Genomic DNA, 56,419 nt, shown 5'->3' with positions numbered 1-56,419 from the left:
GACCAGCTGCTGCACGTGCTTGGGCGCGGAGCCGCCGGCGCCGGTCTCGAAGAGGCCGCCGCCGTTCATCAGCGGCACGACCGAGAGCATCTTGGCGCTGGTGCCCAGCTCCAGGATCGGGAACAGGTCGGTCAGGTAGTCGCGCAGCACGTTGCCGGTGACGGAGATCGTGTTCTCGCCGCGGCGGATGCGCTCGAGGGAGAACTCGGTGGCCTCGACCGGGGACTTGATCTCGATCTGCAGGCCCTCGGTGTCGTGCTCCGGGAGGTACTGCTTGACCTTGGCGATCAGGTTCGCGTCGTGGGCGCGGGTCTCGTCCAGCCAGAACACCGCCGGGTCGCCGGTCGCGCGGGCGCGGGTGACGGCGAGCTTGACCCAGTCCTTGATCGGCGCGTCCTTGGTCTGGCAGGCGCGGAAGATGTCGCCCGTGGAGACGGCCTGCTCCAGGACGACGTTCCCGGCCTGGTCGACCAGGCGGACGGTGCCGGTGTGCTGGATCTCGAAGGTCTTGTCGTGGCTGCCGTACTCCTCGGCCTTCTGCGCCATGAGGCCGACGTTGGGCACCGAGCCCATCGTGGCCGGGTCGAAGGCGCCGTGCGCACGGCAGTCCTCGATGACGGCCTGGTAGATGCCGGCGTAGCTGCTGTCCGGGAGCACCGCGAGGGTGTCGGCCTCCTGGCCGTCCGGGCCCCACATGTGGCCGGAGGTGCGGATCATGGCCGGCATGGAGGCGTCGACGATGACGTCGCTCGGGACGTGCAGGTTGGTGATGCCGCGGTCGGAGTCGACCATGGCCAGGGCCGGGCCCTCGGCCAGCTCGGCCTCGAAGGAGGCCTTGATCGCCGCGCCGTCGGCCAGGGACTCGACGCCCTTGAGGATGCCGCCGAGGCCGTCGTTGGGGGTGAGGCCGGCCGCCGCGAAGGCCTCGCCGTACCGGGCGAAGGTCTTGGGGAAGAAGGCGCGGACCACGTGGCCGAAGATGATCGGGTCGGAGACCTTCATCATCGTGGCCTTCAGGTGGACCGAGAACAGGACGTCCTCGGCCTTGGCGCGCGCGACCTGCTCGCCGAGGAACTCGCGCAGCACGGCGACGCGCATGACGGAGGCGTCCACGACCTCGCCCGCGAGCACCGGCACGGACTCGCGCAGCACGGTGGTCGTGCCGTCGTCACCGACCAGCTCGATGCGCAGGACGCCGTCCTCGGCGATGACGGCGGATTTCTCGGTGGAACGGAAGTCGTCGGCGGTCATGTGCGCGACGTTCGTCTTGGAGTCGGCCGACCACGCGCCCATGCGGTGCGGGTGCGCCTTGGCGTAGTTCTTCACCGACGCGGGGGCGCGGCGGTCGGAGTTGCCCTCGCGCAGGACGGGGTTGACGGCGCTGCCCTTGATCTTGTCGTAGCGGGCGCGCACGTCCTTGTCCTCGTCGGACTTGGCGTCGTCCGGGTAGTCCGGCAGCGCGTAGCCCTGCGCCTGCAGCTCGGCGATCGCGGCCTTCAGCTGCGGGATCGAGGCCGAGACGTTCGGCAGCTTGATGATGTTCGCGGCCGGGGTCCTGGCGAGCTCGCCGAGCTCGGCGAGGGCGTCGGCGATGCGCTGGCCCTCCTCCAGATACTCGGGGAAGCTGGCGATGATGCGCCCGGCCAGGGAGATGTCACGGGTCTCCACGGCGACTCCGGCCGTGGACGCGTACGCCTGGATCACGGGCAGGAACGAGTACGTCGCCAGCGCCGGCGCCTCGTCGGTGTGCGTATAGATGATGGTCGAGTCAGTCACCGGGTGCTCCGCTCCACGTCTGCAACATTGCTCGACATCAAGATATCTCGTGAGCGGCGACCACTCGAATGGACCCTCCCGGCGGGCGGGCACCGCCCACGGCACCGTCCCCGGGGCCGGGCCGGAGCCGCCGGGGACCCTGCGGGCCGCGCTCATGGGGCCCGCCCGGATACTTGGGGGCGCAACTGTGGTGTTCCACCACATGGGAGCGTGACGTGGCCGTTTCTACGGTGTGGCGACATCGGAAACGTCCCCGTCCCCCGCCCGGAAGTGGTGACCATGGCAACCCCGGCACCCGCGCCCACCGCACCCGGCTCGCTCCGCAGAATCGTCGCGGCGAGCCTCATCGGCACCACCATCGAGTGGTACGACTTCTTCCTCTACGGCTCCGCCGCCGCGCTGGTCTTCAACAAGCTGTTCTTCCCCAATGAGGAACCCCTGGTCGGCACCCTGCTGTCGTTCCTCACCTACGCGGTCGGCTTCGCCGCCCGCCCGGTCGGCGCCCTCGTCTTCGGCCACTACGGGGACCGCCTCGGCCGCAAGCGGCTGCTCGTGCTGAGCCTGCTGCTCATGGGCGGGGCGACCTTCTGCATCGGCCTGCTGCCGACGTTCGGCACGATCGGCGTCGCCGCCCCGGTGCTGCTCACCATGCTCCGGCTGGTGCAGGGCTTCGCACTCGGCGGCGAGTGGGGCGGCGCGGTGCTGCTGGTGTCGGAGCACGGCGACGCGAACCGTCGTGGCTTCTGGGCGTCGTGGCCGCAGACGGGCGCGCCGGCCGGCCAGCTGCTCGCCACCGGCGTGCTGTCCGCGCTGACCGCGCTGCTCTCGGACGACGCGTTCACCTCGTGGGGCTGGCGCATCCCGTTCCTGCTCTCGGGCGTCCTCGTGATGGTGGGGCTGTGGATCCGGCTGTCGGTCGACGAGTCGCCCGTGTTCAAGGCGGCGCTGGCCAAGGCGGAGGCGCGCAAGGCCGAGGAGTCCGCGATCGAGCGGCTGCCGCTGGTGTCGGTGCTCCGTGACCACTGGCGGGACGTCCTGGTGGCGATGGGCGCCCGCATGGCGGAGAACATCAGCTACTACGTCATCACCGCCTTCGTGCTCGTCTACTCCGTCGAGCACGCGGCCCTGGGCAAGCAGACCGCGCTCAACGCCGTGCTCATCGCCTCCGCGGTGCACTTCGCCGTGATCCCGGCCTGGGGCGCGCTCTCCGACCGCGTAGGGCGCAGGCCGGTGTATCTGCTGGGTGCGGCGGGCGTGGGACTGTGGGCCTTCCCCTTCTTCGCACTGATCGACACGAGGAGCTTCCCCGCGCTGCTGCTGGCCGTCACGGGCGGTCTGGTGCTGCACGGCGCGATGTACGCGCCGCAGGCGGCCTTCTTCTCGGAGATGTTCGCGACCCGCATGCGGTACTCCGGCGCCTCGATCGGCGCCCAGTTCGCCTCCGTGGCCGCGGGCGCCCCGGCGCCGCTCATCGCGACCGCGCTGCTCACGGCCTACGACAGCTCGGTGCCGATCTCGCTGTACGTCATCGCCGCCGCCCTGCTGACGCTGGTCGCGGTCGGGGTGGCCAAGGAGACGCGCGGCCGGGACCTCGACTCCCTCGACGGCGGGACGGCGCAGGACGCCCCGCTGGTCCGGTCCGGCCGGGCGGGCTGACCCGGGGCGGCCGCCGACCGCACCCTCGATGCGTGGACCCCGTCGCTGTCGGTGGCGGGGTCTACTGTCGTGACCGTGGGTGACGGGAGAGTGGTGACGGGGGTGCTGCACCATGTGGAGCTGTGGGTCGCGGATCCGGAGCGCGCGGACGCCGAGTGGGGCTGGCTGCTGGGCGAGCTCGGCTACGTCCCGTACCAGCGGTGGGAGGCGGGCCGCAGCTGGCGGCTGGGGGCGACCTATATCGTCGTCGAGCGGTCGCCGGATCTCGTCGCGGGGCGGCACGAGCGCCGCAGGGCGGGGCTGAACCACCTCGCCTTCCACGTGGCGGGCCGCGCGGAGCTGGACGCGCTGGTGACGCGCTCGCGGCTGCACGGCTGGACGTTGATGTTCCCCGAGCTGCACCCCCACGCCGGCGGCGAGGAGCACTACGCCGCCTATCTGGAGAACGGCGACGGGTTCGAGGTGGAGCTGGTCGCGGGCGCGGATCAGTCCTGATCCGCGGGGCCTGGCGGGTCCGGCCGCCCGGCCGCGAGCCGGTGCAGGCGCAGCGCGAGCTGGATCTCCAGTGCGCGCTCCGGGGACTGCCAGTCGGCGCCGAGCAGGTGGGAGACGCGCTCCAGGCGCTGCGCGACGGTGTTGACGTGCACGTGGAGGGCGTCCTTGGTGCGCACCGGGCTCATGCCGCTGGCGAAGTAGGCGTCCAGGGTGCGCACGAGATCGGTGCCCCGGCGTCCGTCGTAGTCGGCGACGGCGCCGATCGTGCGATGCACAAAGCCGTCGACGTCGCGCGACCCGGTCAGCAGCAGGCCGAGGAAGCCGAAGTCGTCGCCCGCGGCGCCCTCCCCGGCCCGGCCGAGGGCGCGCAGCGTGTCACCGCAGCGCTGCGCCTCCGCGTAGGCCAGGGCGACGGCGCCGGGAGCGCCGGCCGGCGTGCGGACGGGGCCCGAGGCCCCCACGGTGACGGCCGCCTGGACCGCCGTGCCCAGCTGCTGGGCGATGCGGCGGGCGGTGGCGGAGGCGTCGGAGCCCGGCTCCAGCGGGAGCATCAGCACCGTGCCGCCGTCGCGCGCCGCGGCCAGGCCCCTCCGTGTGGCGGCGAGGTGGGAGGCGGCCGACCAGAGCCGCTGCCGGTCGGCGGCGGCCCCGGCGTGCTCCTCGTCGACGCGGGCGGCGAGCACGATGTGCGGGGCGTCGAGGTCGGCGCGGAGCCTGCCCGCGCGTTCGCGCAGCAGTCCCGGGTCGCGGTGGGGGGCGTCGAGCAGGTCGTCCAGGAGTTCGCCGCGGAAGCGCTGCTCGGCCTCGGCGGCGGTGCGCCGGGCGAGCAGCAGCAGGGACGTCACCATCGCGGCCCGCTCCAGGGTGCGCTGGTCGACGGGGTCGAGCCCGGGGTGGCCGTGCAGCACGAGGGCGCCCAGCAGTTCGCCGCCCGCGGTGACGGCGGCCGTCCAGGTCTCGCCCTGCCGAACGGCGTGGCCGTCCTTCCGGGAGCGGGCGACGGCGTCGGCGAGCGCGTCGGGGACGGGGTCGCGCTCGGTGCCGACGACCCGCACCGTCCCGGAGAGCACCTCGGCGACGGCGTCCGCGACGTCGTCCACGCCGCCGCCGCGCAGGACGAGCTCGGTGAGCCGGTCGTGCACCTCGGAGGCCCGTTCGAGCACGGCGCTGTGGTTGCGGATGGTCTCGTTGGCGGTGCCGAGGTCGGCGAGCGCGGAGCGCGTCTCGTCCAGCAGGTTCGCGGTGTCGATGGCGACGGCTGCGAGCGAGGCGAGGGAGGCGAGCAGGGCGATCTGGCCGCGTTCGAAGACCCGGGCCCGGCGGTCCGCGGCGTACAGCACACCGATGACTCCGGTGCCCAGGACGAGGGGCACGCCGAGGATCGCCACCAGGCCCTCGTCGTGGACGGCCGAGTCGATCGGGTGGGTGTGCCGGAAGCGCTCGTCGTCGAAGTAGGACTCGGTGACGTAGGGCAGGGCGGTCTGGGCGACCAGGCCGCCGAGCCCCTCGCCCATGCCGAGCCGCACCCGCTGGAACTCGGCGGAGACCGACCCCTCGGTGACCCGCATGTAGGTGTCCCCGGCCTTGCGGTCGATCAGGCTGAGATAGGCGACGTCCGTGCCGAGCAGCGATCTGGCCCGCTGCACGATGGCCTGCAGCACCGAGTCCAGGTCGCGCAGCCCCGCGAGGTCGCCGGCCGTCTCGAAGAGTGCCGACAGCTCGGCCTCGCGCCGCCGCCGGTCCTCCAGCTCCGCCCGCACGCGCAGGGCCAGCAGCTTGGCCTGCTCCATCTCCGCGAGCACGGCGGACGCCGCGCCCTCCGCCCGGGCCGCGAGGACCGGCCGCTCGTACTCCTCTGCCGGTGCCCCGCGGGCGAGCAGCCGCAGGAAGGGCGCGTCGGAAGGGCTGTGGGGGGCCATGGTTCCGCCGTGGTCGTCGGGGGCTTCGTGTGGGTCGTGCGACACGTTGTCAGGGATACCGGCAGATCAGTGCGCCGTCCATCCACCGTCCATGCTGAGCGAGGCACCGGTGATGAAGGACGCCTGCGGCGAGCAGAGGTAGGCGGTGAGTTCGGCGACCTCCTCCGGCTCCACCAGCCGCTTCACGGCGGAGTCGGCGAGCATGATCTCGGTGACGACCCGCTCCGGCTCGATGCCGTGTGCCGCCGCCTGGTCGGCGATCTGGCGCTCGACGAGCGGGGTGCGCACATAGGCGGGGCTGATGCAGTTCGAGGTGACGCCCCGCGCGGCGCCTTCCAGGGCGGCGGTCTTGGAGAGCCCCTCGAGCCCGTGCTTGGCGGAGACGTAGGCGCTCTTGTAGGCCGAGGCCCGCAGTCCGTGGACGGAGGAGATGTTCACGATCCGGCCCCAGCCCTGCCCGTACATGTGCGGCAGCGCCCCGCGGATCAGCCGGAAGGGGGCCTCCAGCATCACCCGCAGCACGGTGGCGAAGACCTCGGGCGGGAAGTCCTCGATGGGGCGAACGAGCTGCAGCCCGGCGTTGTTGACCAGGATGTCGGTGCCCTCGGCGGCCTGCTCGGCGGCGTCGAGGTCGGTCAGGTCCAGGGTCAGGGTCTCCACGGCCCCGGGGCGGCCGCCCGCCGCCGCCTGTTCCGCGAGCTCGGCCAGGCCTTCGGCGTCCCGGTCCGCGGCCCGCACCTTGGCGCCTGCGGCGGCCAGACGCAGGACGCACGCGCGGCCGATGCCGCCGGCGGCACCGGTGACGAGCGCGGTGCGTCCGTCCAGGTCCGGCACTACGGACGGCGGGACGGAATCGGCTGCGGGACGGGGCGCGGGGGGCGTGAGCGTCATGCACTGCAGGCTAGGCAGCACGCGGGCCCCGACCGATGTGTGCGCCGCCCACACTCGCCGCACCGCCCGTGGGGGCCGCGCACACTCACTCCGGTGGCGGTCCGGCGGGCTCGAACCAGGTGGGGCCGTCGGACAGCGCGTGCTTGAGCCGCAGCCGCCCGTGGTTGTCGAGGTCGGGCAGGCCGTCCACGTCGAACCAGCCGACCTCAAGCGACTCGTCGTCCGCGACCCGGGCCTGCCCGCCGACGGCCCGGCAGAGGAAGGTGATGTCCACGTACTGGCAGCGATCCCCGTTCGGGTAGAGGACCGGGTCGATCGTCTGGACGAGGACGACACGCTCCGCGACCGCCCGCACCCCGGTCTCCTCCAGCACCTCGCGGACGGCGGTCGCGGCGGGTTGCTCGCCGGGTTCCGCGATACCGCCGATGAGGGACCAACGGCCGTTGTCCGCACGCCGGTTCAGCAGGACGCGGCCGTCGTCGTCGAGGACGACCGCCGTGACACCGGGCAGGAGCAGCTGCCGGTGGCCGACGAGGGCCCGCAGCTCGCGAAGGAATTCGGGAATCGGCACGACGCCGAGCCTACGTCCTCGGCCGCGCCCTCCCGTGGACCGCGCCCGCGGTCGCGGCACTTGCCGTTCGGGCACAGGACCTCCACATCCGAAGGCCCCAGCGGTTACGGTGACCCCCGGGGTCGGGGGTTCCCCGGGGGTCAGGGGGGTGCGGGTGATGGACACGCGAACCGGTGGCGCGCGGCCGAACGCGGGGAGTGCCGTGGGCGGCCTGACGGAACGCCCGCGCTCCGGATGGACGGACGCCGTCGGCGCGCTGGTCCTCGCCGGCTGCGCGGTGTGGTCGCTGATCGCCGCGGCGGGCCGCCCGGCCCGCCCGGAAGGGGTGCTCCTGGCCATCCTCGCGGTCGCGGCCGGATACGCGGCGGGTCGCATCGGCGGCGCCCTGCGGCCGGTTGCCGTCCCCGCCGTGGCCGCCCTCACGGCGGTCCTCCTGGTGGTCGCCCCGCCCGGACGGCTGTCCGGCGGCCCGGACACCCCGCCGCTCGGGTACGCCAACGCCGACGCCGCGCTGATGGTGCTCGCCACCGGCGCCGCCTGCTGCGCCGCCTGGTCGGCTCGGTCACGCCCGCTCCGGGTGGGCCTGCGCCTGCTCGGTGCCGCCGCGGCCGGGTTCGCGCTCGCCGTCGGCTCCGCGGCGGGCTTCGCCGCGTGCCTCGGGGTGGTCCTGTGCTCCCTCGCCGCCGACCGCATGCGCCGCGCGCTCGGTCTCGCCGGCCTGGCCCTGGCCCTCGTCGTGGCGGTCGGCGGCACGTGCGCGGTCGCCGTCGACGCCCTGCCGCCCGGCCTGTCGGCCTCGCTGTCGGGGCAGCTCACCCCGGCCCGGGTCCGGCTGTGGCACGACGCACTGGAGACCGCCCGGGAACATCCCGTACGCGGGATCGGCCCGGGCCGCTTCGCCGAGGCGGGCGCGGGAACGGCGCCGTCGGCGGCCGGCGCAGGCACCCCGCGGTCGGCGCCCCTGCAACTGGCCGCGGAGCAGGGCGTGCCGGGCGTCGCCCTGCTCGGCGCCTCCTGCGTCTGGCTGCTCTGGGCCCTCCAGCGCTCCCCGCGCCCGGCCCCGGTGGTCCTGACCGCCGCGGCCGCGCTGACCGGCCTCGCCATGCAGTCGGCCGTCGACCACGTCCTCGGCTACCCCGTCGTCACCGCCGGCGCCGGTCTCCTCGCCGGGCTCGCCACCTCCCGCCCGCTCAGCGCCGCCCCGGACCACGGCGTGGACCGCCCTTGAGTTCAGGCGTGCTCCGCCGCCCCACGGGCGGCAGGGCTCATTGCCTCACCCCGGGGGGCCGTCGTAGCATCGTGCACCGGAGTGGTGAATCGATTCGACGAATCGATTCACCACTCGTACCGGTACAGGGGCCGCGAAGGAGCCGCATGACCACCATCAAGGACGTCGCCCGGCGCGCCGGGGTCGCGCCCAGCACCGTGTCCTACGTCTTGAGCGGCTCTCGCAAGATCTCCGAGGACACCCGCCGCACCGTGCAGCAGGCGATCGACGAGCTCGGCTACCACCCGCGCGCAAGCGCCCGCACCCTGCGCAGCACACGCACCAACGTGCTGGCGCTCGCGCTCCCCCGCGTCGCGGGCGGCTACCGGGCGGTCGACGGGCGCTTCGCGATCGAGATCAGCGACGCGGCCCGCGCCCACGGGTACGACGTCCTGCTCATGACCGCGCAGGAGGGTGTGCCGGGGCTGCGCCGCATCGCACGCAGCGCCCAGGCGGACGCCGCGATCCTGATGGCCGTCGAGATGGACGACCCGCGCATCGCCGCCATGCTCGAACTCGGCTTTCCCGCCGCGCTGCTGGGACGGTCCGCCGACGACGCCGCGCTGCCGTGGACGGACCTGGACTGGGAGGCGGCCGCCACCCTCGCCGTCCGTGAACTCGTCGCCGCCGGGCACCGGGACATCGCGTACCTGGCCACCACCGAGCGCGAGATCCAGGCGCGGCGCGGCTACGCGATCCGGGGCCTTGCCGGTGCCCGCCGTACGGCGCCGGAGACCGGCGCCGACGTGCGCCTGCACCAGTCGACCGGGGACATGGCGCGGCTGGCGCGGCGCATCGGCACGCTGCTGCACGGGGAGCGCCCGCCCACCGCGCTGGTCGTGCAGCACGTCGCCGCGCTCCCGCACATCCTCGCCGCCGTTGCCGCGGAGGGACTGCGGGTGCCCGAGGACCTGGCGGTCGTGGCGGTCGGCAACCTCCCCGACGACCTGGGGGGTCAGGACCTGCCGCGCATCGAACTGCCGGTCCCGGAGATGTCCGCCGCGGTGACACGGCTCGCCGTGGAGGCCATCGCCGCCCGCGCGCAGGGCACGTCCCCCACCCCGCCCGGGCACCTGCTGATCCCCCCGGCGTTCGTACCGGGTCCGCGGCTCGCCCCGCCCGGCCCACGCGGGGCGAACGCCTGAACCCGGCGCCGTCCGCCCGCGTCCGCCGTTCTCCATCCGCCGCTCTTCGTTCTCCGTTCTCCGTTCGACCGACCGCGATCCACCCGAGCCCAGGGAGCACACCCCCATGTCCACCGATTTCCCGGTCTTCCCGCCCGGTTTCCGCTTCGGTGCCGCCACCGCCGCCTACCAGATCGAGGGCGCCCACGACGAGGACGGCCGCGGGCCGTCCATCTGGGACACCTTCAGCCACACCCCGGGCCGCACCGCCGAGGGCGCCACCGGTGACGTGGCCTGCGACCACTACCACCGTCACGCCGAGGACGTACGTCTCCTCTCCGACCTGGGCGTCGACTCCTACCGCTTCTCCGTCTCCTGGCCGCGTGTCGTCCCGCAGGGCCGCGGCGCCGTCAACGGCAAGGGCCTGGACTTCTACGACCGCCTCACCGACGACCTTCTCGCCGTGGGAATCGCCCCCGCCGTGACGCTCTACCACTGGGACCTCCCGCAGGCCCTGGAGGACGAGGGCGGCTGGCGCAACCGCGCGACGGCCGAGGCCTTCGCCGAGTACACGGCCGCCGTGGCCGAGCGGCTCGGGGACCGCGTGGAGCGCTGGATCACCCTCAACGAGCCCTACTGCTCGGCCTTCGTCGGCTACGCCGAGGGCCGGCACGCCCCCGGCGCCCAGGAGGGCACCGGCGCGCTGGCCGCCGCCCACCACCTGCTGCTCGGCCACGGCCTGGCCGTGCGCGCCCTGCGCGAGGCGGGCGCCCGCGAGGTCGGCATCACCCTCAACCTCGACCGCATCGAGGCCGCGAGCGACTCCCCCGCGGACCTGGCCGCGCTGCGCCGGGCCGAGACGCTGCACAACGACACGTGGACCGAACCGCTGTTCGCCGGCCGCTACCCCGCGGGCGAGGCCGAGACGTGGGGCGCGCTCGCCGACGGCTCGTACCGCCGAGAGGGCGACCTGGAGGTCATCGGGGCGCCGCTGGACTTCGTGGGCCTCAACTTCTACCGCCCCCTCACCGTCGTCGACGCCTCGCACCGCGAGCCCGACCCGGCCCGCCGTACCGCCGTCGACATCGGCGTGCGCGAGACCGACCCGTACGGGACGCGCCACACCACCATGGGCTGGCCCGTCGTCCCGGAGTCCTTCACGGCGCTGCTGCTGGAGCTCAAGGAGCGCTACCCCTCGCTGCCGCCCGCCTTCATCACGGAGAACGGCTCGGCCGAGGCCGACGTCGTCTCCGCCGACGGCCGCGTCGACGACGCCGACCGCGTGGCCTACCTGCGCGACCACCTCCACGCGCTCCTCGCCGCGATGGACGCGGGCATGGACGTGCGCGGCTACTACGTCTGGTCGCTGCTGGACAACTTCGAGTGGGCCCGGGGCTACGGCCAGCGCTTCGGCATCGTGCACGTCGACTACGACAACGGCGCCAAGCGCACGCCCAAGGCCAGCTACGGCTGGTACCGCGACCTGATCGGCGCCCACCGGGCGGGACGGCAGGAGCAGTCGTGAAGTTCACCGACGGCTTCTGGATGATGCGCCCGGGCGTCACGGCGAAGTACGCGACCTCCGTCGCCGACGCCTCGGTCGCAAACGACCGGATCGTCCTGCACGCCCCGGTGAAACCGGTGCACCGGCGCGGCGACACGCTCAACAGCCCGCTGCTGACGGTGGAGTGCTGGTCCCCCGCCGAGGGCGTGATCGGGGTGCGCACCACCCACCACGCGGGGAAGGCCCGCCGCGGCCCGGAGTTCGGCCTGCCGGGCGCCGCGGAGGGCGGCGCCGGGAAGACCTCCCGCGACGGCTCGGTGCTCGAACTGGCCTCGGGCGGACTGACGCTGCGCGTCGACACCTCTGCCCCGTGGAGGCTGGACTTCACGGCGGGCGGCCGCACCCTCACCTCGGCCGGCGCCCGCGGCACGGGCTTCGCCACCGACGCGGACGACCGGCACTACATGGTCGCCCAGCTCTCGCTCGGCGTCGGCGAGACGGTGTACGGGCTCGGCGAGCGCTTCACCCCGTTCGTGAAGAACGGCCAGACCGTGGACATCTGGCAGGCGGACGGCGGCACGATCAGCGAGCAGGCGTACAAGAACGTCCCGTTCCACCTCACCAACCGCGGCTACGGCGTCTTCGTCAACCACCCCGGCAGGGTCTCTTACGAGGTCGGCTCCGAGGTGGTCGACCAGGTGCAGTTCAGCGTCGAGGACCAGTCGCTGGAGTACTTCGTCGTCCACGGGTCCACCCCGAAGGAGATCCTGGCCCGCTACACGGCCCTCACCGGCCGCCCCGCGCTGCCGCCGGCCTGGTCGTTCGGCCTGTGGCTGTCGACCTCCTTCACCACCTCCTACGACGAGGCGACCGTCAGCCACTTCGTGCGGGGGATGGCGGACCGCGGGATCCCGCTGAGCGTCTTCCACTTCGACTGCTTCTGGATGCGCGAGTACCAGTGGAGCGACTTCACCTGGGACGCGGAGGTCTTCCCCGACCCCGAGGGCATGCTCGCCCGGCTCAAGGAGCGCGGGCTGCGCGTCTCCGCCTGGATCAACCCGTACATCGCGCAGAAGTCGGCGCTCTTCGCGGAGGGCATGCGCGAGGGCTTCCTCGTCATGCGGCCGAACGGCGACGTGTGGCAGTGGGACCTGTGGCAGCCGGGGATGGCGCTGGTCGACTTCACCAACCCCGCCGCCCGCGCCTGGTACGCGGAGAAACTGCGCGCGCTGCTGCGGCAGGGCGTCGACGTCTTCAAGACCGACTTCGGCGAGCGCATCCCGGTCGACGTGGTGTGGCACGACGGCTCCGACCCGGAGCGGATGCACAACTACTACGCGCAGCTCTACAACCAGGTCGTCTTCGACCTGCTGCGTGAGGAGCGCGGCGAGGGCGAGGCGGTGCTCTTCGCCCGCTCGGCGACCGCGGGCGGACAGCAGTTCCCGGTGCACTGGGGCGGCGACTGTGAGTCGACGTTCACGGCGATGGCGGACAGCCTGCGCGGCGGACTGTCGCTGGGACTGTCGGGCTTCGGCTTCTGGAGCCACGACATCGGCGGCTTCGAGGGCACGCCGGACCCGGCGCTGTTCAAGCGCTGGGTGCAGTTCGGCCTGCTGTCCTCGCACAGCCGGCTGCACGGCAGCAAGTCCTACCGCGTGCCGTGGGAGTTCGGGGAGGAGGCGGTCGCCGTCACCCGCGACTTCACCCGGCTGAAGAACCGCCTCATGCCGTACCTGTTCCGGGCGGCACTGCAGGCCCGTGACGAGGGCACGCCCATGATGCGGGCCATGGTGCTGGAGTTCCCCGACGACCCGGCCTGCCACCACCTCGACCGGCAGTACATGCTCGGCGACGACGTGCTGGTCGCCCCGGTCCTCAGCGCGGACGGCGAGGTCGAGTACTACGTCCCGGCCGGCACCTGGACGCACCTGCTGACCGGCGAGCGCGTGGAGGGCCCGGGCTGGCGGCGCGAGACGCACGGCTTCGACACGCTCCCGCTGCTGGCCAGGCCCGGCTCGGTGGTGCCCTTCGGCGCCTTCGAGGAGGCCCCGGAGTACGACTGGGCGGACGGGGTCACCCTGCGGGTGCACGCCCCGGCCGACGGCTCCGCGACCGTCACCGCCGTGCCGGCTCCGGACGGCTCCACGGCCGCCGTCTTCCGCGTGGGCCGTACGGGTGACACGGTCACGGTCGAGGCCCTGGGCGAGCGCCCGCCGGCCGCGCCGTGGAGCGTGCTGCTCGTCGGCGCGGACGTCACGGACGGGGTCGAGGGCGCCGTGTCGGCCGAGCGCACGGGGCTGGGCGTGCTCCTGACGTGCGCCGCGGGAACCGGGAGGGTGACGGCGCGCTGGTCGTGAGGACCGCGCACCGGCCGCTCCGGGCCTGCTCCCCGCCGCTGCCGGGCTAGGGGAGCAGGCCCAGCCGGCTGCGGATGGCCTGGACGGCGCCCTCGGCGTCGTCCACCGTGACGGTGAAGTGCCGGCCGTTGCCGAGGTCGATCACGACACCCGGCCCGCGGCGGACGACGACCGCGGTGCCCTGCTCGGGCCGCCAGCGGTATCCCCAGCCGCCCCAGTGGCGGGGGCTGACCAGGGGGGCGAGGTGGGCGTCGTTGATGTCCTCCCACCGGATCCGGCGGCGGGGCACACCGATGTGGCCGCAGCGCACCTGGAGCCCGTCACGGTCCACGTTCACGCGCACATGCGTGAACGCGAGGGTTCCGAACAGCACCAGCAGCCCCGCTGCGATGCAGCCCACCACCGACATGACCAGCGGCACTGTGCCCGAGGTGTAGGGCGCGGTCACGGCGAGCTCGATGCCGAGCGCCATGCAGGCCGCCCCCGCGGCCGCGAGGAGCCACTGGAAGCGGTTGCTCGCGTGGCCTGTCCACACCTGGGATGTACGCGCGTCGTCACGCTGCGCGTCCGTCATAGTGCGCAGCCTACTCATCCCACGGCGTATTGGCACCGTTGCACGGGGGGATACGCCGAGATGGCCCGGGCGCGCCGGGGCCCTGGGGGCGTACGGCGGGGATCGCCGGACGGGTCAGCGCGCCTCGGCCGCCGCGGGTAGGACGGCGGCGGCGCCGAGGGAACGGCCCTCGGCGTAGGCCAGGGCCTCCGGCGTGACGGCGCCCGCCCGGCCGCTGAGGATCACCGCGAGGCTTCCGGTGGGTGCCGCGTCCGGCCGCGGCTCGGCGCCGATCCGGCGGAGCGTCTGGGCGGCGACGGCGTCGGCCGAGCCGTACAGCAGCGCGGGGGCGGCCAGCGCGGCCCGGATACGGTCGGCGACCAGCTCGTAGTGCGTGCAGCCGAGGACGACCGCCTCGACGTCGGAGGGCGTGAGCGCCGCCGCCGCGGCGACGGCGGCGGCGGTCGCGGCCTCGTCGGCCCGGTCGACGGCGTCGGCGAGGCCGGGGCAGGGCACCTCGGTGATCTCGGCGCCGTTGCCGAAGTCCTCGATCAGTCCGCGCTGGTAGGGGCTGCCGGTGGTCGCCGGGGTCGCCCAGATCGCCACCTTGCGGGCCCCGGCGGCGGCCGGCTTGATCGCCGGGACGGTGCCGACGACCGGGACGGCGGGTTCCAGGGCCGCGCGCAGTGCGGGCAGCGCGTGCACGGTGGCGGTGTTGCAGGCCACGATCAGCGCCTGCGGACGGTGCTCGGCGGCGGCGAGGGCGCAGGCCAGGGCGTGCGCGGTGACGTCCTCGGGAGTGCGCGGGCCCCAGGGCATGCCGTCGGGGTCGGAGGAGAGCACCAGGTCCGCGTCGGGCCGCAGCCGGCGGATGGCGGCGGCCGCGGCGAGCAGGCCGATACCGGAGTCCATCAGCGCGATCTTCACGGGGCACAACCTTACGCGATGCGATCGTCGGCCCGCTCTGCGGCCATACCGGGGAAATGACGCACGTGGCGGGGCCACGGCGGCAGACTGCCCGAGTGACGTGGCTGACGTGGGTGACCGTGGTGTCGTTGCTGGCGTGGGTGTGGCTGCTGCTGGCGCAGGGGCTGTTCTGGCGGACGGACGTACGTCTGCCGGCCGTCGCGGCGGAGCCGCGGGAGTGGCCGGACGTGGCGGTGGTCGTCCCGGCGCGGGACGAGGCGGAGGTGCTGCCGGGGAGCCTGCCGAGCGTCCTGGCGCAGCGCTACCCGGGGCACGCCGAGGTCTTCCTGGTGGACGACGGCAGCAGCGACGGCACCGGGGAGCTGGCGCGCGGGCTGGCGGACCGGGCGGGCGGGCTGCCGCTGCGCGTGGTCTCGCCGGGGCCCGTCCCGGAGGGCTGGACGGGGAAGCTGTGGGCGGTGCGCCACGGCATCGAGGTGGCCACCTCGTCCGGCGGCCCGGGGTTCCTGCTGCTGACGGACGCCGACATCGCGCACGGCCCGGACTCGTTGCGCCGCCTGGTCGCCGCGGCTGAGGGCGCCGGTCTGGACATGGTGTCGCAGATGGCCCGGCTGCGGGTCGCCACCACCTGGGAGCGGCTGATCGTCCCGGCCTTCGTCTACTTCTTCGCCCAGCTGTACCCGTTCCGCCGGGTGAACCGGCCGCGCGGCAGGACCGCCGCGGCCGCCGGAGGATGCGTGCTGATCCGCCGCTCGGCGGTGGAGCGGGCGGGGGTGCCCGACGCGATCCGGCACGCGGTGATCGACGACGTGGCGCTGGCCCGCGCCGTCAAGCGGACCGGCGGCCGGATCTGGCTGGGCCTGGCCGACGAGGTCGACAGCGTCCGCCCCTACCCGGGCCTGTCCGAGCTGTGGCGGATGGTGTCGCGCAGCGCGTACGCGCAGTTGCGGCACAGCCCGGTCCTCCTGGCCGGCACGGTGCTCGGCCTGCTGCTGGTGTACGTGGTCCCGCCGCTGGCCGCGATCGGCGGGGCGCTCGCGGGCGACCGGTGGCTGTGCGCGGCGGGCGCGGCGGCGTGGGCCCTGATGTGCGGCACCTACCTGCCGATGCTCCGCTACTACCGGCAGCCGACCTGGCCGGCGCTGCTGCTGCCGTTCACGGCGGTCCTCTATCTGCTGATGACGGTCGACTCGGCGGTGCAGCACGGCCGGGGCCGCGGGGCCGCGTGGAAGGGCCGCACCTATGCGCGGCCGCGGCCCGACGACGCCTCGGCGTAGACGACGGCGAGCCGGGCGCCGACGGCCGCCGTGCCGTAGCGGCGCCGGGTGCGGTCGGCGAGGACCGTTGGCCGGCGCGCGGACAGCCGGGCGGCGGCCTCCACGAGCGCACGGCCGAGGGCGGGCGCGTCACCCGGTTCGACGAGCACCCCGCCGTCGTGCCCGACGAGTTCGGGCAGCGCGCCGGTGCGGGTCCCGACGACGGGGGTGCCGCAGCACAGCGCGTCCAGCGCGCGCACGCAGAAGCTCTCCACATGGCTCGCCATGAGGTAGAGGTCGGCGTGCGCGACGGTGTGCAGCGCCTCGGCGCGGCCGCGGGCCCGGCGCACCGTGACGAAGTGGGCCACTCCGCACGTGCGTATCAGCTCGCGCATGTCGGCGGGGAGTTCGGCGGACCCCTCGGCGACGACGTCCAGCCGCAGCCGCGGGTCCTTGACCCTGGCGGCGGCGAAGGCGTGGACCAGCACCTCCCAGCCCTCGTACGCCTCGAAGCGCCCGGCGGCCGCCACCCGCACGGGGTCCTGGCTGATCCGGGTCCGGGCGGGCACGGGCGGGAGCAACTCGGGGCCGACGGGGTGCGGGACGAGGCGGTGCCTGCCGGGGAGCCGGAGTTCGCCGAGCCTCAGCAGCACGGCGTCGCTGACCGCGAGGACGGCGGCGGCCTCGCGGTAGATGCGGGCACGGCCCCTTCGCGCGGGCCGTCCGGGAAGCGGGCGCGTGGGGTGGCCGAACAGGGACGGGTCGTCCTCGGTGAGGACGTACGGCAGCCCGGCGGACCGTGCGAGCCGGGGCAGCAGCTCCTGGGCACCCGGCAGATGGCCGTGGAGGAGGTCGAACCGGCCGCACTCGGCCGCCTCGTGGCGCAGCACGCCCGCTACGCGGCCCGCGGTGACCCGCCGTGCCATGGCGCCGCCGTGGGGGACGGCGACCTGGTAATGGTGCGGCCGCTCGGGATCGCGGCCGGCGTAGGGGAGCCCGCGGACCGCGGGCAGGGTCAACGCGTGGACGGCCACCACGTCGACGACGTCGGCGACGGCCGCCGCGGCCTTGTGCCATTCGTCGGGCCGTGTCGGCCGGTTCTGCCCGAAGAGCATGGCGACGCGCATGGCTCACTGTGGCATATCCGGGGCCTCCCGGGACGAAGTTCGCCGGAGTCACGGAAACGCCGCGTTCCTCCTTCGTGCGGGTGACCTGTTGGTGCGCGAGAGTGTCGGTCCCGTCACCCTCCGGCACCGTCCCGGCGGGTGCTTCCCCGCGCCCGCGTTCCCGCGCGCCAAGCGGTAACGCCCCAGGCCCAGCGCCTTTACGGGATCCGAACGGCGGCCACGGACCGATTTACTCCGATTCGATGGCAATACGGTTCAGCCGTCACTCACTGCACATGAAATGACCTGCTAATCGGTCTCCCCAACCAGCACATCGTGGGCTTAACTTATGGGCTATGACCTCCCCCCGCGGTTCTTACGGCGGTGGCTACTACACGTCGCCGTTCTTCCCCGACACCCCGATCTACGACAGCCTGGTCGCAGAGCGGGGCACCCCCCAGATCGCGCCGATCCGCGTCCCGTCCGCGTACGAGACCACCGGCAGCAATCTCCCGGCCCTGCCGGCCGCGCTCCCCGCGCTGCCCGCCGGTCCCTCCCACCACTCCTCCGCGCCGAGCACGCCGTCGTACTCCGGCTACTCGGCGCCCGGTTACCAGCAGCCCCAGCTGCAGCAGGCACCGGCGCCCTACATCCCGCAGCAGGCCACCGCGCCCCGGCCCGCGGCCTTCAACGGCGGGTACCAGACGCAGCAGGCCCCGCAGCAGTACCAGGGCCCGGCCGGCTACGAGCAGGTGCGTCCCGCGGCGGCCCCGCGTCCGGCGCCGCCGCGCCCCGTGGCGCCCACCGGCTACGACGAGCAGCCGTACCAGCGGCGCAACCTCGGCCAGGGCTACTACTCGGGCTGATGCCCGCGGGCGGCCCGGTCCCCGCCGACGGGTGACCGCGCCGCCTGGCACGATGGCGGAATGACGACTCCGACGCCGACACCCCGCCTCAGCGCACTGCACGTCCACCCCGTCAAGTCACTCGGTGGACAGCGGTTGTCCGAGGCAACGGTGGAGCCGTGGGGGCTCGCCGGAGACCGCCGGTGGATGCTCGCCGACGCTGCGGGACGATGCGTCACGCAGCGCGAGCAGCCCCGGCTGGCCCTGGCGCGCGCGGAGTCGTCCCCCGGCGGTGGGCTGCTGCTCACCGCCCCGGGGATGCCGGTGCTGGACATCGACGTACCGGAACCGTCCACGACGGTCCCGGTGCACCTATGGGGCGACAAGGTGGAGGCCGTGCCCGCGGGAGAGGCGGCCGCCGCCTGGTTCACCGGGTACCTGGGGACGGAGGTCGCCCTCGTCCACCTCGACGACCCCGGCCGCCGCCGCCCGATCGACCCGGACTACGCACGCCCCGGGGAGACCGTCAGCTTCGCCGACGGCTTCCCCCTGCTCGTGACGACCGAGGCCTCGCTGGCCGCCCTCAACGCGCTGATCGCCGCGGGCGACCACCCCGGGGAGGGGCCGCTGCCGATGGACCGCTTCCGTCCCAACGCCGTGATCGCGGGGACAGACGCCTGGGCCGAGGACACCTGGACCCGGATCCGCATCGGGGAAGTCGAATTCCGCGTGGTGAAGCCGTGTGGGCGTTGCGTGGTGACGACGACGGACCAGGACACGGCGGTCCGCGGCCGGGAGCCGCTGCGCACCCTCGCGCGCCACCGCAGATTCGGGGGCAGACTGGTTTTCGGACAGAATCTCGTGCCCGTACGACCCGGAACACTCCGGGTGGGCGACGCGTTGTCACGAGTGGAGTGAACGCGTCCCGAGACCGCGGCACGGTCCGGGCCCCCGACGGGTGCCGGCGTGAGACGGCCCCCCTCCCGCCCGGTCCATGACGCGCATGTGCCGTGCCATGTGCGGTACTTGGACGGTGACAGGGGGTGCGACGACCGATGACGGCCACGCACGTGCGGTGGTGGCGTTGGCGGAAGAACAGCCTGCGCCGCCGTTCCGACGTGTTCGAGGCCTGCGCGGGAGTCGCGGCGGGCTGCGCCATCGTCCTGGGTGCCCCGGCCGCGGGGCTGACGGCCGGGCTGGCCGTGGACCACTCCCTCCAGCACACCGTCAGCGTCCAGCACGCGGACCGCACGCAGGTCGCCGCCGTGGTGCTCAAGGCCGGACCGCGTGAGGCCGCCGACCCCGATCCCGAGTCCGGCCGCGTCCGCGAGGAACGCCGTGACGCCCTGGTCCGCTGGACCGCGCCGGACGGTCACGTGCACACCGCCCAGGTACGGGTGGGCGCCGCCCACGACAAGGGCGACCACGTGGCGATGTGGACCGACAAGTCCGGTGCCGTGCCCGCACCCGCGCCCCTGGACTCCCGCTCCGCCACCACGCACGCGATGCTCGCCGGCATCGGCACCTTCCTCGCCGCGGGCGTGCTGGGGTTGATGGGACGTCAGGTGCTCATGTGGCAGTTGATGCGCCGCAGGCTCGCCGAGTGGGAGCGCGAGTGGGCCGCTGCCGGCCAGAGCTGGGGCCGGGCCGGAGCGGGCGGCTGACCACACCGGGTACGCACGCCGGTGCCTGCGATCATCCGCAATCGGCCTCATCCGGCCGGATCCATCAGGTGATCCATCAGCATCTGGGTGCTGGCGCGCGCCCGGCGCGCGCTACCGTGGAGGCCCCCAGGTCGGCGCAGTGCAAGAGGACGGGGCAGAGCATCTCCATGGCACAGGGCGTGGTTCAGGTGACGCACACCAGCAGCTCGCGGTGGCGCCGCCGCACGGGAGAGTACGAGAGCCTCGCCGCGGCCCTGGATGCGGCCGCCGAGGGCGATGTGCTCTCGGTCAACCCCGGGACCTACCGGGAGAACCTCGTCGTGGAGAAGGTCATAACGCTCCGCGCGGCCGAGGGGCCGGGCTCCGTGCGGATCGCCCCGCCGGCCGGTGTCGCCCTGACCGTCCGGGCCGCCGCGACGGTCCAGGACCTCTCCGTCGAGGGCCAGGACACCTCCGCCGCCGCCCTGCTCGTCGAGGGTGCCACGCCCGAACTCACCGGACTGCGGGTCAGCACCCGTTCCGCGGTGGGCATAGAGGTCCGTGACGGGGCGCGCCCGACCGTGCGCCGCTGCACCGTGGACAACCCGGCCGGGCTCGGGATCAGCGTCCTGGAGGCCGCGGGCGGCCTGTTCGAGGAGTGCGAGGTGGTGGCCGCCGGCCAGACCGGCATCTCCGTGCGCGGCGGCTCCTCCCCGCGGCTGGAACGCTGCCGGGTGCGCAACGCCTCCGGCGCGGGAATCTCCCTCACCGGGGAGGGCACCGTGGCCGAGGCGGTCGGCTGCGAGGTGTACGAGGTCAAGGGCACCGGTGTGCAGGTCGCCTCGCGCGCCGCCGGACACCTCACCGAGTGCCAGGTGCACCGCACCACCGGCGACGGCATCACCCTGGACACCGACGCGGTCCTGACCCTCTCCGACTGCGACATCCACGACGTGCCCGAGAACGCCGTCGACCTGCGCTCCCGCGCGGTCCTCACCCTCACGCGCACCACGGTGCGGCGCTTCGGCCGCAACGGGCTCTCCGTCTGGGACCCGGGCACCCGGGTGGACGCCAACCAGTGCGAGATCCACGACAGCCAGGGCGACTACCCGGCGGTCTGGGTCAGCGACGGCGCGGCCGTCGTCCTCGACTCCTGCCGCGTGCGCGACGTCCCCGACGCCCTGTTCGTCCTCGACCGGGGCTCGCGCGCCGACGTCGTCGACAGCGACATCTCCCAGGTCCGCAACACCGCGGTCTCGGTCAGCGACGGCGCCACCGTGCAACTCGACGACTGCCGCATCCGCGAGGCCTCCACCGGCGCCTGGTTCCGCGACCACGGCAGCGGCGGCACGCTGTCCGCCTGCACCATCGACGACACGGCGACCGGTGTCATCGTGACGAAGGGCGCCGACCCCGCGTTGGAGCGCTGTGTCGTCACCAACCCGGCCGAGGCCGGGTTCTACGTCTCCGCGGGGGGCCGCGGCACCTTCACCGGCTGCCGGGTCACGGGCAGCCGGGGCTACGGCTTCCACATCATCGACGGGTGCCGCTCCACGCTCACCCGCTGCCGGACGGAACGCTGCGCACGCGGCGGTTACGAGTTCGCCGAGCCGGGCCCGGTGACGGAGGACTGCACCGGGGACCAGAGCGGTGAGCGCCGCACCCTGCCCGAATCGTCGGGGGTGCCCGCTCCGGCGGGTGAACGGCAGCCGGCGGCCGCGTCGTTCGGGCTGCTCGGCGGCCTGCCCGTGACACCGACCGGCGCCACCGGGGCGGCGGCCTCCCCCGCCCCGTCCCCGGCGGAGGACACCCGGCCCTCGGACGAGGTCCTGGCCGAACTCGACGCGCTGGTCGGCCTGGAGAACGTCAAGCGGGAGGTGCGCTCCCTGATCGACTTGATCGCGGTGGGCCGCAGACGCCTCGAGGCCGGGCTCAAGGCCCCCTCCCCGCGCCGCCACCTGGTCTTCACCGGCTCCCCCGGTACGGGCAAGACCACCGTCGCCCGGCTCTACGGCGAGATCCTGGCCACCCTGGGCGTGCTGGAGCGCGGCCACCTGGTGGAGGTTGCCCGCGTCGACCTGGTGGGCGAGCACATCGGCTCGACGGCCATCCGCACCCAGGAGGCCTTCGAACGTGCCCGGGGCGGGGTCCTGTTCATCGACGAGGCGTACGCCCTCGCCCCCGAGGACTCGGGCCGGGACTTCGGGCGGGAGGCGATCGACACCCTGGTGAAACTGATGGAGGACCACCGCGACGCCGTCGTGGTGATCGTCGCCGGCTACACGGCGGAGATGGAGCACTTCCTGTCCGCCAACCCCGGTGTCGCCTCCCGCTTCTCGCGGACCATCACCTTCGACGACTACACCCCGGTCGAACTGCTGCGGATCGTGCGGGCCCAGACCGAGGAGCACGAGTACCAGCTCTCCGAGGACACCGGCGAGGCGCTGTACAAGTACTTCACCGCGATCCCCAAGGGGCCGGCCTTCGGCAACGGCCGCACCGCCCGGCAGACCTTCGAGGCCATGGTCGAGCGCCACGCGGGCCGGCTCGCCCGGATCAGCGAGCCCAGCCATGAGGAGCTGCAACTGCTCTATCCCGAGGACCTCCCCCCGCTGCCCTGACCCTGTACGGGCAGCGTCCCCTCCGTGTTCCGGTGCAGCCAGCCGAGCAGGGAGCCGCGCTCGGCCGCGAAGGCCGGATCGGCATGGTAGTCGAAGTGGGTCAGCAGGGGCGCGGGCAGCGGGTGTTCCTCCGTCCGCCCGTACGCCGCGGGATCGGGCAGCGGCGCACGGTCGACCGGTGGCCCGGGCTCGTCGAGGTGGACCGGGCCGCCGATGGGATCCGTACGGCGCCACAGATTGCGCCAGGCGTGCAGCTCGACGTGGAGCGAGGTCAGGGCCGGGGGCCCGAAGTAGGCCGGGAACCAGCGCCCGTACAGCCGTCCCAGCGGAGAACCGTAGGTGAGCAGGGCGATCCTCGCCCTGGTCGCCGGATCCAGCTGCCAGACCGCCGCCGCGGCCAGGACGCTCCCCTGGGAGTGCCCGGAGAGGATGATCCGGCCGCGGTGCGCCCGCGTCCAGGTCGTCATGCGCCAGGTGAGGTCGGGCACGGCGCGCTCGGCGTAGCAGGGCGGGGCGAAGGGGTGCGCGGCGCGGGGCCAGAAGGTGCCCACGTCCCAGAGGATGCCGACGGTGCGGCGCGCCCCGGCGTCGCGGTAGGCCCTGCGGCCGAGCGCGATCAGGGCGACCACGCCGGCGCCGACCAGCCAGGAGCCGAGGTTCTGGGCGGCCTCGGCGACCGTGCGCACCCATCCGGGCGCGCCGGCCCCGGCGCGCCCGGGGACGGCACCGCTCAGCCAGGCCCCGGCGAGCGCCCCGGCACCCAGCAGAAAGGCCACGCCCCCGACGACCCCGACGAACAGGGCCGCCTGGTCGGTGAGTTCCGCCCTGGCCCGGGCCAGGGCGATCTGGCGGCTCCGCGCGGGCTCGTGCTCCTCCCCCGGGTAGTCGGCCTCCACCTTCGGCACCAGCGCCCTGGTCCGGCGCAGCAGGCGCCTGCCGCGCACGACGACCACCACGGCCAGCACCAGGAGCATCACCGGGATCGCCGAGGCCTGCCAGGACAGCAGCACGGGCGGCCCGGCGACGACGCCGCCCGCGCTGCCGGGCGTGGCACCGCGGTCGAGCCAGTCCGCGACCCGCTGGGCGATCCCTCCGGTGAGCACCCCGCCGAGGGAGCAGGCCATCAGGGCCACGGCAGGTCCGCCCAGACCGCGCAGCTCCGCCCGGCCGCCGCCTGAGCGGTGCATCAGATGGGCGACGCCCGCGAGCGCCATGAGCAACAGCCCCTGGGTGAGGGCGAGCCAGCCGAACGCCTCCCCGGACGGCAGCCGGCCGACGGCGCTCCAGCCCGGCCGGTGCCAGCAGGCGTACCCGGCCGCGGTCAGCAGCGCGGCGGCCGTCCCGCCGAGCATGACCCGGGCCAGCCGTGGATCCAGGGCCTCGTCCGGCGCGTGCTCGCTGCGTCCCATGCCGCACGTCACGGCGACCACCGCGACCGTCAACCCGGCCAGGGCGCCGGTCAGCAGCCAGCCGACGGCGGCGAGTATCCGGATCCCGCCCACGTCCATGTCCCGCTCCAGCGGGGGCACGACCAGCGCGACCGCCACCGTGAGCAGCCCGGCCGCCGTGTGGGCCGCGCGGAGCCGGGCCACCAGCCGCCGTCCGTACCAGAAGCCGCGCCGGGCCAGCGGCGTGACGTCCGGACTCTCGCGCTCGCCGGGATGCGGGCCGGGCAGGGGCCGCTGGGACTCGTAGGCGTACCAGGTGCGCCGGGAGAGCCACCAGAGCAACAGGGTCAGTCCGGCGGGCAGCGCGGCCCCCGCGGCGATCCGGCGCCCCGGCTCGCCGGCGGCGAGGAAGGAGAGCCAGCTCTTGCCGCCCGCGCAGGCGGCGTTGCCCGCGCACTGCCAGGCCACCAGGTCCATCGCGACCTCGCAGGCCGCGGCCACGAGCAGCACCGTCAGGGACAGCGCCAGCAGCCGCACCAGCACGTCGTACGCCCGGTCCATGCCCGGCCGGGAGACCGGCGGCCGCATCCAGTGGGCCAGATTGGCCACCATGAAGGGGAGCAGGAGCAGCCAGAGCGCGCGACTGCCGTCCCCGGACGTCAGATTGCACCAGGAGTAGGCGTCGGGCACCGGGCCCTCGCCGTACTCCTGCGAGCGGCGCTCCGCGTCGGCGTCGCCGGCACGCCGGTAGATCCCGGCGGTGTCGTCACCGCAGACGCGCGTGATGCGCGGGTCGTTGAGCATCGTCTGCGGCGTCGTCCCACCGACGCCGTGGACCAGCAGCTCGAGCGACAGCTCCGTTCGTACCGTATCCGACCGCATCGCGATCGCCTCCCGTACTTTCCCCGTGGCGCGCGTACGGCATCGCGCGTATTCAGAATCGGGCACACGTACCAGTACTGGACAGAGGTGTTCACGAATGCCACCCGAACGTGTCACGCGAGGCGCGTGTGGGACCGGTCACCCCGCGCCCTTCGCCCCCCTTCCCGCGGGGGAGGTCGTGGAAGGATGGCGAGACTGCCGGTCCGGGCAGCATCGGGATCACATCAGAGGATGGGACGGGACCTCGGGTGAGCGACAACCAGAACCTGCTCGCGGAACAGCGGCGTGCGCTGATCCTGGACGAGGTCCGGCGGCGCGGCGGGGTCCGGGTCAACGAGCTGACCCGGAGGCTGAACGTCTCGGACATGACCGTCCGCCGCGACCTCGACGCGCTCGCCCGTCAGGGCGTGGTCGAGAAGGTCCACGGCGGTGCCGTGCCGGTCGCCCCGGCCAGCAGCCACGAACCGGGCTTCGAGGCGAAGGCGGGCCTCGAGCCCGGGGCCAAGGAGGCCATCGCCCGCGCCGCCGCACGGCTGGTCACCCCCGGCAGCGCCATCGCCCTCACGGGCGGCACGACGACGTACGCGCTCGCCCACCATCTGCTCGACGTGCCCGACCTCACCGTGGTCACCAACTCCGTACGGGTCGCCGACGTCTTCCACTCCGCGGCCCGCGGCGCGGCCGCCGGCCGCGAGGGCGCCGCGACCGTCGTCCTCACCGGTGGTGTGCGCACCCCCTCGGACTCCCTCGTCGGCCCCGTCGCGGACCGGGCGATCGGCTCGCTCCACTTCGACCTGCTCTTCCTCGGCGTCCACGGGATCTCGGTCGAGGCGGGCCTGTCCACCCCCAACCTGGCCGAGGCGGAGACCAACCGGCGCTTCGTCCGCTCCGCCCGCCGGGTGGTCGTGATCGCCGACCACACCAAGTGGGGCACCGTGGGCCTGAGCTCCTTCGCCACGCTGGAGGACGTGGACACCCTCGTCACGGACGCGGGCATCCCCGAGGTGCTCCGGGCGGAGATCGCCGAGCACCTGTCGGACCTCGTCGTCGCCGGTGAGCCGGGGGACTACGAGTCGGGCACCGCCGCCGCGGGCGAGGGCCCCGCAGACAACTGACTGGCCATCAACTACCGTACGGCGCATGAAGCGCCGACTGCGCCCCACACGCCAGGTGGACCTGGGCTTCCTCGTCTCAGCGCCGCTCCGCCTCGTCTTCGCCGCCGACACCGCGGCGCCGCCCGAAGCCGTCCACGCCGCTCTCGCCAAGGACACCGAGGGCTGGACGGCGTGGTTCGACGCCGTCACGACCGCCGTACCGACCGCCACTGGCCGCACGGTCGGGCTGCGCGGAGGCATCCGCTTCGAGGAGACGGTCCTCGCCGACGAACCCCCGCGACGCTTCGCCTATCGCGCCGACGCGACCAACGCCCCCGGTCTGCGCGCCCTGCTGGAGGAGTGGGCGCTCTCCCCCACCGCTGTCGGCGGCACCCGTGTGCGCTGGACGTTCGCCGCCGACGGCCCGCCGGCCCTGCACACCTTCCTGCTGATGTCCCGGCCGGGCCTGGGCCTGTCGTTCCGTTCCGCGGTCCGCTCGCTTGACCGCCGGCTGGCCTCCTGAGCGGGGCCGGGGGCCTCAGGTCCGGGAGACGGTGCCGCAGTCCCCGGTCCCGGTCCGCTCGGCCGCGAGGTCCCTGCTGCGGTCGTAGGGGTCCACGGTGGGTCCCGACCGATCGGCGTCGTCACCCTGTGAGGCGTCGGAGGCGAACTGCGGGTGGAGCCAGCCGTCGTGGACGGTGCAGGCCGAGTTGGCGACGTCGTCCTCGTACCGGGTGACCGCGAACCTGCCGGGGGTGACCCGGTAGCGGGACGGGTCGGCGAACTCCACGTCCAGGACGCGGCGGATGATCGTCCGGGCGACCTCGGTGGATCCGGACCCCGCCTTCACCACGGGGTACACGAAGGTGTAGTCGGCGTGGACGGCCACGGCGCGGTCCTTGCCCTTCGTGAACGTCATCCGGCCGCGGGTCTTGACCACGTCTCCGGCCAGGGCGACTTCGGAGGGCTTGAAGCGCGTCGCGAGCCGGATCGGGTCGTTCTTCCCGGTCGGCTTGCTGAAGGCCGTCTCGAAACGGGTGCGCATCTCGCGCTGGCTCGGATCGAGCATCCCCAGCGCGGCGTCCGGCCGTTCCCCCCGAAGCGTGGCGGGGTCGAGGTTGGTGTCGACCAGGTACGCCTTGACGTTCTTCAGGGCCGCCGTCACCTGCGCCGACGTCATCCAGCCGGCAGGCCGCGCCCTCGGCGGGACGATCCCCGCGGCGCCGTCGGCGTACTGCTTCGCCGGGGAGCCGGCGAACGGGTCGCGGAGCGTGGGCGTGCCGGGGAAGGGCTCCGGCGAAGGGGCGCTCGTCGGCTCCGCCGTCTCCATGGGGAGCGGCGAGGAGTCCGGCGCCGCGCTGCCGTCGCCGGCGCGCATCATGTCGAGGGCCCAGCCCGGGTTCAGGGCGAACAGCAGCAGCCCGACGGCGACGAGGACCCCGACCAGCCCGAGCCCGCGGCGGCGCCGGTGGCCGCGCTCCTCGACCTGGTAGAGCGAGGGGCCGGTGCGCCAGCCCTCCGGCTGCGCGGGCGGCGGGTTGCCGCGTCCCCTGCGCTTGCCGCGGCGCGCGGCCTGCTCGTCCTGCTGCCGCAGCCGCTCGGTGACCATACGGGCGCGCGCGGAGGGTTCCTTGGGCGCGGACGCGCGGATGTCCGCCTCGGAGTCCCGTACGAAACGGTCCCAGACGTCGTCGGGAACGGAGGGCACGTCGTCGGGGGACGGCGGGGAGGTGGGCACCGGAGGCTCTTTCACGAGGTCGGGCGGACAGGCCTTTCTATAGCCGAACACAGGTTCCCCACAAGTCCCGTGGGCCCCGCTGCCCCCGCCATCGACGCCTCACCGGTACTCCGCCAGGCGCGGCCACACCCCCACGACGACCAGTACCGCGGCGATGCCGAGAAGACCCGCGGGAACCTCGGGCCAGCCGTCGAGCCCGGAGCGCGCGGCGTCCGTACGCGAGACGAAGTCGGCCTGCTGGTCCCGGGCGAGGGCGTCGAGTGTGGTCGCGAAGTCCCAGAAGTCGAAGCCCACCTCACCGCGCCCTACGTCCGTGAGCACCACGGCCGCCTCGTCGATCCGCTTGCCGGCCATCAGCTCCACGAGCTTGCGGTCGTCCGCGCGGAAGTGCCCGTAGCGCTCGTTGACGTCGGCGTACGCGGGACGCTCGTCCGCCGAGGCCCAGCCCCCGGGGGCGAGCAGTCCTCCCAGCCGCCGGTCGAGCGTGTCGAGTTCGGCGCGCTGCTGCGGCTCCGCGCCGTTGACGAGCCACCGGCTCTGGGCGGCGGCGGCCTCGGCCGCGACGGCGCGCGCCTGCGCGAGCCGCGACCAGGGGCGCAGTCCGTCACGGGTACCCGCGCCGAGGTCGGCGGCGGCTCCGGTGAAGGAGACCACCCCGGCCAGGGCGACACCGAGCACCACGGCCGTCGCGGCGGCCAGCGCCGGGTTGAACATGCGGCAGTAACGGCGCGTCAGGTCGCGCTGCCACCACAGGAGTACGGCGACGGCGGCCAGGCCGAGGACTCCGACGGCCACGGCCGAGCCCAGGGCGGCGTCCTGCGCGCCGCGCGAGGCCGCGACGGCCTGCGCGTCGTAGGCGTTCGCCAGCGCCGCGACCTTGGGCAGCAGATGGCTGTGCATGATGTCGCCCGCCTCCGCGGAGAAGGCGACGGCGACCGCCGGGGGGTGGCCCGCGGCCCGCTCGTGGTGCTGTTCGTCGACGTAGGCGGCACGGCCGCCGGCGTCGTCGTACCGCCCGAGCAGGTCGAGGATGCCGCGCACCTGCGCGGCGTGGGCCTCGTCGCCGCCGAGCTGCCGGAGGAGGTCGCTGGCCTGGGCGCGGCGCTGCTGCGCGGTGATGAGCGCGAGGAGCCGGTTGCCGACCGACACCTCGGGGTCGTCGGCCGCGTGCCCGGGCACGAGCTGGTTGGCGCGCTGGGCGTCCAGGTCCGCCAGCGCGAAGCCGAGTTCGGCGGCGACGGCGGCGCGGTGCGCGGAGGTGTCGCGCAACCGCTCCGCGTCCGACCGGACGCTGACGGCGCCGACGACGACGGCGAGGCACAGGGCGACGACGGCGACGAGTGCGGCGGTCGCCTGGACGACCAGCCGCGCCGGAGGCGGCAAGCGACGGCGTCGCGCCCGGACGGCCGGCGCCGGCGCCCGGGAAGCCGGCGGTGCGGACGCACCCGGCGCGCGGGGCGGCGGCGCGACCACCGCGGGCGCCACTTGAGAGATCGTCATATCGGGACGCTAAAAGCGCCCGGAGAAGGGAAGGCGGTACTCCGGCGGACCCCGGGTGACCACGGCGTAACAGAACGGAACGGGCTGACCGGGTCAGTCCGGCCAGCCCCCCGTCGCCAGGAAGGCGTCGATGGTGACGGCGTACGGCCCGATGTCCAGGCCCTGTTCGGCGACCCAGGCATCGGAATAGTACTTGTCCAGGTACCGGTCGCCGGGATCGCACAGCAAGGTGACGACACTGCCCGTGCGGCCCGCCGCGACCATCTCCGCGACGATCTTGAACGCGCCCCACAGCCCGGTCCCCGTCGACCCGCCGGCCTTGCGCCCGATGGCCGCCTCCAGGGCGCGTACCGCGGCCACGGAAGCCGCGTCCGGCACCTTCATCATGCGGTCGATCGCGCCGGGCACGAAACTCGGCTCCACCCTGGGCCGGCCGATGCCCTCGATCCGTGAACCCCGTTCGCAGCACACGGCGTCGTCGCCGCTCACCCAGCCGTCGAAGAACACCGAGTTCTCCGGGTCCGCGACGCACACCAGGGTGTCGTACTGCATGTAGTGGACGTAGCGGGCGATGGTGGCCGATGTGCCGCCGGTGCCGGCGGTCGCCACGATCCATGCCGGGCAGGGGTTCCGCTCCAGGCGCAGCTGCTGATAGATCGACTCGGCGATGTTGTTGTTGCCCCGCCAGTCGGTGGCGCGCTCGGCGTAGGTGAACTGGTCCATGTAGTGGCCGCCGCTCTCCTGCGCGAGGCGGGCGGACACCTCGTAGACCGTCCGCGGGTCGTCCACCAGGTGGCACCGGCCGCCGTGGAACTCGATCAGCCGCTGCTTCTCCCAGCTGGTCGTGCGCGGGATGACGGCGATGAACGGCACGCCGATCAGGGCGGCGAAGTACGCCTCGGACACCGCGGTCGAGCCGCTGGAGGCCTCGATGACGGGCTTGTCCGGCCGGATCCAGCCGTTGCACAGGCCGTAGAGGAAGAGCGAGCGGGCGAGGCGGTGCTTGAGGCTGCCGGTCGGGTGGGTCGACTCGTCCTTCAGATAGAGATCGACGCCCCAGGCATCGGGGAGCGGGAAGCGCAACAGGTGGGTGTCGGCGGAGCGGTTGGCGTCCGCCTGGACCTTCCGTACGGCCTCTTTGAGCCATCCTCGGTAGTCCGGGTCGGTCCGGTCCACGTCGACGGTGGACATGGCCTCCGCCGCCCTCCCACGGTCCTCTCGGTCACCCTTCTCGTTGCCGCCCACCTGCGCCGCCTTCCCTTCGCGCCTGAGTCCCGATCATAGGCAGACGCTGGTGCGGCGCCCTCCGGAACGGGCAGACTGCGACCCGGACGAAGGAGGGGATGCGCCGTGGCCGAAGCGGAGTTCAGCGCCACAGGGGTACGGATCGGACGGCGGCTGAGGTCGCTCACCCGGGGCGGGCAGGTCGTGATCCAGAACGGCCGCCTGGTGCTGCTCACCAGCCGCGGGCGGGAGATCGACAGCGCGCCGGTGGAGGACGTCCACGCGCTGACCCCGCGTTTCGCGGTGCGTCGCCGCACGCTGACCCGGCTCAACGGCACGGGCTACTTCCTGACCCTGCGCAAGCAGGGCACGGCTTCGGCGGGCCGCTTCCTGGACGCCCTGCGAGCCGCCCGGGAGCGCGTCGCGCGCCGTTGACGCGAAAGGAGCGGCACTCTCCGCGTTCACGGAGTTGCGGTAAGCATCCATCGGGGTGATCCTTGAGTGGCGTCACGGAGTCACTGCAGCAGTCACTCACAGCAATCCCGCAAAGGTGTTCCCATTCCATGCGGGCGGGGCATGCCCCGGTCACAGGGGCGCGCCCTCCACCGCGGAGGGAGTCGCAGCCGTGATCAGCTCAGAAGGCAGTAAGCGGCAGTGTGCTCTGGAACTTGAGGCACTGCCGTCCCGGATCCAGCAGGTACGCCGTATCGTCGCCGCTCAGCTGCGGTATTGGCGGCTGGACCCCCTGACCGACCCCACTCTGCTGGGTATCACCGAACTGCTCGGCAACGTCCACCGGCACGCCCGGCCGGACAAGCGCTGTTCCGTCGAGCTGAGCTTCGCCTCCGGCTGGCTCACCGTCGCCGTCTCGGACAACGATCCGCGCCTGCCGCGGGTCCGCGAGTTCGAGCCCCTGGCCACTTGCGGCCGCGGCCTCGCCATGGTCGTGTCGATGAGCGACAGCTGGGGCACCGAGACCCTCAACGACGGTGGCAAGGTCGTGTGGTTCACGCTCCGGGCCGAGGCCCCCGTCTCGCCCAGGGCGATGACCGAGCAGGTCTCGGCGGCGGTGGTCCGCAAGGTCGCCCCGCGGACGCTGCCGGTGCTCCCCGAGACGCCGGAGGCCTGGCCGCCGGTGCTCGATCGTCTGGTCCCGGCAGCGGCCGAACCGGTTCTGGTCTGACGCGCGGCCGCCGCACCCCTGGAGGGGCACGGCGGCCGTGGCCCTCCGGGCCGTCGTCGGCGGATTCGTCCCGCGGCGATGGCCCTCAGTACGTCCAGGCGCGCCGGGCCGGGCCGGGCGCCATCCGGCCAGAACCGGTGGCCCCCCGGGGAGCTCGCTCGGGCGGTTCCGCAGCCGGTCGCCCAGGCCCACGACCTCTTGCGACGGTCAGGGTCGGCAGCAGGTCGCAGGACCGGAAGACGAAGCCGACCCGCTGCCGGCGCAGCAGCGTCAACTGCCGGTCCCCGAGCGTGCCCAGCTCGGTGTCGCCGATCCATGCGGTCCCGGAGGTGAGGGTGTCCAGCCCGGCTTCGCAGTGCATGAGCGCGGACTTCCCGGATCCGAAGGGCCCATGATCGCGGTGAACCGTCCGGCGGGGAAGCCCACCGCGACCCCGTCCAGGGCGCGCACTCGGGCGGCGTCGCCCGTCCCGTAGGTCTTGACGGCGTCGACGACGCGGGCGGCGGTCATCGCTCCCCACCCTGGGAGAAGCGGCCGAACTGCTCGTCCAGGACGGACAGTCTGCGCCAGTACTCGTCCTCGTCGATCTCGCCCGCGGCGAAGCGGCGGCCCAGCACGGCGATCGGCGAGTGCTCGCCGATCGCCGCACGGGCGTGCCAGGGGCCGCGGCCCAGGCCCCGGCGCCACATGGTGCGGCGCAGCAGGAAGGCGACGCCCGCGATGACGGCGGCCCAGATGAGGGGGAAGAACAGAATCCAGGGGCCGGGTCCGCCGTCCCAGTGGTCGGCGAGCGAGGTCAGTGCGGTGGCGTCCATTGCGATGCGTCTCCTTGGTGATGCCGAGTTTCCCGTCATCACGAGACTGGTCCGTGCGGGGCCGCCGGTCGTCGTACGGCCAGCGGCACCTCGGGTACCACCCGGGGAGTACGGCCGCTGTCGGTGCCTGCGCCTAGCATGCGGATCATGTGGCGATGCACAGGTCTGCGATGGGTGTCCGGGGCCCCGGTATGGACCTGGTGGCACCCCCGCCTCGGCGACCGGCGCAGTCCCGTGCGCCTCGGTGACCCGCTGGCGCTCGCCGTGGAGCCGGGCGCGGTACGGCGGTGCACGGGCGTGTGGCGTTCGGGGCGCTGGACCCCGTGCCCGCGGGCCGCGGAGCTCCCCGCGCAGGCTCGCCGCGACCAGTGCGAGCAGTGCGCGGCGCTGGACCGCTCCCGTTCCGTGGCCGCGGACACCCGGCTGGACGACCCGCGGCCCTTCGCGGTGTACCTGGCCTGGTTCGGCCCGGGTCTGGGCAAGGTCGGCATCACCGCGGCCGAGCGGGGCAGCGCACGGCCGCTCGAACAGGCGGCGATCTGCTTCACGTTCCTCGGCCGCGGCCCCTTGATGGCCGCGCGCCGCGCCGAGTCGGTCCTCGGGACGGCGCTGGGCATCCCGGACCGGGTGTCGACGTCCGCCAAGCGTGCCGCCCGCGCCGCGCTGCCGCCCGCGGCCGCGCGGGAGTCCGGGCTGCGGGCGCTGCACGAGGCGGCGGCCGCGGTCCCCGACTGGCGGGACACACTGGCGGCCACCGCGTTCCAACCCGTCGACCATGCGGCGGTGTTCGGCCTGGAGCCCGACGCGCCGCGGGCGACCGCCGCGGTGACCGGGCTCGCTCCGGGGACCGCCCTGGACGGCACCGTCGTGGCCGTGGCCGGAGGGGACGTCTACCTCCGCACCGCCGGACCGGCCGGCGGTGTCCTGCTGCTCGACTCCCGCCTGGTGCCGGGATGGCCGCTGACCTCGCCGGCGCGGGGCATGCCGGCGCCGCCCGCCAAGGCTCTGCCACCGCCCACCGAGCCCCCGCAGCCGCTGTTCTGACGGACCGCCGGCGGCTTGCCGAGGGGCTAGGCGCCGAGCGCCGTGAGCGGATCGTCCAGCACCGGCTGCCAGGCCAGTTCGGCGGCTCCGACGAGGCTGTTGTGGTCCAGGGCGCAGGCGAGCAGCGGGACGCCGCCGCTGCGTCCCCACAGGCTCCGTTCGGCGACCACGGCGCGCAGCCGCTCCGGGTCCGCGTCGAGCAGCCAGCGGTGCAGTCCGCCGAGCAGGATCCGGTCGGGGTTGAGGACGTTGACCAGTCCCGCGAGTCCCTGACCGAGGTGGTCGATGAGGCGGTCGGCGGCGCTGCGCACGGCGGGGTCGTCGTACTCCTCACGGAGCAGGGCGCGGCACTGGTCGGGCAGCGAGCCCTCGGGGCCGGGGATCCGGCCGGCGGCCTCCAGGAAGGCGAGCGGGTCCACCTCGACGTCGAGGCAGCCACGGCTGCCGCAATGGCAGGGCCGTCCCTCGGGGTTTGCGGTGAGGTGACCGACCTCGAGGGCGAGTCCCGCACTGCCGGTGTGGAGCTTGCCGTGCAGGACGAGGGCACCGCCCACGCCGCGGTGGCCGGTGGCGACGACCAGCAGGTGTTCGGCTCCCTGTCCGGCGCCGTGCCGGTGCTCGGCGAGCGCGGCGACGTTGACGTCGTTGCCGACGAAGCACGGCGGCGGCGCCCCGTTGGGGGAGAGGAGGCCGGACCGCTCGATCTGCTCGCGGAGGATGGCCAGCACCGGTGCGCCCGCGGGCCACGCGAGGTGCAGGGGGTTGAGCGCGGCGCCCTCCGGCTCGGCGACGGCGGACGGCACGGCGAGGCCGACGCCCGCGCACGCCCGGCCGGCGGCGCTCAGCAGCTCCGCGCCGGCCTCGACGACGGCGCCGAGGACCCGGGCGGGATCCGCGGGCACGGTCATGGCGACCGGCTTGGACGCGAGGATGTGGCCGCCGAGTCCGACCAGGGCGGCACGGAACCCGTCGGCGTGGATCTGCGCGGCGAGGACGACGGGCCCCTCGGGGTTGACGGCGAGTCGGTGCGAGGGCCGGCCCTGCGCCCCGGCGGGTCCGCCCGGCCGGGTGTCGACACGGATCAGGCGCAGCGCCTCCAGCTCGGCGGCGACGGCCCCCGCGGTCGCCCGCGTCACACCGAGTTCGGCGGTGAGCACGGCGCGGGTGGGCGCGCGCCCGGTGTGCACGAGCGCGAGCGCGGGACCGAGCGCACCGCGGCCCCGCTCCAACCTTGTCCGAGTCTGGGTCACAGTCCTATTCTCACTTTGTGCCGAGCCTAAACAAAATACGGAGCGTACTCACCGGGCAAGATCGCGCAAGTCCACCGTCCCCGCTGCGGAGCCTCCGTGTCGCCCTGACCGCGTTCTTCGCCCTCGACGGATTCGTCTTCGCCGGCTGGGTCGTTCGCATCCCCGCCGTCAAGGAACAGGTCGGCGCGTCGGCGGGGGCCCTCGGTCTGGCGCTGCTCGGCGTGTCGGCGGGAGCGATCGTCACCATGATCCCCGGCGGACGGCTGTGCCGGCGCTTCGGGGCCCGGCGGGTGACCGTCGGCACCGGTGCCGTCCTGTCACTGAGCGTCGCGCTTCCCGCGTTCACCCACTCCCCCGTCACCCTGGGTCTCGTGCTGCTCCTGCTCGGCGTGGGCTTCGGCGGCATGAACGTCGCGATGAACACCGTCGCCGTCGACCTGGTGACCGCACTGCGGCGCCCCATCATGCCCGGTTTCCACGCGGCGTACAGTCTGGGCGGACTGGTCGGGGCGGGTGTCGGCGGACCGCTGGCCGCATGGCTGACGCCGGCCCAGCACCTTGTCGGCGTCGCAGTGTTCGGGCTCGTGGCCACGGTGCTGCTCGGGCGGCTCCTGCTGCGGCACGCGATCCCCCGAACCGTGGAGCGTACGCATCCCGCGGATCCGCCGGCCGCCACGGCGCGGAACGCGCACGGCACCGCGCGTCCCGGCGGCGCCCGGCGGATGGTCGCCGTCTTCGGGCTGATCGCCCTGTGCACCGCGTACGGCGAGGGGGCGCTCGCCGAGTGGGGTCCGCTCCATCTGCAGGAGGACCTGGACACCGGGCCGGCCCTCGCGGCCGCCGGATATGCCGCCGTCGCCCTCGCGATGACCGCCGGGCGGCTCTCCGGCACCGCCCTCCTGCTGCGGCTCGGCCCGACCCGGGCGGTGGTGCTGGGCGGACTGACGGCATGCGCCGGGATGCTGCTGGGCGCCTTCGGTCCGGCGGTCTGGCTCGTCCTGACCGGCTTCGCGCTCACCGGACTCGGGCTCGCCAACGTCTTCCCGGTGGCCATCGGCCGGGCCGGTGCCCTCGGCGGCCCCGGCGGTGTGGCCACCGCCTCCACCCTGGGGTACGCGGGCTTCCTGCTGGGGCCGCCCACCATCGGCTTCCTCGCCGACGGCTTCGGGCTGCCGGTCGCGCTGACCACGGTCGCCGCGCTGGCGGCGGTGGCCGCCGTGGTCGCGCACACGACCCGGCACGCGTCGGCTGCCGCCGGAGTCTGAGACGCCCGTCCGACACCGTCTCGCGGCCCGCAGGGCCCGGCCGGCCTCGGTGCCGCTCGGCCCGGCTGTCGGTGGCGGCTGCCACAATCACCCCATGGAGACAGCCGTGTTCATCGAGGCTCTGCGACGCGACGGCGCACTGCTCGCCGACGCCGCTGAAGCGGCCGGGCTCGACGCCGAGGTGCCGTCCTGCCCGGGCTGGCGCGTGCGCGAACTGGTCCGCCACCAGGGGGCCGTGCACCGCTGGGCGACCCGCTACGTGGCGGAGGGACGCCGACAGCCGGAGCCCATCGAGGCCGAGGCCCCGGCGGACGACGCCTCGCTGCTCCCCTGGTTCCGCGCAGGCCACGAGCGGCTGGTCGCGGCCCTCGATGCGGCACCCGCCGACCTGGAGTGCTGGTACTTCCTCAAGGCGCCCTCCCCGCGGGCCTTCTGGGCGCGGCGCCAGGCGCACGAGACGGCGATCCACCGGGTCGACGCGGAACTGGCCCTGGGCCGGGCTCCGTCCCCGATGGACCCGGGGTTCGCGGCCGACGGAGTCGACGAGTTGCTCGCGGGTTTCCACATCCGGCCGAGAAGCCGGGTCCGCAGCGAGACGCCCAGGACACTCCGCGTGCGCACGACGGACACCGACGCCGAGCGGGACGACTGGCTCGTGCGCATGTCGGCCGATCCCCTGGTCGTCGAGCGGTCCGCGCCGGGCGGGGCGGACTGCACGGTGAGCGGCACCGCCGAGGAGCTCTACCTCACCCTGTGGAACCGGGGCGCGTACGAGAAGCTGCTGGTGACGGGTGATGTCTCCGTGATCGACCTGTGGCGGCGCACAGCCGCGGTCGGCTGATCCGGCGCTCCACGTTCGGGACGGGACCCCGGATCGCCGGCGACGCCGTACGCCTTCAGACCTGCCCGAGCATCCGCTCCAGCACGGCACGCTGCACCGGCTTGACCTCTTCGTGGCGGGCCCGCCCGGCGTCGGTCAGCGCGACCCGCACCCCGCGGCGGTCCTCGCTGCAGATCCCACGGCTCACGAGGCCGTCCTTCTCCAGCCGGCCGACCAGCCGGGAGAGCGCGCTCTGGCTCAGATGCACCCGGTCCGCGAGTTCCTGGACGCGGTAGGTGCATCCACCCTCGTCCGGGTTGCCCTCGGCGAGCAGGTCGAGCACCTCGAAGTCGCTCGCACCCAGTCCGTGCGGGTTCAGCTCACGGTCGAGTTCGCACGCTGTGCGCGCGTGCAGGGAGAGGACCTCCCGCCACCGCTCAACGAGCACATGCTCACTCTTCACGCCGGTCATGGCCGCAGGATAGCAGAAAAACAACACTAGATGTACGCACATTAAATGCGCTTGCATCTGATGCATGTGCATGTAGTGTTCCTCGGCATGACCTCTCCGCACACCGCCGTCCCCGGTACCGACGGGCGCTGGAGCGCCCGGCAGTGGGGGACCCTGCTGGTGCTCTGCGCCGCGCTCTTCCTCGACGCCCTCGACGTCTCGATGGTCGGCGTGGCCCTCCCGTCCATCGCGGACGACCTCGACCTGTCCACGTCGTCGCTGCAGTGGGTGGTCAGCGGCTACATCCTCGGCTACGGGGGTCTGCTGCTGCTCGGCGGCCGCGCCGCCGACCTGCTCGGACGGCGCCGGGTCTTCCTCGTCGCGCTCGGCGTGTTCGCCGCCGCCTCCCTGCTCGGCGGGCTCGTCGACTCCGGTGAACTCCTCGTCGCCAGCCGCTTCGTCAAGGGCCTGAGCGCCGCGTTCACCGCCCCGGCGGGCCTGTCCATCATCACCACGACCTTCGCCGAGGGACCGGTCCGCAACCGCGCCCTCAGCATCTACACCACCTGCGGCGCGACCGGCTTCTCCATGGGCCTTGTCCTGTCCGGCCTGCTCACCGAGGTGGGCTGGCGCTGGACGATGCTGCTGCCCGCGCCCGTCGCGGTCCTGGCCCTCGTGGCCGGCATCAAGCTGATCCCGTCGAGCCCCCGCGAGCGCCACACCGGCCGCGGCTACGACCTGCCCGGGGCCCTCACCGGCACGAGTGCGATGCTGTTGCTGGTCTTCACCGTCGTCGAGGCCCCCGAAGCGGGATGGAGTTCGGCCCGCACCCTGCTCTCCTTCGCCGCCGTCGCCGTCCTCCTGGCCGCCTTCGCCGTGATCGAGCACCGCAGCAGCCACCCCCTCATCCGGCTGGGCATCCTGCGCTCGCCCCACCAGATCCGCGCCAATCTGGGCGGCGCCGCCTTCTTCGGCTCCTATGTGGGCTTCCAGTTCCTCGTCACGCAGTACATGCAGTCGCTGCTCGGCTGGTCGGCGCTGCAGACCGCACTGGCCTTCCTGCCCGCGGGCGCGCTGGTGGCGCTCGCCTCCACACGGATCGGCCCGCTGGTGGACCGCTTCGGGACGCCGCGGGTGATCGCCACCGGATTCACCCTGCTCTTCCTGGGCTACGTGCTCTTCCTGCGCGTCGACCTCAGCCCGAACTTCGCCGTGGTCATCCTGCCGTCCATGCTTCTGCTCGGCGCCGCGTGCGCGCTGGTCTTCCCGTCGCTCAACATCCAGGCCACCAACGGGGTGCGCGACGAGGAGCAGGGCATGGTCTCCGGCCTGCTCAACACCTCTTTCCAGGTGGGTGGCGCCATCTTCCTCGCGGTCGTCACGGCGGCGATCACCGCCGGTTCCGGCGACGGGCCCCCGGCCTCCCCGCAGGCCGTGCTCGACAGCTTCCGGCCCGGCCTGGTCGTGGTCGGCGCGATCGCCCTGGCGGGGCTGCTGATCACCCTCACGGGGCTGCGCCGCAGGGCGTCGTACGGAATCGTGGTCGCCTCCTCCGACGGCCTCGCGCCGGTCGACGAGGAGCGCAAGGTCCCGGTGCGGGACTGACCGGCCCGCCGTCCGGGGCCCGCGCGGACCACCGTCCGCGCGGGCCCTTCGGCTCAGCCGAGCCAGCCGGGCCGCACCAGGCCGGACTCGTAGGCGAGGACGACGAGCTGGGCCCGGTCCCGGGCGCCGAGCTTCACCATCGTGCGGCTGACGTGCGTCTTGGCGGTGAGCGGGCTCACCACCAGCCGGCGCGCGATCTCCTCGTTGGACAGGCCGATCCCGACCAGGGCCATCACCTCGCGCTCCCGCTCGGTGAGCCGCTCCAGTCCCGCGGCGGCCGAGGGTTCCTTGGACCGCGCGGCGAACTCGGCGATGAGCCGCCGGGTCACGCCGGGCGACAGCAGCGCGTCGCCGTCCACCACCGCCCTTACGGCACGCACCAGTTCCTCCGGCTCGGTGTCCTTGACCAGGAAGCCGGAGGCACCCGCCCGGATGGCCTCGAAGACATACTCGTCGAGCTCGAACGTGGTGAGGATGACGACCTTGACCTCGCTCAGCGCGGCGTCCTCGGTGATCCGCCGGGTGGCCTCGAGGCCGTCCATGACCGGCATGCGGATGTCCATCAGCACCGCGTCCGGGGTGAGTTCGCGGACCAGGCCCAGCGCCTGGGCGCCGTCGGACGCCTCCCCCACGACCTCGATGTCGGGCTGGGCGTCCAGCAGGGCGGCGAAGCCCGCCCGCACCAGCATCTGGTCGTCGGCGAGCAGTACCCGGGTCATGGGTTCTCCTTGTCGGGGACGGACGCCGCCGCGGCGCGGGTGGTGAGCGGCAGAAGGGCCAGGACGCGGAAACCTCCGTCGGCGCGGGGCCCTGCCTCGACCGTGCCGCCGAGCGCCGCCGCACGCTCACGCATCCCGAGCAGCCCGTTGCCACCGCCGTCCGGGTCGTGGGCGTGGTCCGCGCCGGTGGTGGCGGGACCGTCGTCGTCGACCCGCAGTTCGACCGCGCCCCTGCGGCTGGTGATGCGTACGCGGGCGGTACGCGAGCCGGAGTGGCGGATGATGTTGGTCAGCGCCTCCTGGACGATGCGGAAGGCCGCCAGGTCCACGCCGGGCGGCAGGGCTCCGGCGCGGCCGTCGCGGGTGATGTCGACGGCCAGTCCCGCGCCCGCCGCCTGTTCGAGCAGTTCGGGCAGCCGGTCCAGGCCCGGGGCGGGCGAGCGCGGGGCCTCCCCGGGACCGCGCAGGGTGCCCAGCACCTGGCGCACCTCGCCGAGGGCCTCCTTGCTGGCGGCCTTGATGGTCGTCAGCGCCTGCCGGGCCTGCTCGGGGCGTTCGTCCATGAGGGCGAGTGCCACCCCCGCCTGCACGTTGATGACGGAGATGCTGTGGGCCAGGACGTCGTGCAGCTCGCGGGCGATGCGCAGCCGCTCCTCGTCGGCGCGGCGCCGCTCGGCCTCGGCCCGCTCCCGGCGCTCGCGGACGAACTGCTCCCGGCGCAGCCGCCACAGCTCCGCGACGGCGAGGATCGCCAGCAGCCAGGCGGCGGCCCCCGACACCTGGGCCCACGAGGCGGCACTGTCCCCCGGGGGCGGCAGCCAGCGGTACAGCCACACGGTGATGAGCAGGTAGGCCGTGTAGAGGGCGCCGGCGACGACCAGGACGGCTCTGCGGCGACCTGCGGCCACGGCCGTGAAGTAGGCGGCGACGATGCTGAGGAAGACGGGCCCGTACGGGTAACCGGCGGCGACGTACACGAGCGTCACGGCCGAGACGGCGGCCGCGACGGCGACGGGCGCGCGCCGGCGCCACAGGAGCAGCACGGGCCCGGCGAGCAGCAGCGCGTACCCGAAGTGGTCGGGGGTGACCCGGCCCCCCGCGTTGTGCGAGGCGGCCGTGCTCCCGACCACCTGGACGACGGCGATGACCAGCGACGAGACCCAGGGGCGGCGCAGGCGCCCGGCGCCGTGACCGCTGTCGGGCCCGTGTCGGCGCCACGGCGGCCCCCATGTCGGACGGCCTCCCGGTGTCACGTCGTCGGTCATGCGGCCACGCTAGACCGGGGCACGGCGGGTCGGCGTCCGGCCGGCGGGGTGACCGCGTCTACTCCCCGTGGAGTACGTGCCCACGGCGGAGCCCCGTCTGGTGCGCGAGGCCCGCGACGGCATGGTCGAAGAAGTCGTCGCGCGCCTCGACCACGTTGTTGAACTGGCCGAACACCTCGAAGCTCACGAGCCCGAAGAGCTGTGCCCAGGCGGACACGAAGGCCGGGATCACCGGTGGCGGCAGGTCGCCGTCCAGGTCCTTGCTGAGCCGCCACGCGTCGGCGTGGACGGCCTCGGACAGCGTGGCGTCGGCCGGGGGCACGGCGAGCGCGCCGGTGGTGTGGGCCTCCTCGGCCACGGCGAGGAGCGCGAGCCCGACCCGGGACGCGGGTCCGATCGTGTCGAGCGGGGCGGAGTAGCCGGGCACGGGAGAGCCGTAGATGAGGGCGTACTCGTGCGGATGGGCGAGGGCCCAGCGGCGCACGGCCCGGCAGACCTCGCTCCAGCGCTCCACGGGGTCGGTGCCGCCCGCACGGGCGAGGGCCTCCTCCGCGGCGGCGCCCACGGCGTCGTAGGCGTCGACGATGAGGGCGGTGAGCAAATCGTCCCGGCTGGGGAAGTACCGGTAGAGCGCGGACGAGACCATGCCCAGCTCCCGCGCGACGGCGCGCAGCGAGAGCCTCGTGGCGCCCTCGTCGGCGAGCTGTCGGCGCGCCTCTTCCTTGATGGCCGCGGTCACTTCGTCGCGGGCCCGTTCCCTGGCGGTTCGGATGACGCTCATGGGATCAGTGTAGGCGCGATCGGAGCAACGACCAAGAACGAGAGCAGTGCTCTTGCCATGGAGCGCGAGGGCGTGCACACTGTTCTCAAGCGAGAGCACCGCTCACGGACCGCTTCGGGTCCACGGTTCGCACGCCACGGAGGAGTCCCGATGTCCGAGCACGTCATCAAGCCCGGCTGGTTCACGATCAACGTCTTCAACCGCACGGTGGCCTGGCTGACCCGCCGGGGCCTCAGCGTGTGGGGCTCCCGTGTGCTGGCCGTCCGCGGCCGCAAGAGCGGGGAATGGCGGCGCACCCCCGTCAACCTGCTGGTGGTGAACGGGGAGCGCTACCTCGTGGCGCCCCGCGGGCACGTCCAGTGGACGCACAACATGCGGGCCGCCGGCGGCGGTCGACTGCTGCTGGGCAAGCGGGTCGAGGAGTTCAGCGCGACCGAGGTCGCCGACGACGCCAAGCCCGAGGTGCTGCGTGCCTACCTCAAGCGATGGAAGGCCGAGGTGGGCGTGTTCTTCGGCGGTGTGGGGGCCGGCTCCACCGACGAGGAACTGCGTGCCATAGCCCACAAGCACCCGGTCTTCCGCATCACCGAACTCCGGCCCCTCAGCTGAAGCGGACCTCCACCTTCTCGAATCCCAGCGAGGTCAGCAGCCGTTCCAGCATGGCCCGGGTGTTGGTCTCCGCACGCTTCGTCAGCTCGGTGGAGTTGGCCGCCTGCTGGATCTTCTTGGCGGCGAGTTGCTGGACCTGCTGCTCGTCCCCGGGGTGCGAGGAGAAGAAGTCGCCGAGCCGGTCGAAGAAGCCGCGCTCCTGGGCGACCACGTAGGAACGGTCGGGGTCGAGCGACGCCCGCTCGAGGCGGGCGTGGGGCAGGGTGAGGACCGCGGAGGTCCGGTCCTCGGAGACCGTGACGCCCTTCGGGCCCACCTCGCCGAGGTCCACGTAGGCGTCGACACTGCCGGCCCCCACGTAGAGCGTGCGCCTGCCGCGCACCGCGTCGGGAAGGAACTTCGCGTCCTTCTCCAGGTCGACCACGACCTGGAACTCGCCGCTGGCTCCCTCGAAGCGGCTCATGTCCTGGATCGCCTTGAGCACCACGGGGCCGGTACGGTCCTTGGTCTCCTCGGCGAAGGGGTTGGGCAGACCAGGTATCAGGTCGGCGCGTGCGACCAGAAACAGAAGTCCGCCGAGCACCACCAGCCCGGTGAGCGTACGCACCCACCACGGCAGTCTTCCGTCCACATTCCTCAAGGGCATGACGAGGACACCTCCCACAAGTTGTCTGCCCCTCAACTCCCCCTTTATGGCGTGCCGGAGGGTGTCAACGCAAGATCAATCGGCCCAAGATCGATCGATGTGGGATCAGCCGCGGTCGAAGGACTCCAGTGCGCGACGGGCCAGCGGATGGGTACGGACGAAATCGGCGAGCGAGCTGGATCCGCGGGTGATCTTGGCGAAGGCGTTCCACGCCGGCGGGAGGGTGGTGAGTGCGGCGTGCAGGAGACCGGGGCGCTTCTCGAAGATGCTCAGCATGCGGCGGCCGACGCCCATCTCGACGCCGAGACCGGCCTTGACGGCGAACGCGTAGTTCAGGGCCTGGCGACGCGCGTCCACCGCGTCGTGCGCCTCGGCGATCCGCACCGCCCACTCCCCCGCCAGGCGGCCGGAGCGCAGGGCGAAAGAGATGCCCTCGCGGGTCCACGGCTCCAGCAGTCCGGCCGCGTCACCGCACACCAGCACGCGGCCGCGGGAGAGCGGGGAGTCGTCGGCGCGACACCGGGTGAGATGACCGGAGGAGATGCTCGGTTCGAAGCCGGCCAGACCGAGCCGGCCGACGAAGTCCTCCAGATAGCGCTTGGTGGCGGCGCCGTCGCCGCGCGCCGAGATGACGCCGACGGTCAGGGTGTCGCCCTTGGGGAAGACCCAGCCGTAACTGCCGGGCAGCGGGCCCCAGTCGATGAGCACCCGCCCCGCCCAGTCCTCTGCGACCTCCGCGGGCACCGGGATCTCGGCCTCCAGTCCCAGGTCCACCTGCGCCATCTTGACGCCGACGTGGGCGCCTATCCGGCTGGCCGATCCGTCGGCCCCGACCACGGCCCGGGCGAGGATCGTCTCGCCGTCGTTGAGGACCACCGCGACGGTCCGCCGGTCCGGGACGGAGGTGCCGTGCTGCTCGACCCGGGAGACCGAGGCCCCGGTCCGCAACTGCGCGCCCGCGTCGACGGCCGCGTCCACCAGCCGGGCGTCGAACTCGGGCCGGTTGATCAGCCCGAACAGCATCTGCCGGGAGCGGCGGGTCCGGCCGAGCCGGCCGTTGAGGCTGAAGGTCACCGCGTGCACCCGGTCGCGCAGCGGGAGCTCGAAGCCCGGTGGCAGCGCGTCTCGGGAGGGGCCGATGATGCCTCCGCCGCAGGTCTTGTAGCGGGGCAGTTCGGCCTTCTCCAGCAGGAGCACACGGCGTCCCGCACTCGCCGCGGCGTAGGCCGCCGAGGCCCCGGCCGGTCCGGCACCCACCACGACGACGTCCCACACCGCTGTGTCGTCGACGCCGTCCGCCGAACCGCCGTCCTGCGCCTGGTACTCGCTGCTCACGTGTGCTTCCGCTTCCGTTCGACCCGCCGACTGCCGTCACCCCTGCTCAGCCGCATACTAATCCGCGGGGTGAGCGAGGCGGCCTGTGGCACCATCGAACACGACCACCCGTCCACGAACATCGCGTTCGACGTGTCCCCATCAGGAGCGCCCATGTCCGCCGCACCACTCGCCGCAACCGTCGCCGCTCTGATGCCGCGGGCCCGGACCGAGCTGGCCGAGCTGGTGTCGTACCGCTCGGTCGCGGACCCCCGGCAGTTCCCCAGGAGCGAGTGCGAGCGGGCCGCCGGCTGGATCGCCGACGCGCTGCGCGCGGAGGGCTTCGAGGACGTCGCCCTGCTGGACACCCCGGACGGCACGCAGTCGGTGTACGGCTACCTGCCCGGCCCGGAGGGGGCGCCCACCGTGCTGCTGTACGCCCACTACGACGTGCAGCCGCCCCTGGACGAGGCCGGCTGGCTGTCGCCGCCGTTCGAGCTCACCGAGCGCGACGGCCGCTGGTACGGGCGCGGCGCGGCCGACTGCAAGGGCGGCCTGATCATGCACCTCACCGCCCTGCGCGCGCTGCGCGAGAACGGCGGCGTCCCGGTCGGCGTGAAGATCATCGCCGAGGGTTCGGAGGAGCAGGGCACCGGCGGCCTGGAGCGCTACGCGGAGGAGCACCCGGAGTTGCTCGCCGCGGACGCCATCGTCATCGGCGACTCCGGCAACTTCCGCGTCGGCCTGCCGACCGTCACCGCGACCCTGCGCGGCATGGCGCTGGTCGACGTCAAGGTGACCACCCTGGAGGGCAATCTCCACTCCGGCCAGTTCGGCGGCGCCGCACCGGACGCGCTGGCCGCCCTGGTCCGCATCCTGCACACGCTGCACGACGACTCCGGCGCCTCCAACGTGACCGGTCTCACTACCGACGCGGCCTGGGACGGGCTGCAGTACGAGGAGGGTGCCTTCCGCGCCGACGCCAAGGTGCTCGACGGCGTCGGCCTGATGGGCACGGGGACTGTCGCCGACCGCCTCTGGGCCCGCCCGTCGGTCACCGTCATCGGCATCGACGCCCCTCCGGTCGTCGGCGCCACGCCGTCCGTGCAGGCCGTCGCGGGCGCGAAGGTCAGCCTGCGGGTCCCGCCGGGCGTGGACGCCCAGCAGGCGGCCAAGCTGCTGATCGCCCACCTGGAGGCGGCAGCCCCCTGGGGCGCCCGGGTGGAGGTCACCCAGGTCGGCAGCGGCCAGCCGTTCCGCGCGGACACCTCCAGCCCGGCGTACGCCTCCATGGCGGAGGCGATGCACGCCGCCTACGGCACGGAGATGGAGATCGCCGGCATGGGCGGCTCGATCCCGCTGTGCAACACCCTGGCGACGCTCTACCCGGACTCGGAGATCCTCCTGATCGGGCTGAGCGAGCCGGAGGCGCAGATCCACGCGGTGAACGAGAGCGTCTCCCCCGAGGAACTGGAGAAGCTCTCGCTCACCGAGGCGCTCTTCCTGCAGAAGTACGCCGCCAAGGCGGTGTGAGCCGGGTGGGCCGGGCCGGCGGCGCGCCCGTCGCCTCTCAGCCGCCCACCGGCACCCCCGCCTCCAGGTTGAGCACGGTGGCCCGCTCGCGTGCCCGCAGCGCCCAGCGCAGCCGGGTGTGCCGGACGGGCGGCAGCATGGAGGCCGCCTCGTCCTCCGTCGCGAAGCGCCAGCCGCGCAGCTCAGCGCCGGGCAGCAGCAGGCGCTCGGCGTCGGCCGCGGGCAGCCGTCCGCCGTCGAAGAGCAGCCGCAGACCGCCGTACCCGGGCGGCAGCGGTGGCTCCCAGTCGACGACCAGGAGCCGGGGCACCACCGGTAGCCGCAGGCCGAGTTCCTCGGCGACCTCCCGCATCCCGGCCCGGGCGGGCGGCTCGCCGGGCTCCACGACCCCGCCGGGGAACTCCCAGCCGGGCTTGTAGGTCGGGTCGACCAGCAGCACCCGGTCGTCCTCGTCGAAGAGCAGGACCCCCGCCGCGAGGGTCTCGGAGGTGGGTTCGGGGGTCTGCACGATGTCGCAGGCGCCCGCGCCCTCCCGTATCGCCTCGGCTATCCGCTCGGCCGTCGCGCGGGGGGTGAGGCCCGCGGTGTCGACGACATGGGCGTCGGCCGTGAGCCAGGGCAGTGCCTCGTGGTAGGCGGGCAGATGGTCCAGGCACCAGGCGCGGATCCCCGCGCTGGCCTCGGTGTCGTCCGGCACGTCGGCGCGCTGGTCGATCCGCTCACGCAGAACCGTTTCCTCTGCGTGCAGCAGCACATGCCGCACGGTGATCCTGCGGGCCGCCAGCCCGCCGAAGATCTCGTCCCGGTACTCCTGCCGCAGCAGGGTCATCGGAACCACCAGCGGTCCCCCGCCCACCTCGGCGAGCAACGCGGCGGCGGTGTCGACGACCAGTCGCCGCCACGCGGGCAGTTCCTGGTAGTCGGAGACCTCGCCCAGCCGCTTCTCCGGGAGCATCAGCCGCAGCCCGCTGCCGATGAGTTCCGGATCGTAGAGCACGCTGCCCGGCAGCAGTTCGAGCAGTTCGCGTGCCGCAGTGGTCTTCCCCGCGCCGAACGTGCCGTTGAGCCAGACGATCACGGTGCCCCCTCTTCCGTAGCCCGGTAGCCCCCTACGAATTGCCCGGATCATCGGCGTCGGCAAACGCGCAGACCCGGCCATCGGCGCATACCGGTGGCTTCGGCACCCGGGAACACGGGAGGTCGGCCCCTGCCGGCTCCCGGGGTCGGACCGGCGATGAACCGCCGCTGCGGCAGCATGAACACCAGCACGGCCGGCAGCGCCACGGGCACCGGGTCAACGGCAGTCCGTCGCCGTCGGAGATGAGGACCGGGGCCCGCGGGAAGCCGTCGCACATCCGGGTCAACCGGCGTGACCAGGGCCGCGAGGGCCGGCCGGCACATCGGCAGGGCGGTCCGCCCGTACTGCGTCCACACCCCGGCGCCGTCCACGACCGCCGCTTGCGGGATCCCCCGCGGCAGCGTCCAAAGGTGGTCGGTCGGCACGATGACGCAGAAGCCGATCCGGAAGGCCACCTGGACGGAGATGGCGGCCCGGCACGAGTCGTACACCGGAATCGACTCGGACATCCGGCAGGGCAGAGGGCGCGATGGAACAGGACGGCCGCATACCGTCCATGACGGCGACCGGCGCCAGGACCGCCCAGCCGAGGGCGAGAAGCCGACGAGCAGCGCCATGACCTCGGCGCCCCGATGCCGGGGCGCACCGCCCAGGCTTCCCGCGCGCGGTTCGGCCGCCGTTCCACGGCCCGCCCGGTCCACGGCGCCCGCACGAGTGCCTCGGCCCCCTCGGCGAGGCGGTCGGGGCGTGCCGTGAGGGCCGCCTTCAGCGGCGGCGCCTCCTTGGTCGGGGAACGCAGGAAGACGGTGCCGACGAACACGCGCGCCGGGCCGTGACCGGTCGCCCCGGAGTTCGGCCGAACGAGTGAACCGCCCCCTCCGGAAACGCCTAGTGGGCGCCGGTCGCGAAGGCCTCCAGCCTTAGTGCCTGCGCCGCGGCGGCGGCGGCGCCGACCAGGCCCGCGTCCGTCCCGAGTACGGCGGGGACGACCTTCACCCCGGACGCGAACGACAGCGTGGCGTACCGGCGCATGTGCGCGCGCAGGGGCTCGAAGAGCAGCGGGCCCGCGCCCGCGACACCGCCGCCGATCACCGCCACGTCGATCTCCACCAGGGTGGCCGTCGCGGCGATGCCCGCCGCCAGCGCCTGCGCCGCGCGGTCGTACGAGGCGAGGGCCAGGGCGTCGCCCTCGCGGGCGGCCCGGGCGACGGCGGCGGCGTCGGACTCCTCGCCGTGGGCCGGCCGCCAGCCGGACTCCAGGGCGCGCCGGACGATGTTGGGCCCGCTGGCCAGGCGCTCCACGCAGCCACGACTGCCGCAGGGGCACACGTCCCCGTCGAGGTCGACGCTGATGTGCCCGATGTGCCCGGCGTTGCCCGTCGGGCCGGGGTGGAGCTTGCCGCCGAGGACGAGACCGCCGCCCACGCCGGTCGACACCACCATGCACAGGGCGTTGTCGTGCCCGCGGGCCGCGCCCTGCCAGTGCTCCGCCGCGGTGATCGCGATGCCGTCGCCGGTGAGCACGACCGGCAGCCCGCCGACCCGCTCGCCGACCTGGGCGACCACCGGGAAGTCCCGCCAGCCGGCGATGTTGACCGGGCTCACGGTGCCGCGCGAGGCGTCGATCGGTCCGGCGCTGCCGATGCCCACGGCGACGACCCGCGGCCAGTCCGCGGACTCCCGCAGCCCGGCCAGCACCTCCGCGAGCGATCCCATCACCGTCATCGCGTCCCGGTCGGCCGGCGTCGGGCGCTGCACGCGTACGAGCAACTCGCCGCGGGCGTCCACCAGGGCACCCGCGATCTTGGTGCCGCCGATGTCCACGGCGGCGATCAGCGGACCCGCACCGACGGCACCCGACGGCGGGACGATGGACTCGGCAGAGCTCTCGAACGGCATGGGCGTAGTGTCGCCCTTTGTTGACAACGTTGTCCAGCCCATAGGATCACGCCGTGACCGATATTCCGCGCACCGCCCGCCCCACCATGAAGGATGTCGCGGCCCGGGCCGGTGTCGGCCTGAAGACGGTATCGCGTGTCGTCAACGAGGAACCGGGCGTCACCGAGGACACGATCTCGCGTGTCCAGGCGGCCATCGACGCCCTCGGATTCCGCCGCAACGACAGCGCGCGGCTGCTCCGCAAGGGCCGTACGGCCAGCATCGGGCTGGTCCTCGAGGACCTCGCCGACCCCTTCTACTCTCCGCTCAGCCGCGCTGTGGAGGACCTGGCACGGGCCCACTCGACGCTGCTGTTCACCGGGTCGAGCGCCGAGGACGCCGACCGCGAGCAGGAACTGGTGCTCGCGTTCTGCGCCCGGCGTGTCGACGGGCTGGTCATCGTTCCCGCCAGCGAGGACCACCGCTACCTGGAGCCGGAGATCGCGGCGGGCGTCGCGACCGTCTTCGTCGACCGCCCCGCCGGCGGAATCGACGCGGACGTGGTCCTCAGCGACAACGCCGGGGGCACCCGCGAGGGCGTCGCCCACCTCATCGCCCACGGGCACCGGCGCATCGGCTTCATCGGCGACCTCCCCCGCATCCACACCGCCGCCGAGCGTCTGCGGGGCTACCGGGAGGCGATGGACGACGCCGGGCTCCCGGTGCACGCGAACTGGGTCTCCTGCGGTCCCACGGCCCCCGGCCGTGTCCGCGCCGCCGTGGAGTCCATGCTCAGCGGCCCCGAGCCGGTCACCGCCCTGTTCGCGGGCAACAACCGGATCACCGTGACCGCGGTGCGGGTCCTCGCCGACCTGCCCAGCGTGGTCGCACTCGTCGGCTTCGACGACTTCGAGCTCGCCGACCTGCTGCGTCCCGCGGTCACCGTCGTCGCCCAGGACCCCGGACAGCTCGGTCGCACCGCGGCCGGACTGCTCTTCCAGCGGCTCGACGGCGTCGCGGGCGCCCCCAAGCGCGTCGAGCTCGCCTGCCGGCTGATCCCGCGCGGTTCCGGCGAGCTCCCGCCGGTGCCGTAGCGGCCCGGCGCCCCCTCAGGACGGTTCCCCCCGACCAGCCCGCAGGTGAAACCGAGGACCTCCCGGGCGCCGCGCCGGGTCCGGCTCGGCGACGGCCAGGTCGCCGAGCACCCGCAGGAACCGGGCGCGGTCTCGGGGCGGTAGCTCGCGCAGCGCCCACCCGGCGTGCTCCGCCGTCCGCGCCGCGACCCCGGGGGCGACCTCGTCGTTCCCGCAGGTGTCGAGGGAGTGGACGACGTCCACGACCACGCCGGCGCCTACGGGCCCGAGCGGGTCGGTGTCCGTCGCCGGGGCGCCGTGGCCGGCCGGGTGGCGCGGGCTCGCCGGGCCCGGCCCGTCAGCAGGCATGTGCCGTGGCGGTGAAGGTCAGCGTGATGAGGGGGCCCGGTCCGCCGTCGTACGCGACCGTCACCGTCCATCCGCCCTTGCCGAGGTTGACGTACGTACCGCCACCGGGGCTCTTCTCCCGGCGCCACTCCGTCCACCCGTGCTCACCCAGGACCGCGGCGACGGAGTCGTACTCCCGCTCGCCCGCCCCCTCGGCGGCCGCCCAGGCGAACATGCACTGCTCGCTGGGCCGGTCGGACTCGTCGTCGACCACCACGGCCAGGCCCATCACGGTGTTCTCCGCCCTGCGCACGCCGGCCTGTTCCGCCGCCGCGTCGAGCTCCGCCTCCACCGCGGCGCGGCTCAGCGGAACCGAGCCGGCCGGCACGGCACTTGCCGGCCCCGCCACCAGCCCGGCGACCACGGCGACGGCACCGGCCCTGAGCATCACGCGCGTCACCGGTGAGTGGGCCGCCGGTTCCCGGCCTATCTCTTCCACCACCACACCCTCCCATGACGGACCGACAACCGGCGTGCGTCAGGCGACCGTTGACACCCCGGCCCCTGAAACGATTCGACACCGGCCATGCCGCTCACCGACCTGCCGCTGGACGAACTGCGCCGCTACGCACCGGAGATCGCCGAGCCCGGGGACTTCGACGCCTTCTGGGCCAAGACGCTGGCCACCGCCCGCGAGGCGGGCGCCGACCCGGCGGAGTACCGCAGGGTCGACTCGCCGCTGGCCACGGTCGAGGTGTTCGACGTGCGCTTCCCCGGCTGGGGAGGCCAGCCGGTCGCGGCCTGGCTGCTGCTGCCCCGCGGCGCGCAGCGCCCGCTGCCCGGGGTCGTCACGTACATCGGCTACGGCGGCGGGCGCGGGCTGCACCACGAGAACCTGCTGTGGAGCGCCGCGGGCTACGCCCACCTGGTCGTCGACTCCCGCGGCCAGGGCCACGACACGCCGGACCCCGACCCGATGCCGGGTCCGCAGTACGTCGGCGGGTTCATGACCCGCGGCGCGGAAGACCCCGAGCACTACTACTACCGCCGCCTGATGACCGACTGCGTGCGCGCCGTGGACGCGCTGCGCGCGCACCCGGCGGTCGACGCGCGGCGGGTCGTGGTCTCCGGCGGCAGCCAGGGCGGCGGGCTCGCCCTCGCGGTGGCCGGACTGGCCCGCGAGGCCGTCGCGGCGGCCCTGGTCGACGTGCCGTTCCTCTGTCACTTCCGGCGGGGCGCCGAGACCGCCGCCGAGGGCCCGTATCCGGAGCTCGCCCAGTACCTCGGCGTCCATCGGCGCATCGACCCCGAACGGCTCTTCGGCACCCTCGACTACTTCGACGGCGTCCACTTCGCCCCGCGCGCCACCGCGCCGGCGCTGTTCAGCGTGGGTCTGATGGACCCCGTCTGCCCGCCGTCGACGGTGTTCGCGGCCTACAACCGCTACGCGGGGCCCAAGGACCTCACGGTGTGGCGGTTCGGCGACCACGGCGGCGGGCGCGACTCCCAGCCGTACGAGCAGATGCTGTGGCTGCGCGGCCTCGGCATCGCCCCGGCGGCGGACCGGTAGCCGCCGCTCACCCCGGTCGGCGCGCTCAGGAGCAGGACGGGCACAGGCCGCGGTAGGTGACCTCGGCCTCGGAGACAGCGAAGCCGAACCGCTCCTCGGCGGGAAGGTCGGCCAGCGGGTCGCCGGTCGGGTGGACGTCGCGCACGGTGCCGCACCCGGAGCACACCAGGTGCTGGTGCGGACGGTGCGCGTTGGGGTCGTAGCGCTTGGCGCGGCCGTCGGTGGAGACCTCCACGACCTCACCGAGGGAGACCAGTTCGCCCAGCGTGTTGTAGACCGTCGCCCGGGAGATCTCGGGCAGCAGCCGTGCGGCGCGGGCGTGCACCTCGTCGGCGGTGAGGTGCACGTGGTCGCCGTCGAGGACCTCCGCGACGACACGCCGCTGGGACGTCATGCGCCAGCCGCGCCCGCGCAGTCGCTCCAGCAGGTCGCTCATGTCTGCTCACCCGTTCAGCTCGGTGGACGTCCGGAATTCACCCCGTGGACGCGTCCGGGTTCTGATTGCATATGGAATTGACGCTCTTCTTGACTTGGACTGCGTCCATCGTAGGATCGGTTCCGGCGCCCAGCCAAGGGACAGGAAGACTCCAGTACGGCAGAAGAGAGAGACGTGACGGGACCACCGCCGTGCAGCCGCGCGGTGCCGCCTGGGTATCCCGGGCGCCCGCGTCGCACTGCCGTCGCCGGCCCCGCGCCCTTTTTCGCTGTCATGCCGCCGGTGAGGCCCCCGTGCGCTCACCGCGGCGGCCCCCGCCCGAACGCGTCCGACGGCCCGCAGTCCTGAGCACCGTGATCCGCCAGGTCCGGAAGGATTCCCATGTCTGAGAACCATGAAGCAATCGTCACAGACCCCAAGACGGAGGGTGTGAACGGTTGCCCCGTCGCGCACGGGCGCGCCCCGCACCCGACCCAGGGCGGCGGAAACCGGCAGTGGTGGCCGGAACGGCTGAACCTGAAGATCCTCGCCAAGAACCCGGCGGTGGCGAACCCGCTCGGTGAGGACTTCGACTACGCCGAGGCGTTCAAGGCCCTCGACCTCGCGGCCGTGAAGCAGGACATCCTCCAGGTCCTGACGACCTCTCAGGACTGGTGGCCGGCGGACTTCGGCCACTACGGCCCGTTCATGATCCGCATGGCGTGGCACAGCGCGGGCACCTACCGCATCAGCGACGGCCGCGGCGGCGCCGGCGCCGGCCAGCAGCGCTTCGCGCCGCTCAACAGCTGGCCGGACAACGGCAACCTCGACAAGGCCCGCCGTCTGCTGTGGCCGGTCAAGAAGAAGTACGGCCAGAGCATCTCGTGGGCCGACCTCATGATCCTCACCGGCAACGTCGCGCTGGAGTCGATGGGCTTCGAGACCTTCGGCTTCGCCGGCGGCCGCGAGGACGTCTGGGAGCCGGAGGAGGACGTCTACTGGGGCCCCGAGTCCACCTGGCTCGGCGACCAGCGCTACACCGGCGACCGCCAGCTGGAGAGCCCGCTCGGCGCCGTCCAGATGGGCCTGATCTACGTCAACCCGGAGGGCCCCAACGGCAACCCGGACCCGATCGCCGCCGCGCGCGACATCCGTGAGACCTTCCGCCGGATGGCGATGAACGACGAGGAGACCGTCGCCCTCATCGCCGGCGGCCACACCTTCGGCAAGACGCACGGCGCCGGCCCGGCCGACAACGTGGGCGCCGATCCCGAGGCCGCCTCGATGGAGGAGCAGGGCCTCGGCTGGCGGAGCACCTACCGCACGGGCAAGGGCGCGGACGCGATCACCAGCGGTCTCGAGGTCACCTGGACCAGCACCCCGACCCAGTGGGGCATGGGCTTCTTCGAGAACCTCTTCCGCTACGAGTGGGAGCTGACGACCAGCCCCGCCGGCGCCAACCAGTGGGTGGCGAAGGACGGCGCGGGCGCGGGCACCATCCCCGACGCGCACGACTCCGCCAAGAGCCACGCCCCGACGATGCTGACCACGGACCTCTCGCTCCGGTTCGACCCGGTCTACGAGCAGATCTCGCGTCGCTTCCTGGAGAACCCCGACGAGTTCGCGGACGCCTTTGCCCGCGCGTGGTTCAAGCTGACCCACCGCGACATGGGCCCGGTCGTGCGCTACCTCGGTTCCGAGGTCCCGTCCGAGACCCTGCTGTGGCAGGACCCGCTGCCCGCGCGGACGCACGAGGTGGTCGACGCCGCCGACGTCGCCGCCCTCAAGCAGCAGGTCCTTGCCTCGGGCCTCACCGTGTCGCAGTTGGTGTCCACCGCGTGGGCGTCCGCCTCGTCCTTCCGCGGCAGCGACAAGCGCGGTGGCGCCAACGGCGCCCGTCTGCGCCTGGAGCCGCAGCGCGGCTGGGAGGTCAACGAGCCCGACCAGCTCGCCGTGGTGCTGCGCACCCTGGAGGGCATCCAGGAGTCCTTCAACGCGGCGCAGTCCGGTGACAAGCGGATCTCGCTCGCCGACCTGATCGTGCTGGCCGGTTCCGCCGCGGTCGAGAAGGCCGCCGCGGACGGCGGTCACCGTGTCGAGGTGCCCTTCACTCCGGGTCGTGTGGACGCCGCGCAGGACCAGACGGACGTCGAGTCCTTCTCGGCGCTCGAGCCGGCCGCCGACGGGTTCCGCAACTACCTCGGCAAGGGCAACCGCCTGCCGGCCGAGTACCTGCTGCTCGACCGGGCCAACCTGCTGACCCTCAGCGCCCCCGAGATGACGGTCCTCGTCGGCGGCCTGCGCGTCCTGGGCGCGAACCACGGGCAGTCCTCGCACGGCGCCTTCACCACGACCCCCGGGTCGCTGAGCAACGACTTCTTCGTCAACCTGCTCGACCTGGGCACGTCCTGGAAGGCGACCTCCGAGGACCAGTCCACCTTCGAGGGCCGTGACAACGTCACGGGCGAGGTCAAGTGGACCGGCACCCGTGCCGACCTCGTCTTCGGCTCCAACTCCGAACTGCGCGCGCTCGCGGAGGTCTACGCGAGCGACGACGCGAAGGCGAAGTTCGTGAACGACTTCGTCGCGGCGTGGGCGAAGGTCATGGACCTCGACCGGTTCGACCTCGTCTGACCGTCCGCCTCACCGGGACGTCCGGGCCGGCCCCCGCGGGGGCCGGCCCGGACGTCTTCGCGCAGGGGGTGCGTCAGACGGCGGCGGGCCGGCCCGCGAGGGCGTCGAGGCCGGCGCGGGTCAGCCCCGTGGCGGCGGCGACCTCCGCGAAGTCCAGGGCTCCGCAGTCGAGTCCGCGCAGCAGGTGGCCGCTCAGGGCCCGGGCGGTGGCGGGTTCGTCCAGGACGTCGCCGCCCGCCTTGGCGACGTACGCCGCGAGCCGGGCCGCCGCCGCGTCGAGGCCCTCGCGGTAGAAGGCGTAGACCGCCGCGTAGCGCGTGGGCAGTTGGGCGGGGTGCATGTCCCACCCCTGGTAGTACGCGCGGGCCAGCGAGCGCCGGACCAGGCCGTAGTGCAGCCGCCACGCCTCGTGGACGCGGGGGCCCGGGCCGACGGGCAGCACATTGGTGGAGCCGTCGGAGAGCCGCACGCCCGTGCCGGCGGCGGCGACCTGCATGACGGCCTTGGCGTGGTCGGCGACCGGGTGGTCCATGGACTGGTACGCCGGGCTGACCCCGCAGGCGGCGCTGTAGTCGAAGGTCCCGTAGTGCAGGCCCGTGACGCGGCCCTCGGCGGCGTCGATCAGCCGGGCCACCGTGGCCGTCCCGTCGGGCCCCAGGACGGACTGCGTGGTCTCGATCTGGATCTCGAACCCGAGGCGCCCGGCCGGGAGTCCGCGTGCCTTCTCGAACTCCTCGGCGAGCCGGACGAACGCCGCCACCTGCTGGGGGAAGGTGACCTTGGGCAGGGTCAGCACCAGGCCGCCGGGCAGCCCGCCGGCCTCCATCAGGCCGGTGAGGAAGACGTCCAGGGTGCGGATGCCGCGGTCGCGCACGGCGGCCTCCATGCCTTTCATGCGGATGCCGACGTACGGGGGCGCGGTGCCGTCCGCGACCGCGCCGGCCACGATCCGGGCGGCGCGCGCGGCCGCCGCGTCCTCCTCGGCGTCGGGCCGGGGGCCGTACCCGTCCTCGAAGTCGATCCGCAGGTCCTCGACCGGTTCGCGCCGCAGCTTGGCGCGCACGCGGTCGTGGACGGGCGCGGCGAGTTCGGACGGCAGGCCCAGCACCTCGGCGAGCCGCTCCGCGTCGGGGGCGTGCTCGTCGAGGGCCGCGAGCGCCCGGTCGCCCCAGGTGCGCACGGTGTCGGCGGCGAGGGCGTCGGCGGGGACGTAGACGGTGTGCACGGGCTGCCGGGAGCCAAGATCCCCGGGGTAGCGGCGGGCGAGTTCGGCGTCGACGGCGGCGAGCGAGGCGCCGATGTCCTGCCGTACCGCGTCGCCGAGCGATGTGCGGACCGTCTCGTTCTGCGCCATCTGGCACCCTCCCGATCTTCAACAAATCGTTGAAGTGAAGCTAACGCCCTGCCCTTCGCAGCGTCAACGACCCGTGGGAACGCCGGGAGCCCCGTGGTACCGGTGGGGGCGTCACGGGGCTCCGGTGCGTGTACCGCCGGTCGGCGGCATCGCCGGGGTCAGCCCTTGCGGGCGGTGACCTCCTCGGTCAGCTGCGGCACCACCGCGAACAGGTCACCGACCACGCCGTAATCGACCAGCTCGAAGATCGGCGCCTCCGGGTCCTTGTTGACCGCCACGATCGTCTTCGACGTCTGCATCCCCGCACGGTGCTGGATCGCACCCGAGATACCCGCCGCCACATACAACTGCGGCGACACCGACTTACCCGTCTGACCCACCTGATTGGTGTGCGGATACCACCCCGCATCCACCGCCGCACGCGACGCACCC

The 56,419-nt window shown here is 73.8% G+C and carries 50 protein-coding genes and 1 pseudogene (1 of these 51 cut by a window edge); 24 read left to right on the top strand and 27 right to left on the bottom strand.

Going from position 1 to position 56,419, the window contains the following annotated elements; translation table 11 throughout:
• A protein-coding gene (locus B085_RS0132025; RefSeq protein ID WP_018562699.1) for an NADP-dependent isocitrate dehydrogenase crosses the window boundary here: on the bottom strand, window positions 1-1,776 show its 5' portion. Its footprint begins 444 nt before the window's first position; only the first 1,776 of its 2,220 coding nucleotides appear in the window; the start codon lies at window positions 1,774-1,776; its stop codon lies beyond the left edge, outside the window.
• Window positions 1,777-2,055: 279 nt separating this feature from the next.
• Here B085_RS0132025 and B085_RS0132020 point away from each other — a divergent pair, with 279 nt between their 5' ends.
• Both B085_RS0132020 and B085_RS0132015 read left to right on the top strand, forming a co-directional pair.
• Window positions 2,056-3,432 carry an MFS transporter gene (locus B085_RS0132020; protein ID WP_018562698.1) on the top strand — a complete coding sequence of 459 codons (1,377 nt, stop codon included), beginning with the start codon at window positions 2,056-2,058 and terminating at the stop codon, window positions 3,430-3,432.
• Between the two features lie 75 nt (window positions 3,433-3,507).
• Window positions 3,508-3,927: a VOC family protein gene (locus tag B085_RS0132015; RefSeq protein WP_234018711.1), complete on the top strand. Its 420-nt coding sequence runs from the start codon at window positions 3,508-3,510 to the stop codon at window positions 3,925-3,927.
• Here B085_RS0132015 and B085_RS0132010 read toward each other — a convergent pair.
• The 3 genes from B085_RS0132010 to B085_RS0132000 all read right to left on the bottom strand — a co-directional run bounded on the left by B085_RS0132010 (window position 3,918) and on the right by B085_RS0132000 (window position 7,308).
• On the bottom strand, window positions 3,918-5,846 hold the full coding sequence (locus tag B085_RS0132010) for a helix-turn-helix domain-containing protein (RefSeq protein WP_018562696.1): 1,929 nt from the start codon (window positions 5,844-5,846) through the stop codon (window positions 3,918-3,920). The genes B085_RS0132015 and B085_RS0132010 overlap by 10 nt on opposite strands.
• Before the next feature lie 66 nt (window positions 5,847-5,912).
• On the bottom strand, window positions 5,913-6,737 hold the full coding sequence (locus B085_RS0132005; protein ID WP_026251668.1) for a 3-hydroxybutyrate dehydrogenase: 825 nt from the start codon (window positions 6,735-6,737) through the stop codon (window positions 5,913-5,915).
• An 85-nt stretch (window positions 6,738-6,822) separates the two neighbouring features.
• Window positions 6,823-7,308: an NUDIX hydrolase gene (locus B085_RS0132000; RefSeq protein ID WP_018562694.1), complete on the bottom strand. Its 486-nt coding sequence runs from the start codon at window positions 7,306-7,308 to the stop codon at window positions 6,823-6,825.
• Window positions 7,309-7,465: 157 nt separating this feature from the next.
• Here B085_RS0132000 and B085_RS0131995 point away from each other — a divergent pair, with 157 nt between their 5' ends.
• The 4 genes from B085_RS0131995 to yicI all read left to right on the top strand — a co-directional run bounded on the left by B085_RS0131995 (window position 7,466) and on the right by yicI (window position 13,560).
• Window positions 7,466-8,536, top strand: coding sequence for an O-antigen ligase family protein (locus tag B085_RS0131995; RefSeq protein ID WP_158689865.1), 1,071 nt, complete (start codon window positions 7,466-7,468; stop codon window positions 8,534-8,536).
• A gap of 146 nt (window positions 8,537-8,682) precedes the next feature.
• Complete coding sequence (locus tag B085_RS0131990; RefSeq protein ID WP_018562692.1) at window positions 8,683-9,720, top strand: LacI family DNA-binding transcriptional regulator; 1,038 nt, start codon at window positions 8,683-8,685, stop codon at window positions 9,718-9,720.
• A gap of 106 nt (window positions 9,721-9,826) precedes the next feature.
• A complete protein-coding gene (locus B085_RS0131985) occupies window positions 9,827-11,224 on the top strand; it encodes a GH1 family beta-glucosidase (RefSeq protein WP_018562691.1) in 1,398 nt (465 codons plus the stop codon).
• Window positions 11,221-13,560 (top strand): alpha-xylosidase, encoded by a 2,340-nt coding sequence (yicI, locus tag B085_RS0131980; protein ID WP_018562690.1) that lies wholly within the window; start codon window positions 11,221-11,223, stop codon window positions 13,558-13,560. The genes B085_RS0131985 and yicI overlap by 4 nt, the downstream gene beginning before the upstream one ends.
• Before the next feature lie 46 nt (window positions 13,561-13,606).
• Here the strand turns inward: yicI and B085_RS0131975 are convergent, their stop codons facing one another.
• Together B085_RS0131975 and B085_RS0131970 are read right to left on the bottom strand one after the other, a co-directional pair.
• Complete coding sequence (locus tag B085_RS0131975) at window positions 13,607-14,134, bottom strand: hypothetical protein (protein WP_018562689.1); 528 nt, start codon at window positions 14,132-14,134, stop codon at window positions 13,607-13,609.
• A gap of 114 nt (window positions 14,135-14,248) precedes the next feature.
• A complete protein-coding gene (locus B085_RS0131970) occupies window positions 14,249-15,040 on the bottom strand; it encodes a glutamate racemase (protein ID WP_018562688.1) in 792 nt (263 codons plus the stop codon).
• 56 nt (window positions 15,041-15,096) lie between these two features.
• Here B085_RS0131970 and B085_RS0131965 point away from each other — a divergent pair, with 56 nt between their 5' ends.
• Window positions 15,097-16,317: a glycosyltransferase gene (locus B085_RS0131965; RefSeq protein ID WP_051102224.1), complete on the top strand. Its 1,221-nt coding sequence runs from the start codon at window positions 15,097-15,099 to the stop codon at window positions 16,315-16,317.
• Here the strand turns inward: B085_RS0131965 and B085_RS0131960 are convergent.
• The gene (locus tag B085_RS0131960; RefSeq protein WP_018562686.1) at window positions 16,281-17,423 is read right to left on the bottom strand and encodes a glycosyltransferase family 4 protein; all 1,143 of its coding nucleotides are present in this window, start codon (window positions 17,421-17,423) and stop codon (window positions 16,281-16,283) included. The genes B085_RS0131965 and B085_RS0131960 overlap by 37 nt on opposite strands.
• A 335-nt stretch (window positions 17,424-17,758) precedes the next feature.
• Here B085_RS0131960 and B085_RS0131955 point away from each other — a divergent pair, with 335 nt between their 5' ends.
• The 4 genes from B085_RS0131955 to B085_RS0131940 all read left to right on the top strand — a co-directional run bounded on the left by B085_RS0131955 (window position 17,759) and on the right by B085_RS0131940 (window position 22,511).
• Window positions 17,759-18,268 carry a DUF6643 family protein gene (locus tag B085_RS0131955; RefSeq protein ID WP_018562685.1) on the top strand — a complete coding sequence of 170 codons (510 nt, stop codon included), beginning with the start codon at window positions 17,759-17,761 and terminating at the stop codon, window positions 18,266-18,268.
• 60 nt (window positions 18,269-18,328) lie between these two features.
• Window positions 18,329-19,165 (top strand): MOSC domain-containing protein, encoded by an 837-nt coding sequence (locus B085_RS0131950; RefSeq protein WP_026251665.1) that lies wholly within the window; start codon window positions 18,329-18,331, stop codon window positions 19,163-19,165.
• Window positions 19,166-19,302: 137 nt separating this feature from the next.
• The gene (locus B085_RS0131945) at window positions 19,303-19,911 is read left to right on the top strand and encodes a hypothetical protein (RefSeq protein ID WP_018562683.1); all 609 of its coding nucleotides are present in this window, start codon (window positions 19,303-19,305) and stop codon (window positions 19,909-19,911) included.
• A gap of 167 nt (window positions 19,912-20,078) precedes the next feature.
• A complete protein-coding gene (locus B085_RS0131940; RefSeq protein WP_018562682.1) occupies window positions 20,079-22,511 on the top strand; it encodes a right-handed parallel beta-helix repeat-containing protein in 2,433 nt (810 codons plus the stop codon).
• Here the strand turns inward: B085_RS0131940 and B085_RS44425 are convergent.
• Complete coding sequence (locus B085_RS44425; protein WP_018562681.1) at window positions 22,481-24,781, bottom strand: hypothetical protein; 2,301 nt, start codon at window positions 24,779-24,781, stop codon at window positions 22,481-22,483. The genes B085_RS0131940 and B085_RS44425 overlap by 31 nt on opposite strands.
• A 248-nt stretch (window positions 24,782-25,029) precedes the next feature.
• Here B085_RS44425 and B085_RS0131930 point away from each other — a divergent pair, with 248 nt between their 5' ends.
• Window positions 25,030-25,896 (top strand): DeoR/GlpR family DNA-binding transcription regulator, encoded by an 867-nt coding sequence (locus B085_RS0131930; RefSeq protein WP_018562680.1) that lies wholly within the window; start codon window positions 25,030-25,032, stop codon window positions 25,894-25,896.
• 25 nt (window positions 25,897-25,921) lie between these two features.
• Window positions 25,922-26,398: an SRPBCC family protein gene (locus B085_RS0131925; protein ID WP_078620166.1), complete on the top strand. Its 477-nt coding sequence runs from the start codon at window positions 25,922-25,924 to the stop codon at window positions 26,396-26,398.
• Between the two features lie 15 nt (window positions 26,399-26,413).
• Here B085_RS0131925 and B085_RS0131920 read toward each other — a convergent pair whose 3' ends face one another.
• From B085_RS0131920 to B085_RS0131910, 3 genes are all read right to left on the bottom strand, one after another.
• Entirely contained in the window at window positions 26,414-27,613 is a 1,200-nt protein-coding gene (locus B085_RS0131920; RefSeq protein ID WP_018562678.1) for a hypothetical protein, read from the bottom strand.
• Between the two features lie 99 nt (window positions 27,614-27,712).
• The gene (locus B085_RS0131915; RefSeq protein ID WP_158689864.1) at window positions 27,713-29,113 is read right to left on the bottom strand and encodes a hypothetical protein; all 1,401 of its coding nucleotides are present in this window, start codon (window positions 29,111-29,113) and stop codon (window positions 27,713-27,715) included.
• A 93-nt stretch (window positions 29,114-29,206) separates the two neighbouring features.
• Complete coding sequence (locus B085_RS0131910; RefSeq protein ID WP_078620167.1) at window positions 29,207-30,304, bottom strand: PLP-dependent cysteine synthase family protein; 1,098 nt, start codon at window positions 30,302-30,304, stop codon at window positions 29,207-29,209.
• A 159-nt stretch (window positions 30,305-30,463) separates the two neighbouring features.
• Between B085_RS0131910 and B085_RS0131905 the strand changes: the two genes are divergently transcribed.
• Window positions 30,464-30,772 (top strand): hypothetical protein, encoded by a 309-nt coding sequence (locus B085_RS0131905; protein WP_018562675.1) that lies wholly within the window; start codon window positions 30,464-30,466, stop codon window positions 30,770-30,772.
• A gap of 190 nt (window positions 30,773-30,962) precedes the next feature.
• The gene (locus tag B085_RS0131900) at window positions 30,963-31,520 is read left to right on the top strand and encodes an ATP-binding protein (RefSeq protein ID WP_018562674.1); all 558 of its coding nucleotides are present in this window, start codon (window positions 30,963-30,965) and stop codon (window positions 31,518-31,520) included.
• Between the two features lie 141 nt (window positions 31,521-31,661).
• Here B085_RS0131900 and B085_RS44420 read toward each other — a convergent pair.
• Both B085_RS44420 and B085_RS0131890 read right to left on the bottom strand, forming a co-directional pair.
• A pseudogene (locus tag B085_RS44420) lies at window positions 31,662-32,030 on the bottom strand (ATP-binding cassette domain-containing protein); the annotation flags it as partial.
• Window positions 32,027-32,335 carry an SHOCT domain-containing protein gene (locus tag B085_RS0131890; protein ID WP_018562673.1) on the bottom strand — a complete coding sequence of 103 codons (309 nt, stop codon included), beginning with the start codon at window positions 32,333-32,335 and terminating at the stop codon, window positions 32,027-32,029. The gene B085_RS0131890 and the pseudogene B085_RS44420, both read right to left, overlap by 4 nt.
• A 147-nt stretch (window positions 32,336-32,482) precedes the next feature.
• On the opposite strand from B085_RS0131890, the gene B085_RS44415 reads away from it, so the two are divergent.
• Complete coding sequence (locus tag B085_RS44415) at window positions 32,483-33,379, top strand: DUF2797 domain-containing protein (RefSeq protein ID WP_158689863.1); 897 nt, start codon at window positions 32,483-32,485, stop codon at window positions 33,377-33,379.
• Between the two features lie 26 nt (window positions 33,380-33,405).
• On the opposite strand, the gene B085_RS0131880 is transcribed toward B085_RS44415, so the two are convergent.
• On the bottom strand, window positions 33,406-34,629 hold the full coding sequence (locus tag B085_RS0131880; RefSeq protein ID WP_026251661.1) for an ROK family protein: 1,224 nt from the start codon (window positions 34,627-34,629) through the stop codon (window positions 33,406-33,408).
• A 17-nt stretch (window positions 34,630-34,646) separates the two neighbouring features.
• Between B085_RS0131880 and B085_RS0131875 the strand changes: the two genes are divergently transcribed.
• Both B085_RS0131875 and B085_RS0131870 read left to right on the top strand, forming a co-directional pair.
• Window positions 34,647-35,894, top strand: coding sequence for an MFS transporter (locus B085_RS0131875; protein WP_026251660.1), 1,248 nt, complete (start codon window positions 34,647-34,649; stop codon window positions 35,892-35,894).
• Between the two features lie 94 nt (window positions 35,895-35,988).
• Complete coding sequence (locus tag B085_RS0131870; protein WP_026251659.1) at window positions 35,989-36,735, top strand: maleylpyruvate isomerase family mycothiol-dependent enzyme; 747 nt, start codon at window positions 35,989-35,991, stop codon at window positions 36,733-36,735.
• A gap of 55 nt (window positions 36,736-36,790) precedes the next feature.
• Here B085_RS0131870 and B085_RS0131865 read toward each other — a convergent pair whose 3' ends face one another.
• Window positions 36,791-37,186 (bottom strand): MarR family winged helix-turn-helix transcriptional regulator, encoded by a 396-nt coding sequence (locus B085_RS0131865; RefSeq protein ID WP_018562668.1) that lies wholly within the window; start codon window positions 37,184-37,186, stop codon window positions 36,791-36,793.
• 87 nt (window positions 37,187-37,273) lie between these two features.
• On the opposite strand from B085_RS0131865, the gene B085_RS0131860 reads away from it, so the two are divergent.
• On the top strand, window positions 37,274-38,770 hold the full coding sequence (locus tag B085_RS0131860) for an MFS transporter (RefSeq protein ID WP_026251658.1): 1,497 nt from the start codon (window positions 37,274-37,276) through the stop codon (window positions 38,768-38,770).
• Window positions 38,771-38,823: 53 nt separating this feature from the next.
• On the opposite strand, the gene B085_RS0131855 is transcribed toward B085_RS0131860, so the two are convergent.
• Genes B085_RS0131855 through B085_RS0131845 form a run of 3 tightly spaced genes read right to left on the bottom strand, consistent with a single transcriptional unit; the run spans window position 38,824 to window position 41,535 of the window.
• Entirely contained in the window at window positions 38,824-39,489 is a 666-nt protein-coding gene (locus B085_RS0131855; RefSeq protein WP_018562666.1) for a response regulator, read from the bottom strand.
• Window positions 39,486-40,754, bottom strand: a complete 1,269-nt coding sequence (locus B085_RS0131850; protein ID WP_018562665.1) for a sensor histidine kinase — start codon at window positions 40,752-40,754, stop codon at window positions 39,486-39,488. The genes B085_RS0131855 and B085_RS0131850 overlap by 4 nt, the downstream gene beginning before the upstream one ends.
• A gap of 58 nt (window positions 40,755-40,812) precedes the next feature.
• Window positions 40,813-41,535, bottom strand: coding sequence for a TetR/AcrR family transcriptional regulator (locus tag B085_RS0131845; protein WP_018562664.1), 723 nt, complete (start codon window positions 41,533-41,535; stop codon window positions 40,813-40,815).
• A gap of 150 nt (window positions 41,536-41,685) precedes the next feature.
• Between B085_RS0131845 and B085_RS0131840 the strand changes: the two genes are divergently transcribed.
• Window positions 41,686-42,144: a nitroreductase family deazaflavin-dependent oxidoreductase gene (locus tag B085_RS0131840; protein WP_018562663.1), complete on the top strand. Its 459-nt coding sequence runs from the start codon at window positions 41,686-41,688 to the stop codon at window positions 42,142-42,144.
• Here B085_RS0131840 and B085_RS0131835 read toward each other — a convergent pair.
• On the bottom strand, window positions 42,137-42,790 hold the full coding sequence (locus tag B085_RS0131835) for a DUF4230 domain-containing protein (protein ID WP_026251657.1): 654 nt from the start codon (window positions 42,788-42,790) through the stop codon (window positions 42,137-42,139). The two genes, B085_RS0131840 and B085_RS0131835, sit on opposite strands and share 8 nt — an antisense overlap.
• Window positions 42,791-42,895: 105 nt before the next feature.
• The gene (locus B085_RS0131830) at window positions 42,896-44,125 is read right to left on the bottom strand and encodes a geranylgeranyl reductase family protein (RefSeq protein WP_018562661.1); all 1,230 of its coding nucleotides are present in this window, start codon (window positions 44,123-44,125) and stop codon (window positions 42,896-42,898) included.
• 153 nt (window positions 44,126-44,278) lie between these two features.
• Here B085_RS0131830 and B085_RS0131825 point away from each other — a divergent pair, with 153 nt between their 5' ends.
• Window positions 44,279-45,637, top strand: a complete 1,359-nt coding sequence (locus tag B085_RS0131825) for a dipeptidase (protein ID WP_018562660.1) — start codon at window positions 44,279-44,281, stop codon at window positions 45,635-45,637.
• A gap of 37 nt (window positions 45,638-45,674) precedes the next feature.
• Here the strand turns inward: B085_RS0131825 and B085_RS0131820 are convergent, their stop codons facing one another.
• Both B085_RS0131820 and B085_RS0131810 read right to left on the bottom strand, forming a co-directional pair.
• Complete coding sequence (locus B085_RS0131820; protein WP_018562659.1) at window positions 45,675-46,715, bottom strand: NUDIX hydrolase; 1,041 nt, start codon at window positions 46,713-46,715, stop codon at window positions 45,675-45,677.
• A gap of 888 nt (window positions 46,716-47,603) precedes the next feature.
• Window positions 47,604-48,614: an ROK family protein gene (locus B085_RS0131810; protein ID WP_018562658.1), complete on the bottom strand. Its 1,011-nt coding sequence runs from the start codon at window positions 48,612-48,614 to the stop codon at window positions 47,604-47,606.
• Window positions 48,615-48,700: 86 nt separating this feature from the next.
• Here B085_RS0131810 and B085_RS0131805 point away from each other — a divergent pair, with 86 nt between their 5' ends.
• Window positions 48,701-49,687 (top strand): LacI family DNA-binding transcriptional regulator, encoded by a 987-nt coding sequence (locus tag B085_RS0131805; protein WP_018562657.1) that lies wholly within the window; start codon window positions 48,701-48,703, stop codon window positions 49,685-49,687.
• 15 nt (window positions 49,688-49,702) lie between these two features.
• Here B085_RS0131805 and B085_RS44405 read toward each other — a convergent pair whose 3' ends face one another.
• A complete protein-coding gene (locus tag B085_RS44405; protein ID WP_063741113.1) occupies window positions 49,703-50,035 on the bottom strand; it encodes a hypothetical protein in 333 nt (110 codons plus the stop codon).
• The gene (locus B085_RS0131795; RefSeq protein ID WP_158689862.1) at window positions 50,025-50,516 is read right to left on the bottom strand and encodes a hypothetical protein; all 492 of its coding nucleotides are present in this window, start codon (window positions 50,514-50,516) and stop codon (window positions 50,025-50,027) included. The genes B085_RS44405 and B085_RS0131795 overlap by 11 nt, the downstream gene beginning before the upstream one ends.
• A gap of 84 nt (window positions 50,517-50,600) precedes the next feature.
• Here B085_RS0131795 and B085_RS0131790 point away from each other — a divergent pair, with 84 nt between their 5' ends.
• Entirely contained in the window at window positions 50,601-51,584 is a 984-nt protein-coding gene (locus B085_RS0131790) for an acetylxylan esterase (RefSeq protein ID WP_018562654.1), read from the top strand.
• Window positions 51,585-51,609: 25 nt separating this feature from the next.
• On the opposite strand, the gene B085_RS0131785 is transcribed toward B085_RS0131790, so the two are convergent.
• Complete coding sequence (locus B085_RS0131785) at window positions 51,610-52,020, bottom strand: Fur family transcriptional regulator (protein ID WP_018562653.1); 411 nt, start codon at window positions 52,018-52,020, stop codon at window positions 51,610-51,612.
• Between the two features lie 381 nt (window positions 52,021-52,401).
• Here B085_RS0131785 and katG point away from each other — a divergent pair, with 381 nt between their 5' ends.
• Window positions 52,402-54,633 (top strand): catalase/peroxidase HPI, encoded by a 2,232-nt coding sequence (gene katG, locus B085_RS0131780; RefSeq protein WP_026251654.1) that lies wholly within the window; start codon window positions 52,402-52,404, stop codon window positions 54,631-54,633.
• Window positions 54,634-54,706: 73 nt separating this feature from the next.
• On the opposite strand, the gene B085_RS0131775 is transcribed toward katG, so the two are convergent.
• Window positions 54,707-55,987, bottom strand: coding sequence for a DUF6986 family protein (locus B085_RS0131775; RefSeq protein ID WP_018562651.1), 1,281 nt, complete (start codon window positions 55,985-55,987; stop codon window positions 54,707-54,709).
• A gap of 158 nt (window positions 55,988-56,145) precedes the next feature.
• Window positions 56,146-56,419 (bottom strand): electron transfer flavoprotein subunit alpha/FixB family protein (locus B085_RS47625; RefSeq protein ID WP_161275774.1); only part of this gene is annotated, 274 nt, incomplete at its 5' end.

This window comes from Streptomyces sp. BoleA5 (genome assembly GCF_000373665.1).
Lineage (GTDB): Bacteria > Actinomycetota > Actinomycetes > Streptomycetales > Streptomycetaceae > Actinacidiphila.
This window is presented reverse-complemented; position numbering and strand designations above follow the sequence as displayed.

Coding starts and splice junctions, on each gene's coding strand:
- B085_RS0132020 (WP_018562698.1), top strand. CDS start 2,056: ATGGCAACCCCGGCACCCGCGCCCACCGCACCCGGCTCGCTCCGCAGA.
- B085_RS0132010 (WP_018562696.1), bottom strand. CDS start 5,846: ATGGCCCCCCACAGCCCTTCCGACGCGCCCTTCCTGCGGCTGCTCGCC.
- B085_RS0132005 (WP_026251668.1), bottom strand. CDS start 6,737: ATGACGCTCACGCCCCCCGCGCCCCGTCCCGCAGCCGATTCCGTCCCG.
- B085_RS0131995 (WP_158689865.1), top strand. CDS start 7,466: ATGGACACGCGAACCGGTGGCGCGCGGCCGAACGCGGGGAGTGCCGTG.
- B085_RS0131990 (WP_018562692.1), top strand. CDS start 8,683: ATGACCACCATCAAGGACGTCGCCCGGCGCGCCGGGGTCGCGCCCAGC.
- B085_RS0131985 (WP_018562691.1), top strand. CDS start 9,827: ATGTCCACCGATTTCCCGGTCTTCCCGCCCGGTTTCCGCTTCGGTGCC.
- B085_RS0131975 (WP_018562689.1), bottom strand. CDS start 14,134: ATGACGGACGCGCAGCGTGACGACGCGCGTACATCCCAGGTGTGGACA.
- B085_RS0131965 (WP_051102224.1), top strand. CDS start 15,097: ATGACGCACGTGGCGGGGCCACGGCGGCAGACTGCCCGAGTGACGTGG.
- B085_RS0131960 (WP_018562686.1), bottom strand. CDS start 17,423: ATGCGCGTCGCCATGCTCTTCGGGCAGAACCGGCCGACACGGCCCGAC.
- B085_RS0131955 (WP_018562685.1), top strand. CDS start 17,759: ATGACCTCCCCCCGCGGTTCTTACGGCGGTGGCTACTACACGTCGCCG.
- B085_RS0131950 (WP_026251665.1), top strand. CDS start 18,329: ATGACGACTCCGACGCCGACACCCCGCCTCAGCGCACTGCACGTCCAC.
- B085_RS0131945 (WP_018562683.1), top strand. CDS start 19,303: ATGACGGCCACGCACGTGCGGTGGTGGCGTTGGCGGAAGAACAGCCTG.
- B085_RS0131940 (WP_018562682.1), top strand. CDS start 20,079: ATGGCACAGGGCGTGGTTCAGGTGACGCACACCAGCAGCTCGCGGTGG.
- B085_RS44425 (WP_018562681.1), bottom strand. CDS start 24,781: ATGCGGTCGGATACGGTACGAACGGAGCTGTCGCTCGAGCTGCTGGTC.
- B085_RS0131925 (WP_078620166.1), top strand. CDS start 25,922: ATGAAGCGCCGACTGCGCCCCACACGCCAGGTGGACCTGGGCTTCCTC.
- B085_RS0131915 (WP_158689864.1), bottom strand. CDS start 29,113: ATGACGATCTCTCAAGTGGCGCCCGCGGTGGTCGCGCCGCCGCCCCGC.
- B085_RS0131910 (WP_078620167.1), bottom strand. CDS start 30,304: ATGTCCACCGTCGACGTGGACCGGACCGACCCGGACTACCGAGGATGG.
- B085_RS0131890 (WP_018562673.1), bottom strand. CDS start 32,335: ATGGACGCCACCGCACTGACCTCGCTCGCCGACCACTGGGACGGCGGA.
- B085_RS44415 (WP_158689863.1), top strand. CDS start 32,483: ATGTGGCGATGCACAGGTCTGCGATGGGTGTCCGGGGCCCCGGTATGG.
- B085_RS0131870 (WP_026251659.1), top strand. CDS start 35,989: ATGGAGACAGCCGTGTTCATCGAGGCTCTGCGACGCGACGGCGCACTG.
- B085_RS0131865 (WP_018562668.1), bottom strand. CDS start 37,186: ATGACCGGCGTGAAGAGTGAGCATGTGCTCGTTGAGCGGTGGCGGGAG.
- B085_RS0131860 (WP_026251658.1), top strand. CDS start 37,274: ATGACCTCTCCGCACACCGCCGTCCCCGGTACCGACGGGCGCTGGAGC.
- B085_RS0131855 (WP_018562666.1), bottom strand. CDS start 39,489: ATGACCCGGGTACTGCTCGCCGACGACCAGATGCTGGTGCGGGCGGGC.
- B085_RS0131850 (WP_018562665.1), bottom strand. CDS start 40,754: ATGACCGACGACGTGACACCGGGAGGCCGTCCGACATGGGGGCCGCCG.
- B085_RS0131845 (WP_018562664.1), bottom strand. CDS start 41,535: ATGAGCGTCATCCGAACCGCCAGGGAACGGGCCCGCGACGAAGTGACC.
- B085_RS0131840 (WP_018562663.1), top strand. CDS start 41,686: ATGTCCGAGCACGTCATCAAGCCCGGCTGGTTCACGATCAACGTCTTC.
- B085_RS0131835 (WP_026251657.1), bottom strand. CDS start 42,790: ATGCCCTTGAGGAATGTGGACGGAAGACTGCCGTGGTGGGTGCGTACG.
- B085_RS0131825 (WP_018562660.1), top strand. CDS start 44,279: ATGTCCGCCGCACCACTCGCCGCAACCGTCGCCGCTCTGATGCCGCGG.
- B085_RS0131810 (WP_018562658.1), bottom strand. CDS start 48,614: ATGCCGTTCGAGAGCTCTGCCGAGTCCATCGTCCCGCCGTCGGGTGCC.
- B085_RS0131805 (WP_018562657.1), top strand. CDS start 48,701: ATGAAGGATGTCGCGGCCCGGGCCGGTGTCGGCCTGAAGACGGTATCG.
- B085_RS44405 (WP_063741113.1), bottom strand. CDS start 50,035: ATGCCTGCTGACGGGCCGGGCCCGGCGAGCCCGCGCCACCCGGCCGGC.
- B085_RS0131790 (WP_018562654.1), top strand. CDS start 50,601: ATGCCGCTCACCGACCTGCCGCTGGACGAACTGCGCCGCTACGCACCG.
- B085_RS0131785 (WP_018562653.1), bottom strand. CDS start 52,020: ATGAGCGACCTGCTGGAGCGACTGCGCGGGCGCGGCTGGCGCATGACG.
- katG (WP_026251654.1), top strand. CDS start 52,402: ATGTCTGAGAACCATGAAGCAATCGTCACAGACCCCAAGACGGAGGGT.
- B085_RS0131775 (WP_018562651.1), bottom strand. CDS start 55,987: ATGGCGCAGAACGAGACGGTCCGCACATCGCTCGGCGACGCGGTACGG.